This window comes from Sphingomonas qilianensis (genome assembly GCF_039614825.1).
GTDB lineage: Bacteria > Pseudomonadota > Alphaproteobacteria > Sphingomonadales > Sphingomonadaceae > Sphingomonas > Sphingomonas qilianensis.
In genome coordinates this window covers 223,053-273,532 of the sequence record NZ_JBDIMF010000006.1, presented here as the reverse complement: position 1 = coordinate 273,532, position 50,480 = coordinate 223,053, and the positions used below count along the sequence as shown (strand labels likewise).

Below are 50,480 nucleotides of genomic sequence, written 5' to 3'. Positions count from 1 at the left end.
GAGGGGAGGAGGGGGGAAGGAAGGGGGGGGTGGGGGTGGGGGTGGGGGTTGGTTTGGGCAGGTGGACCCCCCCCCCCCACCGACACCCCACCGCGGGAAGCGCAAAGCAGTCTGATGCAGGAAACGCCCGATCAACCCGTGCCGTTCGAGCCGAGCGGCGGCAAGCTGCGCTGGATCCTGCGCTGTGGCTGGAAGGGCCTGTGCCCGCGCTGCGGCAAGGGGCGGATGTTCAAATCGTGGCTCAAGATCGTCGACAAATGCGACGTATGCGGGCTGGATTACCGCTTTGCCGCGCCCGATGACGGCCCGGCCTTCTTCTCGCTGTGCATCATCGCGCTGCCGCTGATCTTCTTCGTGGTGTGGCTGCAGGTGGCCTATGATCCGCCGGTCTGGGTGCATTTCGTCACCTCGGTGCCGGTGATGGTGCTGGGCACGTTGCTGCCGCTGCGGCCGATCAAGGGCTGGCTGGTCGCCTCGCAATTCGTCAATCGCGCGCAGCAGGCCGGGACGCAGGCGCTGTGGGCCAAGCTGCACGGCACCGATCCCAACGGCAACGATTTCGACCAATAGCCACGCCTTGACGGCCCGCCCGCCGCGGCCTAGAGCCGCCCCCTGCTACGGCCCCTTCGTCTAGCGGTTAGGACGACGCCCTCTCACGGCGTAAGCACGAGTTCGATTCTCGTAGGGGTCACCAGCGTTTTCCGTCACATCGTCTTGCGCAGCGTCCGGCGGTGGTGGTGTTTGACGCGGTCAAGGCGGCGTTCGCGGTTGCCGCCGACGCGCGGGCGGGGCACAGTATCCTGCAATTGGCGCGGCTCAATCGTGCCTGGATGGAGAGCGATGATGGACCGTCAATTCCGGATGCTGATCGATGGCGCGCTGATCGCAGGCGTCAGCACATTCGATGTCATCAACCCTGCCACTGCCGAATCGTTCGCGCAATGCCCCAAGGCGGATGAGGAGTTGATCGACCGCGCGGTCGGCGCCGCCAAGCGTGCCTTCCCCGCCTGGGCCGCGACACCGATCGAGCAGCGCGCCGCGTTGGTCAGCGCGATCGCCGACAAACTGGAAGCGCGCGCCGGCGAATTTGCCAGCCTGCTGACGGCGGAACAGGGCAAGCCACTCAACCAAGCGATGTATGAAGTGATGGGCAGCGTGTTCACGCTGCGTGCGTTCGCCGCGATGCGGATCGAGCCGACCGTGCTGCGCCACAAGGGCAGCAACATGGTGACCGAGCATCGCACCCCGCTGGGCGTGGTCGCCGCGATCACGCCGTGGAATTTCCCGGTCATCCTGGTGATGAACAAGATGGGCCCGGCGCTGGTCGCCGGCAACACGATGGTGATCAAGCCGGCGCCGACCACGCCGCTGACCACCTTGCTGCTGGGCGAAATCTGCGCCGAGATTTTGCCCGCCGGGGTTGTCAACGTCGTGTGCGACCAGAACGATCTCGGGCATCTGCTGACCGGGCATAAGGACGTTGCCAAGGTGGCGTTCACTGGCTCGACCGCGACCGGGAAGAAGGTCATGGCGGCCGCCGCCGCGGGCGTGAAGCGCGTGACGCTGGAACTGGGCGGAAACGACGCCGCGATCGTGCTCGACGATGTCGATGCCAAATTCGCGGCGCAGAAAATCTATGGCAGCGCGATGGCCAATGCCGGGCAGATTTGCGTGGCGACCAAGCGCGCCTATGTGCCCGAGGCGATGTATGACGATTTCTGCGACGAGATCGCCAAATTGGCCAGCGCCGCCGTGGTTGATGACGGCTCCAAACAGGGCACCACCGTGGGGCCGATCCAGAACAAGACGCAGTTCGACAGGGTCAACGCACTGCTCGACGATGCACGCACGCGCGGCACCGTCATCGCTGGCGGCACGCCGATCGATCGCCCGGGCTATTTTATCGCGCCGACGATTGTCCGCGATCTCGATGATGATGCGCCGCTGGTGCGCGAAGAACAGTTCGGCCCCGTGTTGCCGGTGCTCAAATATAGCGACATCGATGATGTCATCGCGCGCGCCAACGATAGCGAGATGGGCTTGGGCGGAACCGTGTGGGGCAAGGATCTTGCGCGGGCCACCGCAGTCGCCAAACGCATCGATAGCGGCACGGTATGGGTCAACCAATATCTCGCGATCGACCCCAACATCCCGTTCCGCGGCGCCAAGCAATCCGGCTTGGGCGGTGAGCTGGGTCAGGCGGGGCTGCTCGAATATACTCAGGCCCATGTCATCAACGCGGTGGAGCTCGCCGACGCCTGAGCGCGCTGGCGTAACGCCACGCGGCGACCCGCTTGGCAAAGCCTTCGCGTTGCCATAACTTATGTTCTGGACACGGGGATGACCCCGGCCGGAACAGATGGAGAGAGCATGGATATCGGGAACAGCGCGGCCGTGGTGACGGGCGGCGCATCGGGCTTGGGCGCGGCCACCGCGCGGGCGCTGGCGGCCAGGGGCGCCAAGGTGGCTATTTTTGATCTGCAGGAAGAGAAAGGCGCCGCGCTGGCCGCAGAGATCGGTGGCGTGTTCTGCCGCGTCGATGTCACCTCGGACGAGAGCGTCGATGCCGGTTTTGCGGCGGCGCGTGCGGCGCATGGGCAGGAGCGCATCCTGGTCAATTGCGCGGGCACGGGCAATGCGGTGAAGACCGCCAGTCGATCGAAGCAGGATGGATCGATCAAGCATTTCCCGCTCGAGGCGTTCAACTGGCTCATCCAGATCAATCTCGTCGGCACGTTCCGGTGCATCGCCAAATCGGCAGCGGGAATGCTGACGCTGGAGCCCAACGAAGCGGGTGAACGCGGCGCGATCGTCAACACCGCCAGCGCCGCGGCGGAAGACGGACAGATCGGCCAGGCGGCCTATTCGGCGTCCAAGGCCGGGGTGGTCGGCATGACGCTGCCGATCGCGCGTGACCTGATGGGCGAGGGCATCCGCGTCAACACGATCCTGCCGGGCATCTTCGATACCCCCCTGCTCGCCGCCGCGCCGCAACCGGTGCGCGACGCGCTGGCCGCCTCGGTGCCCTTCCCCAAGCGGCTCGGCCGGCCCGCGGAATTCGCCCAGCTCGCGCTGACCATGATCGAGTGCGGCTATTTCAACGGCGAAGACGTGCGGCTTGACGGCGCGATCCGCATGGCGCCGCGCTAACCGCGTCCAAAGCCCCTCCCCGAGGGGAGGGGCTTATCGCGGCTACCCCGCCCGCGCCAATCGCGTACCGCGGAGCATATCGGCGGCATGTTCGGCGATCATGATGGTCGGCGCATTGGTGTTGGAGCCGATCAAGGTCGGCATCACCGAGGCGTCGACTACCCGCAGCCCATGCAGGCCGCGCACCTTCAGCGTGGCATCGACCACCGCCAGTGCATCATCGTCCGCCCCCATGCGGCAGGTGCCGACCGGGTGATAGATCGTCTCGGCCGTACGCCGCACCCAGGCATCGATCGCGTCGTCGCTTTGCGCATCAAGTCCCGGCGCGAGCTCATCCGGGTGATATGGCGCCAGCGCCGCTTGTTGCGCGACGCTGCGCCCGATCTTGACGCAGTCGCGTAGTACGCGGCGATCCTCCGGCGTGGCGAGATAATTGGCGAAGATCATGGGGTCGGCGAACGGATCGGCCGAGCGCAGCGCGATGCGGCCGCGGCTTTCCGGGCGTAGCTGGCAGAGATGCAGCGTAAAGCCATCGGCCTTGGCGTCGGTGCGGCCATGATCCTGCATGATCGCCAGCACGGCATGCATCTGCACATCGGGGCGCGACAGGCCCTCGCGGGAACGCAGGAAAGCGCCCGCCTCGAGGAACTGCCCGCGACCGTGACCCTTGCCGCGCAGCACATAGTTCAGCCCCACGCCGAGCATGCCGAGTCCCTTGGTCAGGGTATGCGCAGTGCGCAGTCCTTGTGTGCGCCAGTTCATCACCACATCGAGATGATCCTGCAGATTCTCACCAACGCCGGGCAGCGCGTGGACCACCCCGACGCCGGCGTGCGTCAGCCGATCAGGATCGCCGATGCCGGAGAGTTGCAGGATGTGCGGCGACTGCACCGCGCCGGCGCAGAGCAAAACCTCGCGATCGGCGTTCACCGTCGCCGCGCGTTTGCCCTTGTCGAACACATAATCGACTCCGGTGGCGCGGCCGGCCTCGATGCGGATTCGCGTGGTGTGCGCCCCGGTGATGCAGGTGAGGTTAGGGCGCCCCAGCGCGGGGCGGAGATAGGCTGCCGCCGTGCTCCAGCGTTGGCCGTCGGCGATGGTCAGGTCGTAGCGGCCGAATCCCTCCTGCTCCGCGCCGTTGAAATCGTCGGTGCGTGGATAGCCGGCCTGCTCGCCCGCCGTGACCAGCGCATCGTGAAACGGGCTATCCGATTCGCCGCGCGAAATGGTCAGCGGACCGGACCCGCCGTGCAGGTCGCTGTCGCCGCGATGATGGCCTTCGAGCCGGCGGAAATAGGGCAACACGTCATCGAACGACCAGCCGGGCAATCCCATCTGGCGCCATTCGTCATAATCCTGCGGATGGCCGCGCGTGTAGATCATGCCGTTGATCGACGAACTGCCGCCCAGCCCTTTTCCGCGCGGCCACCACAAGCGGCGGTTGTCGAGATGCGGTTCGGGCTCGGTATGAAAACCCCAGTTGCTGGCATTCTTGGCCTTCAGCAACGTGCCGACCCCGGCGGGCATGCGCACCAGCACGCCATCGTTCTTGCCGCCCGCTTCGAGCAAAAGCACAGTGACGTTGGGATCCTCGGTCAGCCGCGCCGCCAGCACGCAACCAGCCGACCCCGCGCCGATGATAATATAATCGTAGACCTGCATGCGCTCTCCTGTCCGTCCTGCTTGGGCAGGATCGTCTTCTCCAAATCCTATCGCTCACATAGCAAGGTGAGCAAGCCATCGCGCAGCGATGTGCGGCTCATCCCCTCGGGCGGATGCACTTCGCCCAATCCCGCCGCAAGCAGCGCGAACGCGCGCATCGCCGCTTCGGCACGCGTAAAACCGTGCGCGGTCAGGTGCGCGGCGAGGAACGCCATTACCTTTTCGTCGTGCCGTCGGATTGCGCTGGCCGCGCGCGGATCGCTCTTGGCCCAGGCGCGCATGGCGAGCGCGAGTTGTGAGAGATCATGCTCGCGCACGTGATCCGCGAAAGCGCGGATCCGTTCTGGCGGGGTCAGCGGCAGTGCCGACAGGCGGGCGAGCAGGCCATCGATCTGCGCGTCGGCGAAATAGTCAGCCAGCGCTGCCTGATAATGGTCGAAATCCTTGAAATGGTGATAAAAACTACCGGTAGAGGCGCCGAGCGCGCTGGCCAGGCTGCGCAGCTTCAACGCGCGCAGCCCCCCGCTCTTGAGCAAGCTCTGCCCGATCCGCAGCCAATCGCGCGGTGCCAGCGCCGGTTCGGTGGAGGTACGCCGCTTGACAAGATCCGTTTCCATAACGAATGTTACGCCAGCGACGAGCCCGTGACAATCGGCCGCGCACGAGCAGGAGAGCGATGTGGCAAACGCAGCGACCGGCGCAGCGACTGGGGCAGCCGTCTGATGCATCCCGTGCATCACGCGCAGGCGACGCCGGACAAGCCCGCTTATATCATGGCCGCGACGGGCGAGACGGTGAGCTATGCCGAGCTCGACGCGCGGGCCAACCAGGGCGCGCACCTGTTGCGCGCGCTGGGGCTCAAGCGCGGCGACGGCATTGCGGTGCTGATGGACAATTCAGCCCGTTATCTGGAAGTGATGTGGGCCGCCGAGCGCACCGGCGTCTATTGTACCTGCCTGTCGTCCAAGCTTACCGCTGGCGAGGCCGAGTATATCCTGCGCGATGGCGGCTGCCGCGTGCTGATCGCGAGCAAGGGCTGCGACGGCGTCGCCGCGGCGTTGCTCCCAGCGATCCCCGACCTCTCGCGCTACATGGTCGATGGCACGATCGCAGGGTACAAATCCTATGAGTCGGCGCGCGATGCCATGCCCGAGTCGCCGATCGCCGACCCCTCCCCGGGCGGGATCCTGCTCTATTCTTCGGGCACCACGGGAAGCCCCAAGGGCGTGAAGCACCCGCTGTCGGACGAACCGTTCGGCACCAACGTCTCGCCGCTCGTGCTGCTGGGCAAGGGGCTGTACGGGTTCGGGCCGGACATGGTCTATCTGTCCCCCGCGCCGCTGTATCACGCGGCACCGCTGCGCTGGTCGATGGCGGTGCAGCAGACCGGCGGCACCGTGGTGGTGATGGAGCGCTTCGATCCGGAAGCGGCGCTTGCGCATATCGAGCACTATCGCGTCACGCACGCGCAGTGGGTGCCCACGCACTTCATCCGTCTGCTGAAATTGCCGGCCGAGGTACGCGCGCGCTACGACGTTTCTTCGCTGCGGGCGGTATGGCATGCCGCCGCGCCCTGCCCGATCCCGATCAAGCAAGCGATGATCGATTGGTGGGGGCCGATCATCGGCGAATATTATGCCGGCACGGAGGGCAACGGCTTCTGCGCTATCTCGTCGGCAGAGTGGCTGACGCATCAGGGCTCGGTCGGACGCAACCTGACGGCACAGACCAAAATTTGCGATGACGAGGGCAACGAGCTGCCGCCGCGCACCGAAGGTACGGTCTATTTCGCCGGCGGCGGGACGTTCGAATATCACAACGATCCGGGCAAGACCGCCGAGGCGGCCAATGCGCAGGGCTGGACGACGCTTGGCGATGTCGGCTGGCTGGACGAAGAGGGTTATCTGTATCTCACGGATCGCAAGAGCTTCATGATCATCTCGGGCGGGGTAAACATCTATCCCGCGGAGGTCGAAAATCTGCTGGTCACGCATCCCAAGGTGGCGGACGTGGCGGTGATCGGGGCGCCGCATGACGAGATGGGCGAGCAGGTCGTGGCGATCGTCTGCCCGGCCGATCCATCCGAGGATCGCGACCAGTTGGCCGCCGAACTCAATGCGTTCGCCCGCGCCAATCTCAGCCATGTGAAGGCACCACGGCGAATCGATTTTCGCGATACGCTGCCGCGGCACGAGACAGGCAAGCTCTACAAACGCCTGCTGCGCGACGAATATTGGGCGAAATCCGCCCAGAACGTGGAATAAACGGCCGGCGACTCGCGGCCACCGGCCGGTCAGTGATTATTCGAGATCGTTCTCGCTAATCACGATCATCGCCTGATCGCTGTTGCGCGCGAGGGCGACCAGCCCCGCCTCGGCGATCGTGTCGCTGAAACGATGGAACTGTTCGACCGCATCGTCCTCTGGCGCATCCCCGCTCAGCGCTTCGAGCACAGCGTACTGGACCGCGAATTCGTAATCGTCGCCATCCACCTCAGCGGTGAATTCCACCAGCGATTCGTCCACATTGTCGAGCACAGTCGACAGATCGATTTCCATTTTATCAGCAGCCACTTGGATTTTCCTCGGTTAACGGCATCACGCTATGCCGTGTTGGCGACGCGCATCAATCAACCTGTAACGTGGGTCAAGTTCGACATTGCGCTTTGCCGATGGTCACGACCATTGTTTCCGATACCCAAGTCCTGTTACGAGGGGGCATGACCGTGATCGAAACCTACCGCGCCAATGCCGCTGCGCAGCGCGAAGCCGCCGAAAAGACCAACCTGCCGAACCGCCGTGAAATGCACGAGCGCTCGGCGCTGACCTGGGAAACCATGGCGATCAGCGCGGAAGCGACCGTCGGCCGCGCGCTCGTCAATCAGGCGGCCAAGGCCGAACGCGAGGCCTGAGCCCCCGCTGAGGGCGACTCGCGAGGAAAGGTCGCCAGCCGGCGACCGCCCCGCTTCCCGGCTTACATCAGCGTATCGATGATCCCGCCATCGACGCGTAGCGCCGCGCCCGTCGCCGCCGCCCCCTGCGGCGAAGCGATATAGACAACCATGTTGGCCACTTCCTCGACCGTGGCGGCTCGGCGAATCAACGACCCCGAGCGATGCTCGATGACGAAATCGGCGGCGACCTCTTCGATCGGTTTGCCGGTGCGCGTGCGCTCCGCGTCGAGCATCGCCTCCACGCCTCCGTGAGGAGAGTGTGGCCCTCCCCCGGGGAGATCCCAGCTTTCGCTGGGATGACGTGGGACGCCCTTACGCCGCCTGTTCGACCGCCTCGCTGGCCTCCAGCCAGGCCGCTTCCGCCGCCTCCAGCTTCGCGGCAACCTCGCCGCGGCGCTTGGATAGTTCGCCCATCGACAGCTTTTTGAGATAGCTTTCCGCCTTGCCCGGATCGAACATGGCCAGATCGAGCGCCCGCAGTTCGGCGGTCAGCTTGACGGTCTTGGCTTCCGCTTCCTGCGCCAGCTTTTTCAGATCGCCGGCCTTCTCGCGCGCCTGCGCGGCGGCCTTCTTGTCCTTCTTGCCGTATTTCTGGCCATCGTTCTTGGGCTGGTTCTTGCCCAGGATGAAGTCGGTATAATCCTCCAGGCTGCCGCCATATTCGTTGGCCTGCCCGGCATCGACCAGCACCAGCCGGTCGGCGGTCAGCTCGATCATGTGGCGATCATGGCTGACGATCACGACCGCGCCGGTATAGGCGTTGAGCGCCTGCACCAGCGCCTCGCGCGCATCGACGTCCAGATGGTTGGTCGGCTCGTCGAGGATCAGCATGTGCGGGGCATCGCGGGTGATCAGCGCCAGCGCGAGACGCGCGCGTTCGCCGCCCGAAAGCTTGCCGACCTTGGTCGTCGCCTTTTCACCCGAAAAGCCGAACCGCCCGAGCTGCCCGCGCACCGCGGCGGGCGTCTTGCCCTTCATCAGATGCGCCATGTGCTCGACCGGCGTATCCTCGGTATCGAGTTCCTCGACCTGATACTGCGTGAAGTATCCGACGCGCATCTTGCCCGAGACGGCAATCTCGCCCGCCATCGGCGTCAGCTGCGCCGCCAGCAGGCGCGCCAGCGTGGTCTTGCCGTTGCCGTTGCGGCCCAGCAAGGCGACGCGATCGTCGGGATCGAGCCGCAGATTGAGCCGCTGCAGGATCGGCTTGCCCTCGGTATACCCGACGCTCGCCATGTCGAGCGTGACGAGCGGCGGGCGCAGTTCCTCGGGGTTGGGGAAATCGAACGACAACGTGGGATCGTCGGCCATCGCGGCGATCGGCTGCATCTTGGCGAGCATCTTCTGGCGTGACTGCGCCTGCTTGGCGGTCGAGGCGCGCGCGGAATTCTTGGCGATATATTCCTGCAGCTTGCTGCGCTGCGCATCCTGGCTCGCCTTGGCCGCGGCGAGCTGGGCGGCGCGCTCGGCGCGCTGGCGCTCGAACGAATCGTACCCGCCCGAATAGAGGAACACCTTGCCGCCTTCGAGGTGCAGGATGTTGTCTACCACGTTGTTGAGCAGATCGCGTTCGTGGCTGATGATCACGATCATGTTGGGATAGGCTTTGAGGAAATTCTCCAGCCACAGGGTCGCTTCGAGATCGAGATGGTTCGACGGCTCGTCGAGCAGCAGCAGATCCGGTTCGGAGAACAGCAAGGCGGCGAGCGCGACGCGCATCTTCCAGCCGCCGGAATAACTGTCGAGCGGGCGGTTCTGCATTTCCTCGTCGAAGCCCAGGCCCACCAGGATGCTCGCGGCGCGCGCCGGCGCGGTATAGGCGTCGATCGCCATCAGCCGCTCATAGACTTCGCCGAGGCGATCGGGATCCTCGCAAACCTCGCTCTCGGCCAGCAAGGTGGCGCGCTCCTTGTCGGCCTCCAGCACGGTCTCAATCGGCGTGGTCTGCCCGTGCGGCGCTTCCTGCTGGAGATAGCCGATGCGCGTCTTCTTGGGCATCTCGATCTCACCGTCGTCGGGCTCGAGCTGGCCGATCATGACCTTCATCAGCGTGGACTTGCCCGCGCCGTTGCGCCCGATCAGCCCGACGCGGCTTTTCGGCGGCAGCGTCGCACTCGCGCGGTCGAGGATCATGCGCCCGCCCAGGCGCACCGTGATACCATTGATATTCAGCATGCGCGCGCCCCTAGCACAGGGTAGCGCTTGCCCCAAGGGGCCGAGCGCATCACATGGGCGCTATGCAGAAAACATCATGAGCGTCGCGTTTCGCCGGGATAGTGACGAGGAAGTGCTCGAGCCCAAGTTCGAGATGCCGATCGCGCCGGGGCCGAATTTGGTCACCGCGCGCGGGCTGCGCTTGCTGGGCGAGAAGGTCATCGAGGTCGAGGCGGCGGTGGCCGCCGCGACCGACGATGGCGCGCGCGACGAGCTGAAGCGCACGTTGCGCTATTGGCATACCCGCCAGACCACCGCCGAGCTGGCGCCGGTGCCGGCGGAGGGCCTGATCGGGATCGGCTCGCGCGTGACGGTGCGGATGAACAAGGCCGAGCGCGTTATCCATATCGTCGGCGGCGACGAAGCCGATCCGGCGGCGGGGCTGATCGGCTTCCAGGCGCCGTTGCCGCAGGCGCTGATCGGTGCCGAGGTCGGCGAGCGGGTGGAATTCAACGGCGTGGCGGACGCGATCGAGATCCTCGCCATCGAGCATCAAGGAGACTGACATGGCCGAGAAATTCGAACGACATCGCCAGCCCTGGACGCAGGACGAAATCCAGAAGCTGCACACCCTGGCCAAGAAGGGCATGGGGCTGAAAGCGATCGCCAAGGCGCTGACGCGGACCGAGGAATCGGTCAAGGACAAGGCCAAGGCGGATAGCCTGAACATCGCCAAATTGCGCTAACCCGACACCCCTCCCTGCAAGGGAGGGGTTGGGGGTGGGTGGAAGGATGCGCTACGGTTAGGCCTCATTGCGCAGTTGCCGGACACCCGGACCCTACCCACCCCCAGCCCCTCCCTTGCAGGGAGGGGAGCGAGAAGACGATCCTGCCCAACCCCCTCCCCTATGACGCCATAATCCTCGGTGCCGGTGCCGCCGGGCTGATGTGCGCCGCCACCGCGGGCCAGCGCGGGCGCCGCGTGCTGCTGGTCGACCATGCCGATGCGCCGGGCAAGAAGATCGTCATTTCGGGGGGCGGCCGCTGCAACTTCACCAACATGCACTCCGCGCCCGAGCGCTACATCTCCGCCAACCCGCATTTCGCCAAATCGGCGCTGGGCCGATACACCGCGCAGGATTTCCTGGCGTTGGTCGAGAAGCACAGGATCGCCTGGCACGAAAAGACGCTCGGCCAGCTGTTCTGCGATGGCTCCGCCAAGCAGATCGTCGCCATGCTGCTCGACGAATGCGACGCGGGCAATGTCGAGCACGTGCTCGGCCAGAGCATCACCGCGATCGATCATGCCGACGGGCTGTTCCGCGTGACGTTGGGGGGCCGCGACGTCTCCGCCACGTCGCTGGTGCTCGCCACGGGTGGCCCCTCGATCCCCAAGATGGGCGCGACCGGCTTTGCCTATGATGTCGCGCGGCAATTCGGGCTGAAGGTCGTCGAGCCCCGCCCCGCGCTCGTCCCGCTCACGCTGGGCGGCGACGAAACCTTGTTCCGCGAACTGTCCGGCGTGGCTACCGAGGTGGTCGCCAAATGCGGCAAGACCGCGTTTCGCGAAGCGGCGTTGTTCACGCATCGCGGGCTTTCCGGCCCGGCGATTTTGCAGATTTCGAGCTATTGGCGCTCTTCCGAAACTGTCGGCATCGATTTTTTACCGGGCCATCCACCCGGCTGGCTCACCGCCGCCAAACGCGCCAAACCGCGCGGCCAGTTCGGCGCTGCGCTGGCTGCTGCCTTGCCTGGCCGGCTTGCCGAAACGCTCGGCCAACGCCTTGAATTGTCAGGAGAATTGCACAATATCAAAGATGCAATGCTGATCGAGGCCGAGCGCCGCCTAACCGATTGGCGCTTCACGCCCAACGGCACCGAAGGCTATGCCAAAGCCGAGGTGACGGTGGGTGGAATCAGCACCGCCGAACTGTCATCGCAAACAATGCAAGCCAAACGCGTACAAAACATGTATGCGATCGGCGAAGCGGTCGATGTCACAGGGTGGCTGGGCGGCTACAACTTTCAATGGGCATGGGCGAGCGGTTGGGCCGCAGGCCAGTCCATCTGACAGCCTGACAACGCCGATGCGCGATTGCCGTGGTGGCAAGCGCATCCACTATATTTGAGAGAACCATGCCTTTTTCAGCACTTCCCCCGCTTCTCACCGAAGCGCTCACCGAACGCGGCTATGCCGCCCCCACCCCGGTCCAGGCCGGCGTCCTGGAGCCCGAAGCGGTCGGCCGCGATCTGCTCGTCTCGGCGCAGACCGGCTCGGGCAAGACCGTCGCCTTCGGCCTCGCCATGGCCGCGCAGCTGCTCGATGAAGATGGACGTCTGCCGCAAAAGGGCCCGCTGGCCCTGGTCATCGCGCCAACGCGTGAACTGGCGCTGCAGGTCAGCCGCGAGCTGATGTGGCTCTATGCCAAGACGGGTGGCCGCATCGTGACCTGCGTCGGCGGCATGGACGCCTCCAAGGAGCGCCGCGCGCTCGCCCACGGAGCGCATATCGTCGTCGGCACGCCGGGCCGTTTGCGCGATCATTTGGAGCGTGGCGCGCTCGACCTCTCGAGCCTGCGCGTGGCGGTGCTCGACGAGGCCGACGAGATGCTCGACATGGGCTTCCGCGAGGATCTCGAGCAGATCCTCGATGGCACGCCAAACGAACGCCGCACGATGATGTTCTCGGCGACGATCCCCAAGACTATCGCGGCGCTGGCCAAGCGCTATCAGCGCGATGCGGTGCGCATCTCGACCGTCGGCGAGGATCGCGGGCACGGCGACATTTCCTATCAGGCGGTGACCTGCGCACCGGCCGATATCGAGAATGTCGTGGTCAATCTGCTGCGCTTCCACGAGGCGGAAACGGCGATGCTGTTCTGCGCCACGCGCGACAATGTCCGCCATCTGCATGCCGGGCTGATCGAGCGCGGCTTCAGCGCCGTTGCTCTATCGGGTGAGCATAGCCAGAACGAGCGCAACGCCGCGCTGCAGGCGCTGCGCGATCAGCGCGCGCGCATCTGCGTCGCCACCGATGTTGCCGCACGCGGCATCGATCTGCCGACGCTCAGCCTCGTCGTGCACGTCGAACTGCCGCGCGATGCCGAGACGCTGCAGCATCGCTCGGGCCGCACCGGGCGCGCCGGCCGCAAGGGTACGGCGATCCTGATCGTGCCCTATCCGCGCCGTCGCCGCGTCGAATCGATGCTGAAAGGCGCGCGGATCAATGCCGACTGGATCAACCCGCCGACGCTGGAGGATATTCGCGAGAAGGATCGCGAGCGTCTGCTGACCGTGCTGATGGAAGAGGTCGAGATCGACGAGGGCGATCGCGTGCTCGGCGCGAAACTGCTCGAAACCAAAAGCCCCGAGGATATCGCGGCGCTGCTGGTCCGCGCGCACCGGGCGCGCATGCCGGTTGCCGAAGAACTCATCGGTTCGGGCAAGGAAGCGCCCGGTGCCGCCCCGCGCAATGACGGGCACCGCGAAGGCTTCGAGGACGTGGTGTGGTTCCGCATGGATATCGGTCGTCGCCAGAATGCCGATCCGCGCTGGCTGCTGCCGCTGATCTGCCGTCGCGGGCACATCACCAAGAACGAGATCGGCGCGATCCGCATCGCGGCGACCGAAACGATGTTCCAGGTGCCGCGCGCGATCGTCGGCAAGTTCACCGCCTCGGTGGCGCGCACGGCCAATTTCGAGGGCCAGGACGAAAACGCCATCCGCATCGAGCAGGTCGATGGCGAGCCGCACGCCGCGGCGCATCGCCCACGCCTGACGCCAAGCGCGCGCCCGAGCGGCCCAGCGCCGACGCGGCATGCGCCCAAGGCGCCGTATCGCCGGACCAACGACCGGCAGCGGTAATCCATAAGCCCCTCCCCTTCAGGGGAGGGGCTAGCAGGGCAGTTCCCTTTCGGCGGAGGTAGTGATCGATAATATCCGCATCCTCGTCGATGGCGACGCCTGCCCCGTAAAGGACGAGATTTACCGTGTCGCCTATCGCACCGAGGTGCCCGTCACGATCGTCGCCAACAGCCATTTCCGCGTGCCCTTGCACCCGCTGATCGACCGCGTGGTGGTCAGCGACGGGTTCGATGCCGCCGACGACTGGATCGCGGAGCAATCCACGCCCAAGTCGATCGTCGTCACCGCCGATATCCTGCTCGCCGATCGTTGCCTGAAGGCCGGCGCGATCGTGCTCGGGCCGACCGGCCGCCCGTTTACCAATGCCTCGATCGGCGGCGCGATCGCCACGCGCGCGATCATGGCCGACCTGCGCGCCGGCGCCACAGGATCTGAAGGAGCGATCGGCGGCCCGGCGCCGTTCGGCAAAGCCGACCGCTCGCGCTTTCTGTCGGCCCTCGACGCCGCGATCGTGAAGCTGCATCGTTCGTAAACAGTGCGTTTCGTAGCGGCGCATGATTGAGGGCGCCGGCGGAACGACACGCCCCCAGCGGGGTTTGACGTTGGCGAACCGGCCTGTCATCGCGATGCCAGCCAATTACAAAGCGGTGGAATAATAATGCTTTTGCGCCAAGCTGCGCCTGTCCGGTTTGCGCTCCCTGCGCTGTGTCTTGCACTTGCTGCGTGCGGGAGCGACACAGCGGCCGAAAAGGGTGGTCGTGGGCAGGCCGGCACGCCGGAAGTGGGTTATGTCGTGGTCCAGCCAACCGCCGTGCCGCTGGTCACCGAGCTCGGCGCCCGCACTGCCGCGTTCCAGACGTCGGAAGTGCGCCCGCAGGTTTCCGGGCTGATCCGCCGCCGGCTGTTTACCGAAGGGTCGATCGTAAAAAAGGGCCAGACGCTCTATGAGATCGACCCGCGGCTGTACGCCGCCTCCGCCGCCGAAGCGCGCGCCAGCCTCAACAGCGCCGCCGCCAATGCCGAGGCGACCCGCGTCCGCGCGGAACGCTTCAAGCCGCTCGCCGCGATCGAGGCGGTGGCGCAACAGGATTATACCGATGCCGCCGCGCAAGCGCGCCAGGCCGCCGCCGCCGTGGCGCAGAGCCGCGCGCAGCTTGATACGGCGCAGATCAACCTGCGCTTTACCAAGGTGCCTGCGCCGATCACCGGGCGGATCGGCCGCTCGCTCTCCACCGAGGGCGCGTTGGTCACCGCAGGCCAGACGGATCCGTTGACGACCATCTCGCGGCTCGATCCGATGTTCGTCGATATCCAGCAATCGAGCGCCGATCTGCTCAAGCTGCGGCGGGCGCTGGCGGCGGGCGGCGTCGCCCCGTCGAGCGCGGCGGTGCGGCTGAAGCTCGAGGACGGCAGCGATTACGGCCAGACCGGCACGGTGCAGTTTACTGAGGTGATGGTCAACGAAAGCACCGGCACCGTCACGCTGCGCGCGCGCTTCCCCAATCCGCAAGGGCTGTTGCTGCCCGGCATGTTCGTCCGCGCGGTGTTCGCCCAGTCGGTCGACACCAGCGCTTTCCTGGTGCCCCAGGCCGCGGTCAAGCGCGACCCCAAGGGCGCTACCACCGTACTGATCGTGGGGCCGGACAATAAGGCCATCGAGCGCCCGGTGACGGCGACGCGCGTGGTCGGCGCCAACTGGGTCATTACCGGCGGTTTGAAGGCCGGCGACAAGGTGATCACCGAGGGCACCGCGCGCGCCAAGGCCGGCCAACCGGTCAAGCCGGTCGTCGCCGGATCGGCACAGAAATTCAACACCGCGCCGGCCAAGGGCGATAAAACCCAGCCGACCAAGGGCTGATCCGGCCATGATCTCGCGCATCTTTATCGATCGGCCGATCTTTGCCTGGGTCGTCGCCATCATCATCATGCTCGCCGGCATCGGCGCGGTGTATACGCTGCCGACCGAGCAGTTCCCTGATGTCGCGCCGCCCAACGTCAATATCCGCGCAAGCTATCCCGGCGCCTCGGCCGAGACGCTTGAAAACAGCGTTACGCAGGTGCTGGAGCAGCAGCTGACCGGGATCGACGGGCTGCTCTATTTCAGCTCGAGCAGTTCCTCGCGCGGTTCCGTCACGATCACGGCGACGTTCGAGAAGGGCGTCGATCCGGATATCGCGCAGGTCCAGGTGCAGAACAAGGTGCAGCAGGCGCTGAGCCGTTTGCCGCAGCAGGTCCAGCAACAGGGTTTGACGGTCACCAAATCGAACCCCGATTTCCTGCTGCTGGTGGCGATCTATGACGAATCGGATCGGCTCACCAACCAGGACGTGTCCGATTATCTGATCGCCAATTATCAGGATCGGCTGGGCCGGATCGAGGGCGTGGGCGACACCAACGTGTTCGGTTCGCAATATGCCATGCGTATCTGGCTGCGCGCCGATCAGTTGGCCAGCTTCTCGCTGATGCCATCCGACGTGATCAATGCGATCACCGCGCAGAATACCGAGATTGCGGCGGGCGAAATCGGCGGTCAGCCGATGCCCGATACGCAGATGCTCAACGCCACCGTCACCGCGCAATCGCGGCTGCAGACGCCCGAGCAATTCGCCAACATCGTCGTCAAGACAGCGCGCGATGGCGCCGTGGTGCGCCTCTCCGATGTGGCGCGCGTCGAGCTGGGCGCGGAAAGCTATGGCGCGGTCACGCGGATCAACGGCCATCCCGGCGCCGGCATCGCCATCTCGCTCGCCCCAGGCGCCGATGCGCTTAAGACCTCGGAGCTGGTCAAGGCCGAGATCGAAACCGCCTCCAAATCATTTCCGCAGGGCTTCAAATACGCTTTCCCGCGCGACTCCACCGAATTCATCAAGCTGTCGATCGAGGAAGTGCTCAAGACCTTGGTCGAGGCGGTGATCCTCGTGGTCATCGTGATGTTCGTGTTCCTGCAAAGCTGGCGCGCCACGCTGATCCCGACGATCGCCGTGCCCGTCGTGCTGCTCGGCACGGTCGCGGTGTTCCAGCTGGCCGGCTTCTCGATCAACACGTTGACCCTGTTCGGGCTGGTGCTCGCCATTGGCCTGCTGGTCGATGACGCGATCGTGGTGGTCGAGAATGTCGAGCGCCTGATGGACGAGAATCCGGACATGAGCCCGCGCGAGGCAACGATCAAATCGATGGACGAGATCACCGTCGCATTGATCGCGATCGCGTTGGTGCTGTCTGCGGTGTTCCTGCCGATGGCATTCTTCGGCGGCTCGACCGGCGTGATCTATCGTCAGTTCTCCGTCACCATTGTCTCGGCCATGATCCTGTCGGTGGTCGTGGCACTGGTGCTCACCCCCGCGCTGACTGCCACCATGCTGAAGCGCCGCAGCGATGAAAAACATCGCGACACCTGGTTCTCGCGCAAGTCGCAGCGCGCCAAGGACTGGTTCAACAACGGGTTCGAGCGCACCACCGAACGCTATGTCGGCGCGGTCAGCACGGTCGTGAACCGAAAATGGCTGTTCCTGCTGATTTATGCCGGCGTGGTCGCCTTGCTCGTGGTGCTGTTCGTGCGGCTGCCGACGGGCTTCCTGCCGTCCGAGGATCAGGGCGGCGCCCAGATCCAGTTCAATCTCCCGCCGGGCGCGACGCAAGCTCGCACCGTCGCGGTGCAGAAGCAGATCGAGCGTTACTTCCTCGAAAACGAGAAGGCCAATGTCCGCGTATTGTTCACCAATGCCGGTGGCGGTGGTGGTGGCGCATCGGGGCAGAATACCGGGCGTGGCTTTCTCGCGCTGACCGATTGGTCCGAACGCGAGGGCAAGGAAAATGTCGCCGATGCGATCACGCGCCGTGCCTCCCGGGCGCTGAGCGGGCTACGTGATGCCGAAATCTACGCGACGGTGCCGCCGGCCGTGCGCGGGCTTGGCCAGTCGGCCGGCTTTACGATGGAATTGCTCAATTCGGGCGGACTAACGCGCGAGCAGTTCAAGGCGGCGCGCGACAAGCTCGTCGCGGCCGCGCGCGCCGATCCCACGCTGCAGGCGATCCGCCTGACTGATCTGGAGGATCAGCCGACGCTCAAGATCGAGATCGATCAGGCCAAACTTTCCGCGCTCGGGCTCACGCAAGCCGACGTCAACGCAACGCTCTCGACCGCCTGGGGCGGCCGTTACGTCAACGATTTCAACGATCGGGGGCGCGTGAAGCGCGTCTATGTGCAGGGCGATGCGCCGTTCCGCGCCTCGCCTGACGATCTGGCGCAATGGTTCGTGCGCGCCGCCGACGGGCAAATGGCGCCGTTCTCGTCCTTTTCGACCATTTCCTGGTCGACCGCAGCGCCAAGCCTCGCGCGCTTCCAGGGCGTCCAGTCGTACGAGATTTCCGGGCAGCCCGCCGAGGGCCAGAGCTCGGGAGAAGCGATGGACAAGATGAGCGCGCTGGCCGCCGATTTGCCTGGCACGACGGTGGCCTGGGCCGGGCTGTCGTTCCAGGAGCGCTTGTCTTCCGGCCAGGCGCCGTTCCTATACGCCATCTCGATCCTCGTCGTGTTCCTGTGCCTCGCGGCGCTCTATGAGAGCTGGTCGATTCCGGTCGCCGTGTTGCTCGTCATCCCGCTCGGGCTGGTCGGTGCGGTGTTCGCGGTGACGCTGCGCGGGCTGGAAAACGATGTGTACCTGCAGATCGGGTTGCTCACCACGATGGGGCTCGCGGCGAAGAACGCCATCCTGATCGTCGAATTCGCCGAACAGGCCGAGAAGAAGGGCAAGCGCATCATCGATGCCGCGCTGGAAGCGGCGCGTCTGCGCCTGCGCCCGATCCTGATGACCAGCCTCGCCTTCATCTTCGGCGTGTTGCCGCTGGCCGTCTCCACCGGTGCCGGCGCCAACAGCCGGGTGGCGATCGGCACTGCGGTAATCGGCGGTATGCTCACCGCCACGATCCTCGCGGTATTCTACATTCCGTTGTTCTTCGTGTTGGTGCGGCGCGGCACGCGCGACGTGATGAAAAAGATCCATCACGATCATCCCGAGTCGAACAGCGACGAACCAAAACCGGCGGGTGCAGCATGACCAAGATCGCCCTCCCCCGGCTTACCCCGCGGCTCGCCCCCCTGCTCGCTGGCATGGCGCTGAGCGCGTGTTCGATGGCGCCGAAATATGTCGAGCCGGCGCTCCCCGTCCCCGCCTCCTGGCCGGTTGGCGATGCCTATCTGCGGCAAAGCGAGGCGGCGTTGCCGAGCGTGTCGTACACCGACATCTTCCGCGATGCGCGGCTTCAGCAGATCATCCGGCAGGCGCTGGTCAACAATCGCGACCTGCGCATCGCCGCGGCCAACATCGCCTCGGCCCGCGCGCAATACCGCATTCAGCGCGCCGAATTGTTTCCCCAGGTCAATGCCTCGGGCAGTGCCACGCGCACGGATTCCGGCACCGGCAATATCAACAGCGCCGGCCAGTCCAATATCGGCGGTGCGCGCAACAGCTTCAGCACCGATCTTGGCATCAATGCCTTTGAGATCGATCTGTTCGGTCGGATCCGCTCGCTCAGCACGGCCGCGCAGAACCGCTATTTCGCCACCGAAGCCGCCGCACGCGCCACGCGGCTGACCTTGGTGGGCGATATCGCCAACGCCTGGCTCACCTATGCCGCCGATCAGAGCCTGCTCAGAATTGCGCAGGACACCGCGGCCAGCGCCGATCGCAGCGTGCAGCTGACCGACGCGCGGCGCGCCGGTGGCGTCGCGCCGCGCACCGATGTCGCGCAGGCGCGGCTCGTGCTGGCGCAGGCGCAGTCCGATCTGGCCGAGCAACGCACCGCGCTGGCGCAGGATATCAATCTGCTGCAGCTCCTGGTCGGTGCGCCGGTCGATCCCGCGTTGCTGCCGCAGACGATCGAGGAAGCGGGCGCGACGCTTGCCGAGCTTCCCGCCGGACTCGATTCCGGCATCCTGCTGCGCCGCCCGGACGTGCTGCAAGCGGAATATGAATTGCGCGCGACCAATGCCGAAATCGGCGCGGCGCGCGCGGCGCTGTTCCCGCGCATCTCGCTCACCGCCGCGCTGGGGCTCGCCAGCAATATGTTGGGCGATCTGTTCACCGGCCGCGCGTTCAATTATTCGGTCGGGCCGGGCGTAAGCTACCCGATCTTCAACGCCGGCGCGGGCCGCGCCAATGTGCGCTTCAGCGAGGCGCAACGCGAGGCCGCGCTGGCCAGCTATGAACGCGCCATCCAGTCCGCCTTCCGCGAGGTCGCCGATGCTTTGGCCAGGCGCGGCACGATCGGCGACCAGACGCGTGCGGCGCAAGCGCTGGCGGCAGCGGCGGCGGACAATTATCGCCTGTCCGAAGCGCGCTACCGCGGCGGCATCGACACATTCCTGCAAAGCCTGGATGCGCAGCGCTCGCTTTATTCCGCGCGCCGCTTGCTGGTCACCACCCAGACCACCGCGGCGAGCAACCTGGTGACGCTGTACCGCGTGCTGGGCGGCGACGCGCTGCTCGAGGCGACCCCGGCGGGGCCGGTGCCAGCCTCGGCCGCTCAAGCGACACCTGAACGGACACTGCCAAGCAATAGGTGACAACCGCCTGCAAGCATGGCAGCTTCCCGCGTAGCGGCACTGCGATCAACCGGCGCCCGCCATTGATCGACCGGCGCGAGGGACCGATCGACATGAGTTACCGCATCCGCCGTTTCACGATCGCCGATCGCGATGCCATGCTGGCCTTCGCGCAAACACTGCCCGAGCACGACCTGCTCTTTCTGGGGCGCGATCTGAAGCATCCCCGCGTCGTCGATGCCTGGCAGGCGGCGATTGCGGAAGGCTGGATCGACAGCTTCGTCGCCGAAGAGAACGGAGCGCTGATCGGCTCCGCCGCGCTGGTGCGCGATCCGCTGAGCTGGAGCGCGCATGTCGGCGAGATCCGCTTGCTCGTCACCCCCGACAAGCGCGGCGCCGGCCTGGGTCGCGATCTCCTCGAGGCGATTTTCGCGGTGGCGCCGCAACGTGGCGTCGCGAAGCTCACCGCGCAGATGACGCCCGATCAGGTCGGCTCGGTCATGCTGTTCGAAAGCCTCGGCTTCCGCGCCGAAGGGCTGCTCAAGCAGCATGTCCGCGATCGTGGCGGCAAGACGCATGATGTCGCCGTGCTGTCGCGCAATCTCATCCCGGCCAGCGGTTAGCCGCTCGTGCAGCGCCCGCGCAATGAACAAACAGGAGGTGCCGCGCATTTAGCGCGTACATTTGAGGAACTCCGTAGCATAATGACGACCATGATCGAGGATGCGGCCCCCGTCCGGGCCCCCTCTGCTTTTCGCGCCCTGACCGAACTTCCCCGCGCTTTTGCCGAACTTTCCGCGTTGGGGATGGTCGGCCCGATGCTCGCGCAAGCGCCGCGCGGCGATGGCCATCCCGTGTTGGTCTTGCCCGGCTTTGTCGCGTCCGACACGTCGATGCGGCTGCTGCGCAATTATCTCACCAAGATCGGCTATGATCCCTATGGCTGGGAGCTGGGACGCAATCTTGGCCCCAAGGCCGTTGGGCAGGACGGCGAAAAATTGCTCGCGCGGCTGCGCGCGGTGCACGAGCAGACCGGGCGGCGCGTCAGCCTGATCGGCTGGAGTCTGGGCGGGATGATGGCGCGGCAGCTCGCGCACCGCGCGCCCGCAATGGTGCGGCAAGTGATCACGCTGGGCTCGCCCTTCGGTGGATCGCCGCGCGCGACCAATGTGTGGCTCGCTTATGAGATGCTCACCGGGCACAAGATCGACAGCGCCGATGCGCTGGCGCAATTGCGCGAGAGCGCGGCGCCGCCGCCCGTCCCCACCACGTCGATCTTCACGCGCGAAGACGGCATCGTCGCCTGGCAGAACTGCATCGAGCCCGAAGGTCCGGAGAGCGACAATATCGAGGTTATCGGCAGCCATTGCGGCCTCGCGGTCAACCCCGCGGTGCTTTACGCGATCGCCGATCGACTGGCGCAGCCCGAGGGCAACTGGCATCCGTTCGAACGCACCGGGCTGAAGGCCATGGTCTACCCCTCAGCCGGGCACGCGTGAACGAAATCCCTACTCGCCCTTGAGCGGCGCGACCGTATCCTGCCCGATCTTGACGATCAGTTCGCCGATTTCCTTGGCTTGCGCCATGCTGCGCTCGGCCTGTTCGCGCAGATAATCGCCCTGCACTTTAAGCACCTGGGGCAAGTCCTTGGCGCTCGCCGCGGCGCGCAGCGCGGCAAACGCTTCGCGCGCATTCTGCTCGGCCTGATCAAGCAGCTTCATCGAGACGGTCGAGCTACCCTCGGCCACCTTGGCGCCCGATTGACGCAGCGCCTCGCCGGCCTTCGTGGCGGGATCGACGACTTTCTCGTTGATCGTATCCTTGATCTTGTCGGTCGTGCTGCGCGTGTCGCCCATCGTCCTGCTCCTGTGTCTCCGGCCGCCGCCCGGCCGCGATCGCACGGGGGAATCGACCACATTTCTGATTTGGCGTCCAGCCCGGATCGTACGCGCGCCCCTTGTCCACGGCAAATGTCCGCGGCAATGCAGGTCACGCAGTTCGGATGATGACGATGGATCGGCCAAATTATATCACGCCCGCGGGCTATGCCGCGCTCAGCGCCGAATATCGCCAGTTGCTGGGCGAGGAACGCCCCAAGCTGGTCGATGTCATCTCCTGGGCGGCGGGCAATGGCGATCGCTCGGAAAATGGCGATTACATCTATGGCCGCAAGCGACTGCGCGAGATCGATCGCCGCGCCGGCTTTCTCGCGCGCAGCATGAAGGCGGCGAAGGTCGTCGATCCCGCCGCGCAGCCGGATCGCAGCCGGGTCTATTTCGGCGCCACGGTGACGATCGCCGATGAGGACGATCAGCATCGCACGCTGACCATCGTCGGCGACGACGAAACGGAGGCGGGCGCCGGCAGGATCGGCTGGAATGCGCCGCTCGCCCGCGCGCTGCGCGGCGCGGCAATCGGCGATGTGCGCCGCGTCGAGCTGCCTGGCGGCGAACGCGAATATGAAGTGATGGCGATCGACTATCCGACCGGGGGTGACACCTCCCCGCCCCGGCTCTAGTTCAGCCCTGAAGCAAACGGAGACCGGCATGAGCGACGATCCCACTCGAAATGTCGCGCTGTTGATCGACGCGGACAATGCCCAGCCCTCCTCGCTCGATCCGGTGCTGACCGTGCTGGCCGATCTCGGCGCGGTGAACGTGCGCCGCGCTTATGGCAATTGGAGCAAGCCGGGGCTCAAGACCTGGGCCGCGCTCACGCTCAAGCACGGCATCGAGCCGCAGCAGCAATTCGACATCACCAAGGGCAAGAATGCCACCGACATGAAAATGACGGTGGATGCCATGGATCTGCTGTATCGCGGCCGTGTCACCGGCTTTGGCATCATGTCGTCGGATAGCGATTTCATGCCGCTGGTCATGCGCATCCGCCAGGAAGGGCTGCCGGTCTATGGCTTCGGCTCGTCGCGCACGCCCGAGGGGTTTCGACAGGCGTGCACGCGCTTTATCGACGTGACCGGGCTCGCCGTGCAGGAGGAAATGCCGCTGCCGCCCGCGATTATGCCCAAAGCGATCAAGCCGGGCGGCGCCGCCTCGGCCCCGGCAGCGCCGCCCGCGCCCCCGCCGCCGCCCAAGGACGCCGCAGCCCCCGTCGGAGAGGAGCTGGTCAAGTTGCTGGGCGATGCATGGAAGGCGGCTAAGCGGGACACAGATGGCTTTGCCAGCGTGTCCGAAGTCGGCCGCATCGCCGGCAATCGCTCCAGTTTCGACGTGCGCAGCTATGGCTTTTCCAAGCTCGCCGATCTCATCGCCACCCTGCCCGAGTTTCGCGCCGATGTGCGCGAGGGTCGCACCTATGTGAAACGAGTACGCTGATATGAAACGCACGATTGCCTTGTCGTTTGCTGCCCTCACGCTGGTCGGTGCGGCCAAGCCTCCCATCACGGTCGATCCGGCGCGCTTGTCCGAGATGACCAGGACGCTCGCCTCCGACGACTTTGCCGGCCGTGGCCCGGGCACGCCCGGCGAGACCAAGACGATCGCCTACCTGATCGAGCGCTTCAAGGCACTGGGCCTCGAGCCCGGCGGCCCGAACGGCAGCTGGACGCAAAAGGTGCCGCTGATCCACACGCAATTGGGCGAAGGCACCACCGAACTCATCGCCGCCAACGGCAGACGCACGCCGCTGGTCCGGCCGGGCGATCTCAATCTCACCACCGTTAGCGCGGCGCCGCGCATCGACATCGCCGGCGCGCCATTGGTGTTTGTCGGCTACGGCGTCACCGCGCCCGAGGCGGGGTGGGACGATTTCAAGGGCGTCGATCTGAAGGGCAAGGTCGCCGTCTTCTTGGTCAACGATCCCGATTTCGAGGCGGTGGCGGGCGAGGACGCCAAGGGCAGGTTCGGCGATCGCCGCATGACCTATTATGGCCGCTGGACCTACAAGTTCGACGAAGCCGCGCGGCGCGGCGCGGTGGCGGCGCTGATCGTGCATGACACGGGCGGCGCGGGCTATGGCTGGTCGACAGTCTCCGCCAATGCCGGCGAGAATTACGATATCGTGCGCTCGGCGGATGACAAGCGCGTGCCGCTACAGGGCTGGATCGCCCACGACGTCGCCGATCGGCTGTTCGCCAGCGCCGGGCAGGATCTGAACGCGCTTAGGAAGGCCGCGCGCACCGCGGCTTTCCGCCCGGTCGAGCTGCCACTGCGCTTCGCCGCCTCCCTCCCCGTCAAGGTCGATCGGATCGAGAGCGCCAATGTGCTGGCCAAGCTGACCGGCAAGACGCGTCCGAACGAGAGCGTGATGTTCGCCGCGCATTGGGATGCCTATGGCCAGGGCCCGGCCGAGGCCGGCGGCAAGACGATCCGCCCCGGTGCCAATGACGATGCGCTGGGCGTCGCTGGCGTGCTCGAGCTCGCCCGCCTGTTCAAGGCCGCGCCCCGCGCCGACCGCACGCTTGTGTTCGCTGCCTGGACGGCGGAAGAACGCGGGCTGCTCGGTTCGGAATATTATGCCACGCATCCCGTATATCCGCTGGCCACCACGGCGGCGAACCTGACGCTCGATATCCTGCAGACCGCGGGGCGCACCAGGGACGTGATCCTGGTCGGCGCGGGCAATTCAACGCTCGATGGCTTGCTCACCGCAGCCGCCACCGCGCAGGGCCGCACGATCACGCCGGAAACGTTCAGCGAGCGCGGCCTGTTTTACCGTGCCGATCATTTCTCGGTCGTGCGCCGCGGCGTGCCCGCCTTGCAATTGATGGCGCTGGGCGGTGCGGCGAATATGGCAAGCGGCGGCCGCGCCGCCGGGCAGGCATGGCTCGACGCCTATATGGCGTGTTACCACAAGACCTGCGACGCGTGGGACGCCAGCTGGAACCTGACCGGCGCTGCCGAGGATGTCGGGTTGTTCTTCGCCATGGGCACGAACCTTGCCCGGGCCGGCACCTGGCCGGCATGGAGCGCAACGTCGGAATTCGCTGCCGAGCGCGCCAAGACGGCCCAGGCGCGGAAATAACCGTATCGGGTCGTCGCGCTTTCAGACCAGCCTACGCCGGAAGCCGCTGGAATCACGACGAGTTTTTGGTGCCGCGCTGCGGCCTATGGCGGCGCGGTGCTAGCGATGGCGGCTGGATCGTGCGGGGGTCGCCCGGTCCGTCGGGAAAGAGTGTAACAGTATGTCAGCGCACCGCATGATCGTCACGGGCAAGGTTCAGGGCGTGGGATACCGCAATTGGGCCGTCGGCCGCGCCCGCGTCTTCGGCGTCACCGGTTATGTCCGCAACAGCGGCAAGGCGGTCGAAGTCGTCGTCTCAGGCGAGGATGAGGCGGTCGAAAAGATGATCGAGGCGCTGCGCGAAGGCCCGATCAACGCACGTGTTGATCATGTCGAGGTGCAAGCGGCCAATGATGCGAAGCTGAAGGGCTTTACCAAGCGGCTGGGGGCGTAATCGGCGCCGGTGCGTGTTGCCGGAAAACATGATACGTTTCCGCTCATGACGATTCACGAGCCGATCTCGCAATCGTATCTCGCCAAGCTGACGGTGAAGGATTTCCTGACGCTCGCCGAGGTTTCGGTCTCGACGCTGGACATGGATCTCGGCCGCAAGCTGCGCTTGTATGCGCGGCACGGCATACCCGAATATTGGGTCGTCGACCCGGAAGCCAAGCTGCTGCATCAGTTCTGGGCGAAGACGGACGGTGGCTATGCCCAGACGCGCAGAATCGCCTTGAGCGCGCCGATTACCGCCGCCACGATCGACGGATTGACGGTGGAAACAGCGCGGCTGTAATCATGCAGGTGCGGCGGGCGATTTGCCCGCCGCACCCTCCCCGCGCTCAGCGCGTCAGCTTCTTGTACGCCAGCGCGGTAGGCCGATCCGCAGCATCGCCCATACGGCGGCGCTTGTCTTCTTCATACGCTTCGAAATTGCCCTCGAACCATTCGACATGGCTGTTGCCTTCGAATGCCAGGATGTGCGTGGCAAGGCGATCGAGGAAGAAGCGATCGTGGCTGATCACCACCGCGCAACCGGCGAAATTCTCGATTGCTTCCTCCAGCGCGCCGAGGGTCTCGACATCGAGATCGTTGGTCGGCTCGTCGAGCAACAGCACGTTGCCGCCGCGCTTGAGCATCTTGGCGATGTTGACCCGGTTGCGCTCGCCGCCCGAGAGCTTGCCGACGTTCTTCTGCTGGTCCGAGCCCTTGAAGTTGAACGCGCCGACATAGGCACGGGTCGATTGATCGTGCCCGTTGATCTTCATGTAATCGAGCCCGTCGGAGATTTCCTCCCACACGTTCTTCGATGGATCGAGATGATCGCGGCTCTGATCGACATAGCCGAGCCGCACGGTGCTGCCCTTGTCGATCGTGCCGCTATCGGGCGTTTCATTGCCGATGATCAGCTTGAACAGCGTGGATTTGCCCGCGCCGTTGGGGCCGATCACGCCAACGATGCCACCCGCGGGCAGCGTGAAGGACAGGTTCTCGAACAGCAATTTGTCGCCATACGCCTTGGAGACGTTCTCGACCTCGATCACCTTGCCGCCCAGCCGCTCGGGCACCTGGATGACGATCTGCGCCTTGCCCGGCGTGCGGTTCTGCTGCGCTTCGACCAGTCGATCGAAATTAGCGATACGCGCCTTGGATTTGGTCTGGCGCGCCTTGGCACCCTGGCGGATCCATTCCAGCTCGTTGCGGATCGCGGTCTTGCGGCCGGATTCCTCGCGCTCTTCCTGCTCCAGGCGCTTCGACTTCTTCTCGAGATAGGTCGAGTAATTGCCTTCATAAGGGAAATACTTGCCGCGATCGATTTCCAGGATCCATTCGACGACATTGTCGAGGAAATAGCGATCGTGGGTGATCATCAGCACCGCGCCGGCATATTCCTTGAGATGGTTCTCAAGCCATTTTACGCTCTCGGCATCGAGATGGTTGGTCGGCTCGTCGAGCAGCAGGATCGAGGGCTTCTGGATCAGCAGCCTGGTCAGCGCGACGCGACGCTTCTCACCGCCCGAAAGGCTGGTGACGGGCGAGTCCGACGGCGGGCAGCGCAGCGCCTCCATGGCGAGCTCGAGCTGGCTGTCGAGCGACCAGCCATCGACCGCGTCGATCTTGGCCTGCAACTCGCCCATTTCCTCCATCAGCGCGTCGAAATCGGTGTCGTCCTGCGGATCGCCCATTTCGGCCGAGATGGCGTTGAAGCGATCGACCATGTCCGCCGCCGCGCGCGCGCCATCCTTGACGTTCTCCAGCACCGTCTTGGTCGGATCGAGCTCCGGCTCCTGCTCGAGATAGCCGACCGAGATATTCTCGCCCGCCCAGGCCTCGCCGGTATAATCCTTGTCGACCCCCGCCATGATCTTCATCAGCGTCGATTTGCCGGCGCCGTTGGGGCCGACAATGCCGATCTTGGCGCCCTGATAGAATTGCAGGCTGATGTTGCTCAGCACCGGCTTGGGCGCGCCGGGAAAGGTTTTGGTCATGTCCTTCATCACGAAGGCGTATTGAGCGGCCACGGGAAATGCTCCGTTCTTGGCGAAATGATCTGCGGGAAAGTTGGTCGCGATGTAGTGAAGGCGGCCGCGCTTGGCAAACCCGCTCACCTCGCGGCATGCAGCAACAATCGCTGTGGGCCTCGACGTCTCCACGCAGGGCGTCACATTCCTGCCCTTGTGAAGCCCCGCGGCTTCCCGTTAAGCATTGGCAGACGCCGCCTGTCTCTCAGGCCGGCAGGGGAGCTTCATCATGAACCGTACTATCCTGTTCACCGCTCTAGCAGCGACCGCACTGTCGTCCCCGCTCGCCGCGCAGCGCCCTCAGCAGCGCACCGACGTCCCCGCGCCCGCCACGGTCGATGCCAGCGTCGCCAGGCTGCGAGATGCGGCGCTCCGGGATGAGGTCGCCTATGACATCGTCGAGGGGCTGACCACCGAGGTCGGCCCGCGGCTCGCCGGCACCGAGGCGGAAGCGCGGGCGCGTGCCTGGTCGGTGACCAAGCTCAAGGCACTGGGCTTCAAGAACGTGCATATCGAAACCTATGACATGCCCGTATGGGTGCGCGGCGCGGAGACCGCCGAGGTCATCAGCCCGTTCCCGCAGCAGCTGCATCTGACCGCGCTGGGCAATTCGGGCGCGACGCCCGCCGGCGGGCTGACCGCGGAAATCGTGTATTTCCCAAGCTTCGCCGATCTGCAGGCCGCCCCCGCCGGCAGCCTCACGGGCAAGATCGCCTTCGTCTCCAATGCCATGGTCGCCACGCAGGATGGCTCGTCCTACGGCCAGTTCGGCACCGCGCGCTTCACCGGGCCGAACATCGCCGCGCAAAAGGGCGCCGCGGCGATCGTCATCCGTTCGATCGGCTCGGATCATGGCCGCGGGCCGCATGCCGGCAACACCAATTTCGCCCCCGGCGTCACGCCGATCCCCGCCGCCGCCTTGTCCACGGCGGATGCCGATAATCTCGCGCGCATCGTCGCACGCGGCAAGCCGGTGACGCTCAGGCTGGTGCTGACCCCGCGGCAGACCGGCGTGCAGCAATCGGGCAATGTCGTCGCCGAAGTGCCGGGCAGCGACCCCAAGGCCGGCATCGTGCTGGTCGGCGGGCATCTCGATAGCTGGGATCTCGGCACCGGCGCGATCGACGATGCCTCGGGCGTGGCGATCACCGCCGCCGCCGCCAAGCGGCTGCTTGATGGCCCCCGCCCCCGCCGCACGATCCGCGTCGTCTGGTTCGGTTCGGAAGAGGTAGGCGGCTTTGGCGGCCGCGCCTATCTCGCGGCGCACGCGAACGAGCGCCATGTGCTTGCCGCCGAATCCGATTTCGGCGCCGATCGCGTGTGGCGGCTGGAAACCAACCTGCCCGATGCCGCCAGGCCGATCGGCGACCGCCTCGCCGTCGCGCTGGCCCCGCTCGGCATCGTGCGCGGCACCGGCGTGGCGCATGGCGGCAGCGATATCGAACCCGTGCTGGGCACCGGCGTGGCCGGCGTCGATCTCGATCAGTCCGGCCAGCGCTATTTCGATTATCACCACACGCCCGAAGATACGCTCGACCGCGTCGATCCAGCGCAACTCGCCCAGAATGTCGCCGCGTGGACGACAATGCTGGCGATCGTCGCCAATGCGCCCGAGGATATCGGGCCGGTGTCATCAAAATGAGACGAACCGAGTCGCGCTTCCACCTTGCTACAGGGTGAATGTCGACCGGCTTGGGGGGAGATTGCGATTGACCGCCTCAAATTCGCCGTTATTGGCAGTGGCTCGCGGGGGGCAATCGAGCTAGCCGCGAATATTGCTATGCTTGGGAGCAAACCGCATGAAGAAAATCGCTTTTGTTCTCGCCGCCGCCGGCCTGATGTCCGTGGCCGCTTGCACCAAATCGCCGGAAGCCGAAGCTGTTGTTAACAACGCTGACATGGTTGCCGACAACATGGAAATGACTGCCGACAACATGGAAATGATGGCAGACAACACCTCGAACGCTGCAACGTCGGACGTGCTCGAGAACGTTGCTGACAACATGAACGCAGCTGCTGACAACGTTCGCGACGCTGCGGACGAAAAGGCAGACAACATGTAATGGCATCGATCGGGCCTCGGCCCGATCGGTTTCGTTTCTGGAAAAAGGGCGTCCCGCAAGGGGCGCCCTTTTTATTGCGCGGCGCGGCGCGGCGCGCGCCACGGCCTCTGCCATAAGCGCCAAGCGCCAAGCGGCCAGCGGCCGACAGAACGGGCGACTGCACCGCTACTTAAATCCGCAACAATTGCACACCCTGCGCCTTATCGCCTTGCGTCCCCACCATATCCCCCCTAAGCGCAGCCCAGCGTCGGGGAGTGGCGCAGCCCGGTAGCGCGCCTGCTTTGGGAGCAGGATGTCGCAGGTTCGAATCCTGTCTCCCCGACCATTTCCTTTACGCCTGAACCATGCGGCGTCGTGCCGCCGCCCCGGCCACCGGCTAGCCGCGTCGTAGCAGCATCAGCCCCATCAGGCTGAGTATCCCGGCCACCACCAGATACGCGCCAACCAGCCCCAGCCCGCCGCGTTCGGCCAGCGCCTGCGCCGCGATCGGCGCCAGCGCGCCGCCGAAGATGCCGCCCAGATTGAACGTGATCGATACGCCGGTATAGCGCACCCCCGCGTCGAACAACGAGGGCAGCCAGCCGACGAGCGGGCCATAACAAAAGCCCATCGCGAACAACGAGCCGGCCAGCCAGGCGAACACCACCCACAGGCTGGCCGCGCCCAGCATCGGCCCCATCAACAGGCCGGACAACACGCACCCGGCAAAGCCCCAGCGCAACATGGTCTGCGCGCCGGTGCGGTCGGCCAGCGTACAGGAAACGATCACGCCCGCCGCCAGGAACAGGATGGCGGCGATCTCCAGCCCGAGAAACGCCTGCCGGCCGTGCCCCAGCGTCGTCGTGCCGTAGCTCAGTGCAAACGCCGTCGTCAGATAGAATAGCGCGAAACAGGCGATCACCCCGCCCGTGCCGGCGATGGTCGGGCGCAGATGCGATCTGAACAGGGTCGCGATCGGCACCCTGGGCAGCGCATCGTGCGCCGCCGCCTCGCGGAACGCCGGCGTCTCGGTCAGTTTCAGCCGCACCCACAGGCCAAGGCCGACCAGCAGCGCGCTGGCCAGGAACGGCACGCGCCAGCCCCAATCGCGAAACTGTTCGTCGGTGAGTACCGCGCCGAGCAGCAGGAAGAAGCCGTTGGCGGCGATAAAGCCGATCGGCGCGCCCAGCGGCGGGAACATGCCATAGCGATTCTCATAACCCGGCGGCGCATTTTCCACCGCGAGCAAACTCGCCCCGCCCCATTCGCCGCCGAGGCCAAAGCCTTGCGCAAAGCGCAGCACGCACAGCAGCAGCGGCGCGATCCAGCCGATTTGCGCGTAGCTCGGCAGGAAGGCGATCGCCACGGTCGCCCCGCCCATCAGCATCAGCGAGCCGACCAGGGTGGATTTGCGCCCGAGCCGGTCGCCGAAATGCCCGAACACCGCCGCCCCCAGCGGCCGCGCAAAGAATGCCAGCCCGAAACTGGCATAGGACAGCATCAGCTGCGCGGACTGGCTCTCGGCCGGGAAGAACAACGGCCCGAACACGAGCGCCGCGGCGGTCGCATAGATATAGAAATCGTAGAACTCGACCGAGGTGCCGATCAGGCTGGCGGCAAGGATGCGGCGATGCGCGCGCATCGGAGTGTGGGAGGCGGTCATGCGGCGGGGTTTGCGCTATCGGTGCACCGGGTCAAGCGTTCCGTCATCCCAGCGAATGCTGGGATCTCAAGCGGCATATGTGGGACAGACGCCGCATCAGACCCCAGCGTTCGCTGGGGTGACGTGCGGCAGGAAGCTCAAGACCCGCCGTTCGCCCGCACCAGCGTCAGCAGCAGCCAGTATAGCCCGCCCGACAGCAGCATTGCCGCGGGCAGCGTCATCACCCAGGCCAGCGCCATGTTGCGGATCGTGCGCGCTTGCAGCCCCTGCCCGTTGGCGACCGACGCGCCCGCCACGCCCGAGGTCAGGATATGCGTGGTGGAAACCGGCAGCCCGAAGCGTTCTGCCATCAGGATCACCGCCGCGGCGACCAGTTCCGCCGAAGCGCCCATGCCGTAAGTCATATGGCTCTTGCCGATCTTCTCGCCGACCGTGACGACGATGCGTTTCCAACCGACCATCGTGCCAAGCCCGAGCGCGATCGCCACGGTGATCTTGACCCACAGGGGGATGAACCGCGTGCCGGATTCGAGCATGCCCTGATAGTCGCCAATCGCTTTCAGTTCCTGCGCCGAGAAGCGCGTTTCGACATCCTTGGCCTTGGTGATCAGCTTGGTCGTATCGAGCAGCAGATACATGTCGTTGCGCACGTTGCGCGTCGCTTCCGCCGGCACGTTGCTCAGCGCGCCATAACCGCCGACACGCGCCGCCAGATCGCGCGACACCGTTTCGACCGCGCCATAGACTTGCGGGCTATCGACCTGCTTGGCCTGCAATGCATCGGTCAGCACCCCGCGCGCCGCCGCCAGCGGAATATTCTGCCCGCCCGATTTCGCATCGAACGTGGCGCTGGCGCCGTTCGCCGCCGCGACGAACGCCGGCGTCGCGCTGCTCGGCAGCGTGCGGTTGAGCGCATAAGCGGTCGGCGCGCAGCCGATCAGGATCAGCATGATCAGCCCCATGCCTTTCTGCCCGTCATTGCCGCCATGCGCGAAGCTGACCGCCGTGCAGGTAAAAATCAGCAGCGCGCGGATGCCCTTGGGGGGCGGCGCGCCTTCGGCCGGTGGCGCGTACAGCGCGGGTTTGCGGATCAGCAGCCGCATCGCAAAAAGCAGGATCATGGCGGCGAAAAAGCCGATCAGCGGCGCCATCCACAGCCCCGTCAGCACCTTGTTTGCTTGGCTCCAGTCAACACCGGCGGTGCCGCCTGCGCTGCCGCCGGTGAGCAACTGGTTGGCGAAACCGACGCCGAGGATCGAGCCGATCAGCGTATGGCTCGATGAATTGGGCAACCCGATATACCAGGTCGCCAAATTCCACAGTACGGCCGCCAGCAGCAGCGAGAAGATCATCGCAAAACCGCTGCTGCTGCCGACATTGAGGATCAGATCGACCGGCAGCAAGGTGATGATCGAATAGGCCACCGCGCCAGTCGAAAACATCACGCCAAGGAAATTGAAGCAGCCTGACCACACGACGGCGGCGTACGCCGGCATCGAATTGGTGTAGATCACGGTCGCCACGGCATTGGCGGTATCGTGGAAGCCGTTGACGAATTCGAAGCCCAACGCGATCAACAACGCCAGGGCGAGAAACGCGAACACGCCGAGCGCCAGGCTTTCACCCACCTGCCGCGTGTCGACGAGCACGCTGTATCCGGCATAGGCAAACCCGCCGATCAGCGCGGCCAGAAATAGCGTTCGGGCGATCGCCGGAACAGGTCGATCGAACCGCGAAGCAGCGGGCGCGTCGAGAGGCGGCTGTGCAGCCGCGATAGCGTGTGTGGCCATGATGGTTCGCCTTCGCGCTTGTTCGTGACAACTTGATGACGAATTGGTGACAGTGGGACCGGGTCGGGGCGCCCACGACACCATCCTTGTCATCCCCGCGCACGCCGGGAAGTCGGCCAGCATGGGGCTGACGGGGCACGTGTCGGGCGGTTGCCTACCCCCGCTCCAGCCGCCCCGCCCAGGCATAACCCCGATAGCGCGGCGTGAACGTTGCCCGCCAGGCGTCGCGCGCTGCCACCTCGTCCAGCGCGGCGGCCAGGTTCGCGCGGGGCGTCACGTCGAACTTGCCCAGCCAGGCGAACAGCCCACGTCGGAACACCGCCGGCAGCCGCTCCTGCTGACCGAAATCGACGCAATCCACGCGCCCCCGCGCCACGGCTGCCGCCTGCGCCAGCGCCGCACGCCAATCGGGAATCATCGACAGCGTGTAGGACAGCATCACGCGATCAAACGCCTCCTCACCGAACAGCGCTTGCGGGTCGAAACCGGTCGCATCGCCCTCGGCTAAGACGATCCGATCGCTCAGCCCGGCGCGCGCGACATTGGCGCGTGCGGTGATCAGCATTTCCGCCGACAGGTCGATGCCGAAGCACCGCGCCTGTGGCCAGGCCCTGGCCACCGCGATCAGATTGCGCGCGGTGCCGCAGCCGATCTCGATCACGCTGCCGCCCTGCCCGAGATCGAGCTCGGCGATCAGCCGATCGCGGCCGAGCAGGTAATATTTGCGCGTGGCATCGTAAATGTGCCGCTGGCGCGCATAGATCGCGTCCATCCGCGCCGCATGAGTCGCCACCGCGCTCAGCCCTTCAGCACGTAAAGATGCACGCCGCCATAGATCGAGGAGCGATCCCGCGCGGTGTAATCGAGCGATGCTTCGGCGCGATACTCCCAGCGGTCGAGCAATGCGTCCGCTACCCGCCCCGGCAACAATGTCGCCGCCGCGGCGGTGCGAAACAGCACGCGCGCGCCAGGTTTGGCGGTGCGCGTGATCTCGCCCCACAGCGCGTTCAGCTGCACGTCCGTCATCCAATCCTGCGCATCGAGCAGGATGTATCGGTCGCGGCTGGCCGCCGGCAGCCCGGCGAGATGCTCGGTCAGATTGGCGTGCAGCACTTCGATCCGGTCGGCGCGCGCGGCAATGTCGGCATGATGAGCGGGATCGAGATAGGGCGGCACCGATCGTCCCGCGCCTGGCGCATAGCGGCGCCCGAAGGCCTGCTGCGCGAAGTAATTATCGCTCACCGGAAAGTCGCAGGCGAGTTTTTCCAGTCGGCTCCGCAGCACCGCGCGGATCCCGCCCGGATCGTCGTTGGACAACGCAACATATTGTGCCGGCGGGATTCCCAGCCCGAATAACGACGCCGGCTGGTCGATCAACCAACGGACAAAGCCTTTGTCGAAAACGGGCGCCAAGCGCGTTTCAAATACGCGGCGTTGATCCTCGATCGTCGCGGCAGCGAGGATTTCGCGGGGATCGATACCGTAGAGGCGCGCGACGAGATGCGCGCTGCCGATAAAGCTGCCGAGCAGCCCGCGTTTGTAGATATTCGCGGCGAAACCGCGAATGCGCAGCCGCCCGATCAGATCGCGGCCCTCCCAATAACGCTGCGTTACCTCATCGAGATGCGGGCGCAACGCCTGCTGATAGACACGGACATTGGCCTTGCTGTCCGCATCGCCAAAGAAGCGATGAAATGCGGTTTCGGGCAAATGCTGCGCCGCCGCCACTTTCAAACGATTAAGCGCGACATGCGCGGTGTTGAGATCGACCGCGGTGATCCGCGCCGGATCGGCGGTCAGATACGACAGCACGTTGCACCCGCCGCTGGCGATCGTCACGACATGGCAATCGGGCGTGATCGCCAGCGCGTCCATGTCGACGACCGGATCTTCCCAGATCTGTGCATAGACGAGGCCCCGAAACGCGAACGTGAAAGCGCGCTCCAGCATCCCCGCTTTGCTGCCGCCATCATGCTGGTGGACCGCCGCGCCGACTTTTTTCGTGGTCGCCCGATGAAGTTTCAAGCTCGCCATGCCGCGTCCCCTTACTGGTTCGCGTCGCCGCTACGGCGTTTCCGTGACGTGTCCGTGACGGTAGCGGACTTAGCCTTCCGGATAACGCTCGAATCGGGGCAGATCGCTCATTGTCTCGATCCAAGGCAGCCGCTCGGCGACCTGGATCTGCGCAGCCGGCGGATAAGCCGCCGCGTCGTCCAGCGTGGCCGATTGGATATCGATGATTCTGGGCAGCATCTCGGCATTGGTATAGAATAGCCCCGTGCCGCACACGCCACAGAATTGCCGCCTCCCGTGCGCGGAGGATGCGTAGGTTACCGGTTGGCCGCGGACCGTCACCTGATCGGTCTTGAAGGCGATCCACCCAACAAGCGGCGCACCTGCGCTGCGGCGGCAATCTTCGCAATGGCACAACGCATGATGTGCCGCTTCCCCCTCGGCGGAATAGCTGATCGCGCCGCAATTGCAGTATCCCGTCGGCATACCTGATCTCCCTTCAAAATGTTCGTTATTTGTTCCACATGTTGCTGGTTTGGGCAAGTACCGACGCAGGCGCCGGCCACACGGAATTTCTTTTTCCTATTAAAATCGGGGATTTTTGCGGTAAGGCGTTGATTGACGTCATTCGGCGCCGCGTTTCAAGCGGCAATGGGGATCGTTCTAAGACTGATACAGGAGACTTTCCGATGAAGAAATTCGCAACCCTCGCCCTCATCTCGGCCGCGGCACTGAGCCTGGCCGCTTGCGGCGAGCAAACCAGCACCAACACCACCACGACGATCGAAAACGAGACGGTGCTGAATTCGGCAGAAGCGCCGCTCGACAACCTCGGTGGCACCGACGCGGATCTGGCCAACTCGGCCGACAACGTCTCGGTCGAATCGACTAGCACGACGGTCAACAGCACGACGACCAACACCGTCCAGTAAACGCGCAGCACTTGGTGCTGCAGACCGGCCGGCCGCCCTTGCAGGCGGCCGGCCTTTTCATGTCAGCGCAGCGCCATCACCTGTACCCGTATGGCGGCCCCTAGCTTGCCACCACGGCGCGCGCAGCCGAGCGTAATGCCGTTTGATCGGGCGGCACACGCGTCATCACCTGCGGGCAGCGAAGGCAGATCGCATCGCCGCGCTCCTCGTGCCAGCGGCATGTCGCGCGGATTTGGCAAGACGGCAGCGCCGACACCACCGGGGCCAATTGCTCAAGAATGCGCTGGCCCAGACCGCATTGGCCGTCGGCAAACTGCCCGCACCGCGCATTCTCGCACCGACCTGAATAGCGGAACACCAAAGTTGGATCGATCTCTCCCAGACTGTCGCGCAGTTCAGGCGTGATCTCGGCGCGCTGCTTCAGATACGCGATGCGCGGTTCCGCCAGCGTACCGGCGACCACCCCGAAGACGCGCGCCTCGGCCATATCGGGTTGTCCGCTGGGGCAGGACAAGGGGCGTTCTATCTCGCCCATCGCGCCGTCCCGCCCTAGATGTTGCGGAACTGCGGAAGGGCACCGCGTTCGAAAAATCCGGCAAGAATGTGATCATCGATCTGCAGCACTGCCGGCGACGCCTCGATCCCGTGTTCACTAACCTGCCGGGCAATCGCGGTGGAAAATTTCTGGCCCTCGCTGAAGTCCTTCACAACGATGCCGGCCAACTCCCATCTTGTCACCAGCGACTCCATGCCTTCGGTACGTACGCCCGCGGCTTTCACCGCAGCCTCAACGATCGTCGGCAAATCCCGTACGGCGACAAGCTTAGCACCTTTGTGCTCCACAGCCACTTCGACTCTCCCTCCGAATTTTATATCCGCATTATCCATCTCTTCTACATGAAGAGTCAAGCGCGACTATCACTCTTCATTAGAGTTACACGATATAAACTTATTCGTTGTATTCTATACTACGTTTCAGGTATTGTTTGGCGTGGTGCAGATTGTTCTATTTGTACAAGATTGCCGCCCGTCTTCCCCGCTCCCAGACCACCAGCGCCGCCGCCCAGTATCCCAAGCCAGACTACCGCCCCGCAAAGGGAGAGTTTATACCCTACTGATAGAGTAGGACTTAGATATCTGCTGTCAGGTTTGCTCCCTGGACTGCCGCGGCCCGGCATGCGTGTCGGGCCGTTGTTGTTGCGGGCCGCCACGCGCACGATGCGGTTGCCCTAGCCGCCCTCGTTCCCTACCTGTTCACGAATGTCCCTCCCCGCGCCCTCCCCACAAGATCCGCCCTATCTCCGCGGGCTCAATGATCCCCAGCGCGAGGCCGTGCTGACCACCGAGGGCCCGGTGCTCGTGCTCGCCGGCGCCGGCACCGGCAAGACTGCGGCGCTCACGGCGCGGCTGGGCCATCTGCTGTTCACCAAAAAAGCCTGGCCGTCCGAAATTCTCAGCGTCACCTTTACCAACAAGGCGGCGCGCGAGATGAAGCACCGCGTCGGCAATCTTGTCGGTGATGTGGTCGAGGGCATGCCCTGGCTCGGCACGTTCCACGCGATCGGCGCCAAGATGCTGCGCCGCCACGCCGAACTGGTCGGGCTGCAAAGCAACTTCAGTATCCTTGATACCGACGATCAGTTGCGCCTGCTGAAGCAATTGATCCTCGCCGCCGATCTCGACGAGAAACGCTGGCCCGCGCGCGCGCTGGCCGGGCTGATCGACGGCTGGAAGAATAAAGGCCTGGTCCCCGCCGATATCGATGCCGGCGAGAGCGAGCTCTACGCCAATGGCCGCGGTGGCGAGATGTATGCCGCGTATCAGGACCGGCTCAAGACGCTCAACGCATGCGATTTCGGCGATCTGCTGCTGCACATGCTGGTCATCCTGAAAACCGATCGCGCCGTGCTGGCCGACTATCAGCAGCGCTTCAAATATATCATGGTGGACGAATATCAGGACACCAACAGCGTCCAGTATCTTTGGCTCCGGCTGCTCGCGCAGGAACGCAAGAACATCTGCTGCGTCGGCGACGACGACCAGTCGATCTATTCATGGCGCGGCGCACAGGTCGAGAATATCCTGAAATTCGAAAAGGATTTCCCTGGCGCCAAGGTCATCCGGCTGGAGCAGAATTATCGCTCCACGCCGCACATCCTGGGGGCGGCCTCGGGCGTGATCGCCAACAATAGCGGCCGGCTCGGCAAGCAGCTGTGGACCGAGCTCGATGTCGGCGAGAAGGTCAAGGTGCTCGGCGTGTGGGACGGGCCCGAGGAAGCGCGCCGCGTCGGCGACGAGATCGAAAGCTGCAAACGCGCCGGCAAGAGCCTCGACGACATGGCCATCCTGGTCCGCGCGCAGCATCAGACGCGCGAGTTCGAGGATCGCTTCATCTCGATCGGCCTGCCCTATCGCATCGTCGGCGGCTTCCGTTTCTATGAACGCGCGGAAATCCGCGATGCGCTGGCCTATCTGCGCATCGTCGCGCAGCCGGCCGATGATCTTGCCTTCGAACGCATCGTCAACGTGCCCAAGCGCGGCCTCGGCGACAAAGCGGTGCAGAAGGTCCACCAGCTCGCCCGGGCGCAAGCCATCCCGCTGACCACCGCCGCCGCGCGCATCCTCGATACCGACGAGCTGACCGGCGCCGCCCGCCGCACGCTCGGCAATCTCGTCGGCGATATGGCGCGTTGGCGCAGCATGGCGGGCGAGATGCCGCATCCCGAGCTCGCCCGCATCGTGCTCGATGAGAGCGGCTACACCGCGATGTGGCAGGCGGAGAAGTCCGCCGAGGCGGCCGGCCGCCTGGAAAACCTCACCGAACTCGTCCGCGCGATGGAAGAATATGAAAATCTCGGCGCGTTCCTCGAACATGTCAGCCTCGTCATGGATAATGAGAGCAATGCCGAGGATCCCAAGGTCACGATCATGACGATCCACGCCGCCAAGGGGCTGGAATATGACACGGTGTTCCTGGTCGGCTGGGAAGAGGGCCTGTTCCCGTCGCAGCGCTCGCTCGACGAAGGCGGGCTCGCCAGCCTCGAGGAGGAACGCCGCCTCGCGTATGTCGCGATCACCCGCGCGCGTCGCAAGGCGATCATCATCCACGCCGCCAACCGCCGCATCTACGGCCAGTGGACCAGCAGCATCCCCTCGCGCTTCGTCGGCGAATTGCCCGATGTGCATACCGAAATCGAAAACACTATGTCCGGCGGCGAGAGCCTGTGGCGGGCCAATTGGTCCGAACGCGCCGATCCCTTCGCCGATGTCGCGCGCGGCAGCGGCCGGGGCCCCGGCTGGCAACGCGCCGCCGGCCTCACCCCAGGCGTCGACGCCGCCAAGCCCGGCGGCGCTTTCACCAGCCGCACTTTTTCGCGCGAACCCTCACGGGTCGTCGAGGCGCGCGCCAGCGCGGTCAGCCTGGGCAACAAAGGCCGCGACGACGTGAGCATCGGGATGCGCGTGTTCCACCAGAAGTTCGGCTATGGCGCGATCGCCGAGATCGAGGGCAACAAGCTGGAGATCGATTTCGAAAGCGCGGGACGCAAGCGCGTGATGGATAGCTTCGTAACAGTATCGACCGCGTAACGGCGCACCCTGACGGTCACGGTTCCCCAACATGTACCGCAGCCTACGCCCTCATTCAGGAATGATACCCCAGCTGGGGCGTACCCTGCCCATGGCCCAGCCCCGGGCCGCGTAGGGATTGCCCATGAAGTTCACCCATCTGATCGCCGCCGCCCTGATGATGGCCGGGATTGGCATCTCGACCGAAGCTTCGGCGCAGCGCCATGACGGTTACAGCCAAATCAATCGCCGTGACGATGTGCGCAATGATCGCCGCGACGACCGTCGCTACGATCGCCGCGACAATCGCCGCTTCGACCGCCACGACAACCGCCGCTGGCGCACCAATGGCCGCCACCGTGGCTGGAATAACAACAACCGTCGCCCATGCCGCGTGATCTATCGCAACCAACGCCGGGTCACGGTCTGCCGCTAAACGAAGCGGAGGGGCGCGACGCCCCTCCCCCGTGAGCGCGCCGCTTCAATTATCCGAAATTCTCGGGCACAAACTGCCGATGATCGCCCTGCCGCCCCAGCATTATCACGCGCTGCCAGTCGCCCAGGCTGTCGCATGAAGGATTGGCCAGACGTCGTCGCGTTCGCCCTGAGCTTGCCCGAGACATATATGGCCCCCTTCTACGGCACTCCCTGCCCCAAGGTGAACAAAAAGGCGTTCGTCTCGCCCGGCCGCGAAGACGGCAGCTTCCACGTGATGTCGCCGCACGACGAAAAAGCCATCCTGCTGGCCACCGATCCCGATAGCTTCTGGCAGACGCCGCATTACGCTAATTGGCCCGGCCTGCTGGTGCGCTACGGCGCGGCCGATCCCGAGCGCGTGCGTAACGTCATTCGTCGCGCCTGGTGGGATCGTGCGAGCAAGGCGCAGCGCACCGCTTTCGGCGCGCGGCCCTGAGCCGCTTCCGCCATTTCGCCGCGATCGACTGGTCGGGCGCTGTCGGGGCGCGACAAAGGGGTATTGCCGTTGCCTTGTGCAGCGCGGGCGCCCACGCGCCCACGCTGATCGTGCCTGAAGGCGGCTGGTCGCGGACGCGCGCGCTCGACTGGCTGCGGAAGGAGATGCCCGCCGACACGCTCGTCGGACTCGATCTCGGCCCGTCGCTCCCCTTCGTTGATCGCGGTGCCTTTTTCCCCGGCTGGTCCGAAACACCGCCCGATGCGCGCGCCCTGTGGGCGCTGATCGAGCGCATCTGCGCGCACGACCCGCATTTGGCCGCCAGCAGCTTCGTCGATCATCCCGAAGCCGCGCACCACTTCCGCCGCCACGGCAACCGCAAGGGCAAATATTTCGAAGGCCGCGGCCGGCTGCGCGTGACCGAGGAGGCGCAACGCCTGCAAGGCCTCAACCCATACAGCAATCTCAATCTGGTCGGCGCGGCGCAGGTAGGCAAATCGAGCCTCACGGGCATGCGCGTGTTGCATCGACTGAGCGGCACGCTGCCCATCTGGCCGTTCGACGAATCCAGGGCGGGATCGTTGGTGGTGGAAATTTACACCAGCGTCGCCGCGCTGGCCGCGGGGCGACGCAAGGGCCGCACCAAGATCAAATCGATCGCCGAGTTGAACACGGCGCTCGCCACGCTCGGCAGCGCCACGGTAGCGGGCGACGGTGTGATCGACGATCATAGCAGTGATGCCATCGTCAGCGCTGCGTGGCTGCGCGTCGCCGCGGACCGGCCCGAATTATGGCAGCCACCAGCGCTCACTGCGCAATTAGCGCGAACCGAGGGCTGGACCTTCGGCGTTACCTGACGCATTTAGCGGGGGCTGAGGGCCGGTTTAGCTCAGTTGGTAGAGCGCCAGTTTTGTAAACTGGATGTCGCGGGTTCGATTCCTGCAACCGGCACCATTGTTTTTCGTTAACTAGCTGGATTTGCAGGAAAAGATGTAGGACGGGCGAGCCCCGTTCCCACACTTTACCCCTCGCCGGCTGCCGGCTAACTGCGAATAGTGGCGTGCATAGGCGGTATTCGGCTGTTCGGCCTTAAGCGCCCCCCGCCGGCATCGATGACAGATCAAATCCTGCCTTGGCGCAGAATTGAGCAACTACCGAAGGCGCGCCGTCATCGGCACCCGCGACCTCTGCTTTGACGATGGAATACTTGCTGACCCCGTTCGCTCCCTTCACGTGGAAGCCGAGGGTGTAGAAGGGCCGAAATCCGATATATGCCCCGTATGAATTTTTTGCATTTACGAAACCACAGTATGCCACATTATTGCGATCCGCTTTGGGCCAGCGAAAACGGGCGCTCGCCCCGTCGAGCAGTTGATCACTGAGCTTCGCTTTAATCGCTAGGCGCATTTGAGCCGAAGGCGGCGCCACGGCCGGGACGGCGGCGGCAGTAAGAAACAAAAGGATAGAAACTGGCATTTAAATGTCCCCCTAAATTTCGGGACCGCTATCCGGTTTCGGCGATGCGCGGAAGCCATCCTTTCGCGAAGTCAGGGAAGCAACCAAACCGAATAGTATCGCGCCGAAGATCCAGTTCGTCAGCTGACAAACATTGCTTCGACGATCGCCTGCATTAACACTCCGCGCGGAACCGGCACGCTGACGGAAGTATATCCCTGGTTCGCCGCTCGCCGCGTCCCATACAGCCCGATCCACTGCCGTCCATGCTGGCGCCAAGCGCGCTGCAGTGACGGCACTGGCAGCAGCACGCATGTAGCCGCTGGCGCGTAAGCGTAAGCGATGAAGTCGCACGCGAGCGGCTTTTGCACCCAGCCTGGAAGCTGCCGTCTCTCATCCGACCAGCGCTCCAGCAGAACGTCCGGCCAATCCTGCGTGCGGATCTTCTCGTCCACGGTGAAGGTGCGCCCGCAGGCCAGGGTAAGCAGGCGATCGATGCCAGCTCTTTGCGCCCACCCATCCTGCTCGATCGCGACGGCTGACATCAAGGTGGGGAAGACCTGCCGATAGATCGGGATCCACCAGTCTGATCCGTATTGCGCTGACAGATCGTGGCTGTCCTGAAACCGGTGAACACGTGCCAAGCCCGCCGTCCGCGATCTGCGGGCGACGGGCCGAGGGGGCTGGGTCCGGGGCGCTGCCGCCGGCCATGGGGCGGGGCTAGACGTAAGCATCATCCTCTTCGCAGTCGAAACTGTCTTCCCAATCCTCACGCAGATGCTCGAGGTCGGGATCGCCGTCGATCTCATCCATGCGGTCGATCATGCAGGCGGTGAGCCGGGCCAAAGCGGCACGTGGCAACGAAGGCATTATGCGCAGCAGCCCGGTCGCCGACGGCAAGTCGTTTGGCCTGGACCAACGCCGCTGTCTGGCGCGGCGCCAGCCAACGCGCGCTGGTGCCGGCATACGTACCGGGATCGAAGGGTGCGCCATCGTCATGCCCTCCCTGTCGCTGCAAGATGGTAAAGGCGCCAGTGATCCGGACCGTGGCGTTCGCGGTATTCGGCTAGTGCTAGGCGGATCTCAAGGATCGTTGCCGTCGCCTCTATCCCCATCATGCCCGGGGCATTGAGCTCCAAAAGGTCAGCGGCAACGGGTGGCCGACACTGTATTTGTTGAGTTTCCATCATCAAACCTGCCCGACCTGTCGCCGCTCGATCACAGTGCGCACCGCCTCGACACGCTCAGGGTGACCGACCAGCTGTGCCATCACCGGCGTCAGATCGTCGGCGGGGCAATCCTGCACGACAAGCCACAGCTTGCGGCCGGATGCGAGGGCATAGCCGCCGCCGATCGCGACCAGCGCATGCAGCCAAGCCGTCGGATCGAATGTAGGCTGAATCTGCGTTGCCATGCTCAGCCCTCACCGTTCGAGAGCGCGTCAACCTGAGCCTGGATCGCGCGGAGATTGTCCTCCAGCATCCCCAGCAACTGCCTCGCATGATTATGGCTGTTCACGGCGTATGGTTCGGTCGGCAGGGCGCCGAGCATCTCGCTGGCATTGATCGCGAATAGGATCGCCTGTGCCGAGGACACCCCCTCCTGCAGCAGGGTTTCGGCTTGGGCGGCGCGGCTCATGGTGGGGGTCATCGCTCAAACCTCCGTTTCGCCGGTGCGATACCGGCACGCGTGGGAAACGGTCGCGCATCCGTCCTGCATCTGCGGACCGATCGCCTCCAGATTGATGCCAAAGTCGCAAGCCATGAAGTCGAGCATGGCGTCGATCGCATTCGACAGGATGCCAGGCCGCGGGTCCGTTCGCCCGAATGGCGAGACGATGTTGGCCTGGAAGTCATGTTCCAGCCGAACGTGGTAGATGAGGATCAACAAGTCGGTGTTGCCGTCCGGGATTTGGGTAAGGATGGCGTATCGCAGCGCGTCGCCATCGGCTTCATTGGCACGGCTCGCGCGATCCAGTCGGCCGTCGCGAGCGATGTCGTCAGTGGTTGCGATTTGGGCGTTTTCGATCGCGGTGCCTTCGCGCTGCGTTGCCTCCCAGCGCTGGTGAAGCGCCTGGATCAACGAAAGCGGGGCGGACGGGGATGGATTCGTCGTCATCGCTTAACCCTCCTGCGCTGCAAAGCGGGTCAAGTCGGCGCGCACGAAATCTACGATGTCGTCACCGTCAATTTCGTCGCCGGCCACATTGATTTTGGCCAAAAGGGCGCCGATCGTGGGGGCCGGCACAGCGATTAGCACCTCGAACGCGGCCCAGCGGGGCTTGGAGAACGTCTCGGTGTGACGCTGTTCCGCGGCCCGCATCTCGTCAAAGTAATCGTCCCAGCGCCCTGCGTCGTCGCCGCGAGCCAAGTTTCTGGTGGCGCCGTATTTTGCGGTGAGCGGTGCGGTCTGGCGATCGTATAGGTCCGACGCGCTCTTGAGCGCCCCGTGGTTCAGATCGTGCAGATCTGCGTCGCGGGCACGGTAGTAAGCGCTCAATGCCGCATCGAAGTCTGATCGCGTGGCGAGCATTGCCACCGCGACGCCGCCGCTGATTGCAACCAGTGCAGGCGCAGTCAACGCAGCACCGAGTATGGCGCGGCGAGACGCAGTGATGCTAGAGGTCGTGTCAGCCATTGTCGATCTCCTTACGATCGGTTGAGGTCAGGCCGGGTTTGGAGGGCTCAATCTCCTCGCTCGGCCGAACTGGTAGATTTTCTACCAGTAACCGTAGTTGTTCGCAATAGGCCGTGGCGGTCCGCACCGAATGAATGTTACGGGTGGCTAGATGATGCTTTCAGTTGCTCAATGTCGCGCCGCTCGGGCCCTACTCGGCTGGGCGGCGGCCGAATTGGCGAGCACTGCCGCGGTAGGCATCATGACGGTGCATAGGTTTGAAAGCGGGGAGCCTGTGCGGCAGGCCTCGCTGGATAAAATTATCGCTGCCTTCAGCACCGCCGGGGTCACCTTCATCGAAGCCGGGGCGGCGTCTCCGGACGGCGGCGAAGGCGTTCGTTTCGTACCTAGCTGACGGCTTCAGGACTAGTTGTCTTCGACCGCAACTGCCCCGAGCGGTAGCAAGCAAGCAGAAGGCTGCGATTCGAGGTTTGAACTGTATTTGGCCGTCTGCTACCAATCCCGCCGTCTATGGGAGTGTGAATGTGCTGAACTGGCTGGACGAAGCGACTTTCAAAATCGGTGACGTGACCTTCACCCTCGATTACATGCTAGGCGGTAGTAAGCGCCCTTCCGACGTGAAGAATTTCACGATGATGAAGGCAACCAACTTCCTCGATAAATATCTCTCCCTCCAAGGGAAGGGCATCCAGAAGGTATTGGAACTCGGTGTCTACCAAGGCGGCTCGTACGTTTTTCTCGACAAGCTGCTGCGGCCGGCCAGGATTTCGGCCGTCGAACTTGAAACCAAGCCTATTCCCGCGCTGGATCGTTACATTTCGGAGAACCGCGAGCGTTGCAAACTCTATTACGGCACATCGCAAGCAGACGTAGACGCTTTGGAACGCATCGTGCGCGACGACTTTGACGGCGAACTTGACCTTGTGGTAGACGACGCAAGCCACTTTTACGAACTGACGAAAACATCCTTTGAGACGCTTTTCCCGAGATTGAAGCCGGGCGGCACATACATCATTGAGGATTGGTCTTGGAGCTTTGAGCCGTCGTACCAAGACACCAGCCACAGCTGGTTCACTCAGCCATCCCTTGCCAATATATTCATTGATCTTGCCGAAGAACTGTCGATCAACAATTCCGTCCACGAGGTTACGATCGGTCGAGAGATGATCGTCATCACAAAGACGACTGCTGCTAAGCAAGGCCCCCTGTTTCAGGGCAAGGGGCGACGCGGGCGCGATCTTCAATTGCTCTAGCATGGTTTCACCTCGACCGCGGCGGCCTCATCCTGCTCGGCAAGGCGGTCACCACCGGAGGGATACGGCGATCGACGATATGGACTCGGAGCTCGACATCAGGAACAAGCTGGGTCGGGGTGAATTTACAGCGGTGTTCTTTATACAATGCCTAGAGGCTATCGGCGCGTCATTTTTGCGGCTTTCGGAATAACGGCAGCGATCGGTGGCTCAGGCGTATGGGTCTATTATCTCGACAAGCCCGTAAATCAGCAGGCACGCGCCCAGAAACATTATACCCCAGCCCAGCCAGTACCGCCGCCCAGCGAGCGCATTGCTCGCGCGCTGGAAGCCATCGAGAAGGGCCAAAATGCCGACCAAAACGAAGAGCGCACTAGACGCGAGCTTGATGCCCAGGAGGGCGCCTGGCGATGGGCGAAGTGGGCGGCTTGGATCGCGGGCGTCCAGGCCGTTTTGAGTGGCATCGGTATTGCTTTTGTGGTCAAGTCGCTTCGCCAAGGCACTAAAGGTCTTGCGGCGGGCCGGCTCGCGCTCAAACATGCGCGCAATGCGAACGAACTGCAAAAAAAGCCCCGCATTATAATTACTAACGTCGCTGTTTGGCAAAAAGGCGATCTCAACTTCTCTCCCCCCACCATGAGGGCGGGCGAACTGATCGAGATATCCGCCTACGTCGTCAATGAGGGCAGCGGACGAGCCACGATTCCGGATAGTTACTCTCATTGCCAAGTCTACTGGCGGCGTGGTCCCCTTCCGATGATCCGCCCTTACCAGCCTGACCAAGTCAGAGTACCACTGCCGGGCAACGGGAAAGGTAACGGTACCGGCAAGGTCGTTTTGCCCAGCGGAGGCACCGAAAACTGGACTCTGATTGATGAAGTCGTTAAAAACAAGTCGCTTTATGTGATGGGTTTCGTATTCTACTACGACGATTTTGATCATCGATACACAAAACACTTTTGTCGAGTTTACAATCCTAAAGCCCAAAGGTTCGAAGCCGTGACCGGTTATCTCGATTACGAGGCCTAGCAAAATGTTAGATAGTAAAGGCACCAAAGCCTCCATACTTTGGAATTATATTACAAACGCAGACAGACGTATGGCGACTGGTAGCGTCCGCCGTCGCTTTAGTGTTCGCTGCATAACAGCTGAAGGCACAGTAGCCGCCGCCAGCCCTTTGAATTTACTCTGCTCGCGCGATCGTCTCGCGGAGGCGAGCTGATCAATAGATCCCATCCGACCCACTAACGCCATACGCGTTCGACTGGCTGGCGGTAGGCCGACGCATCGATGATATCTGAGAAGCGGACCCGAGTGCGGTCGACGCCGCATTGAAGAAGCCTTGCATTTTGGCCGCTTTGGCCTTGGCACGACTAGCCGCGGCCGACGATTTGTAATTGAACGCGCTGATCTCGAAGCCCTTGGTCCGCTCATTGCCGCCTTTATATATCTGAGACATGTCCTCCGCCGCAGTCATGGCGTTATCGCGCTGCACATCGACGGCGCTGCCAAAGTTCAGGTCGACCCCATTGCCGGCCATCGTCGCGACCGCTTGCCCCTTGGTCTGCGCATGCTGCCTGCCCACGCGTAGTGCCTCAATGTTCGTGTTCTCGATCGAGTCGCGAGCCTGCTCACTGGCAAGGCGCGCGTTCTGGTCGGCCACGCTGGCCTCATAGCGCGCGATCCGGGAGTCACCGACGCCTTTGGACACCTGCCCAGCCATAGTCACAGCGGTTGCCGCCGCCGCAGTCAGGGTTATCGGATCGCACATCAGCTTGCCTCCAACGAGCGCGAGCTGACGTATTCCAGCCCCTCATCGCGGACGCCTTGGTCGGCCAGGACGCCAACAACCCGATCAGGATCGGCGAACTGTTCCCGCCAAGCCGCCTGCTGTATCGGATCTGTGGGCCGGTATTTCCAGTCCGGCGCGCCGCCGTAATCGACCGGGCCGTTGGGCTGGATGATAGTGCCTTCATGATAGACGCGGACCAGTGCTGTGTGTGTCGCCATGATCATGCCTCCCCCACCTGGGCAAGTGCCTGGACGTGGCCAGCCACTCGCTTGTTCTGCCAGGCGATAAAGGAGGGGAGGCAACGCAGCACCAGGTTGTCGGTGCTGAACCCCTTCACCGCTATGCCGGTGAAATCGAGCCCGTTATTGTACAGCACCCTGCCAAGCGGGTTGCGCACATCGTTGAAGGTGCCGTCGATCAGTTCACGAAGGTGCTGCAGGCCAGCGCCGGTGAATGCTTCCTTATGAGCCAGGGCTCCATGAAGCATATTGCGGCCGAGGGTCTGGTAGTCTCGATAGAGGGAGGCCAAAACCTCGGCGGCTGTTTGCATCTCGGTTGCGACCTCAGCCCGCCGAGCCATGGCAACCTCCATCTTGGCGTGAGCCGCCTTCGCCGCCTGAGAACGTACAGCAGCGCCTTCGGCGGCGCGCTCGTCCAGCGTGCGGCTCCATGCCATATCCAAGCCTGTAATCCGGCTTTCGAGGTCTACGACGGCTTCACGGGCCGCTTTCACGTCCTCGTCGGTCGCCTCATCCATCTCGCGCCGGAACGCAGCTTCGTTGTTCGCCGTCCGCGCTGTGTCGAGGGACGCGACTAGCTTGATGCGCCTAGACGTGTAATTTGCTTCTGTCAGTCGTGGCATGCCGTTTCTCCTTGGGCCGTGGTTCCACGGTAAGGGGCGGACGCACTTGTTTGAATCGACGGATGCGCCGATGCTGGCGTCCTAAAGCAAGCTGGGGGTTGGAGCGGGTGAACGACGAAAATGCGGCCGCCACGCCGCTGGACAGGACGCGAGTTACATTTAGGCAGGCAGAAGGTGCCGATCCTCTTCCTGCGCAGCTAGCACTAGGTGTGATTTCTCCTGCTCTCGAAGCCCGACTGTGGGCCTTGATGTATAGGCATTTGAAGAAGGCGGCAGTCTATATCGATTACAGCGACACGACACTTGGTGGGTCGTGGCGATCAATACTGGACGATTGGTTCATATTGCATGAGCACTGGCCCATCGATTATATCGCCAGCAAATTCGATGTTATACTCAGTCAAGTTAAGTCGATCGTTACGTCCAGAAATTATCTAGACGTTTTTGAATTTATACAGTTTGTTATTCGACATAAGCAGTGCCCCTATGGGTTTGATAGTCAAATCAACTCAGCACTATTGGGGACAATGGCTGCATACCGCGTTATCAATGATACTGTCATGCCGATCGTATCCGCCGTTGAAGCCAAAGCGGTATTGACAGCATTCGCAGATTTGGAAGCAAGTGAATACAATGGCGCGAGAGCGCATCTTCGTAAGGCTGGCGAGCTGCTGACCAAAGGGTCCTTCGCAGAAAGCGTGCGCGAAAGTATCCATTCGGTTGAAGCCGTGGCGAGGCACCTTGAGCCTACGGCTTCCACCTTGGGGCCGGCATTACACAAGCTGCAGACGACCGTCACACTCAATCCAAATATGAAGCGGGGCTTCAATGCCCTCTACGATTACACAAGCGATGAGCAAGGCATCCGGCACGCGCTGATCGACCAGGGAGCGCCAGTCGTCGACGAGACTGATGCGTTGTACATGTTCGGCGCATGCGCATCGTTCGTTACCTACTTAATCCGAAAGTCGAAAGCTTAGCGGTCAGGCGGCTAGCCGGGTCAGCAGATTACGTACGGTTGACGCATGCCACGCGCCGCCCCGAGCGGTGACAAACCCACCGGCGTTCAGCTCGGCAGCCAAGCGTTCAAGGGACGTAATGCCGCGAGCGCCCATGTCGTCGATCACCGGGCGCATCGTTTCAGCGCGGACGGCAGCGCCGGACCGGATCGCGTTGACGCTCGCTGTGTTGCCCTGAGCCGCCCGCCTGAGCGCCGCTGCACCATTGGGGTTGCCGAGGCGCTGACCGCGCGCCTTTGCAGCCTGCAGCGCCTCACTGGTGCGCTTGGAGATCGCCTTGCGCTCTGCCTGGGCGACCGCGGCCATTATGTGCACCGTCAGCTCGTTGGCCTCGGGCATGTCCGCGGCGATGAAGGGGGCACCGCTGTCCTGCAGAGCCGCGAGGAACGCCACGTTGCGGCTAAGGCGGTCCAGCTTGGCAACGACGAGTGTGGCGCCCGTGACCTTCGCACGGTGGAGCGCCTTGGCGAGCTCGGGGCGGTTGGCGCGTTTGCCGCTTTCAATCTCGGTATAGGGCGGGGCGACGAGCTCCCAGCCCCGGGCAGCGCAAAGGCTTTCGACTACCTCGCGCTGCGCTTCCAGACCGAGGCCGGAACGCCCCTGGGCGGCTGTCGACACGCGGTAATAAGCAACGGCCTTCATGGCTGTATCATCCCTACACATTGGCGCTACGAACGTTACTCCATTTTGTAGGATATGCAATAGCATCAATCCGGCACAGCTTCGCTGTCCTG

The 50,480-nt window shown here is 64.2% G+C and carries 58 protein-coding genes and 3 tRNA genes (1 of these 61 only partly in view); 35 read left to right on the top strand and 26 right to left on the bottom strand.

Features of this window, described 5'->3' with window-relative positions; translation table 11 throughout:
• Positions 1-114 precede the first annotated feature (114 nt).
• From ABC969_RS14495 to ABC969_RS14480, 4 genes are all read left to right on the top strand, one after another.
• Positions 115-570 carry a DUF983 domain-containing protein gene (locus tag ABC969_RS14495; RefSeq protein WP_345865855.1) on the top strand — a complete coding sequence of 152 codons (456 nt, stop codon included), beginning with the start codon at positions 115-117 and terminating at the stop codon, positions 568-570.
• Between the two features lie 49 nt (positions 571-619).
• Positions 620-694, top strand: a tRNA-Glu gene (locus ABC969_RS14490).
• Between the two features lie 149 nt (positions 695-843).
• Entirely contained in the window at positions 844-2,262 is a 1,419-nt protein-coding gene (locus tag ABC969_RS14485; protein WP_345865854.1) for an aldehyde dehydrogenase family protein, read from the top strand.
• Positions 2,263-2,370: 108 nt separating this feature from the next.
• Positions 2,371-3,150: an SDR family NAD(P)-dependent oxidoreductase gene (locus tag ABC969_RS14480; protein ID WP_345865853.1), complete on the top strand. Its 780-nt coding sequence runs from the start codon at positions 2,371-2,373 to the stop codon at positions 3,148-3,150.
• Between the two features lie 42 nt (positions 3,151-3,192).
• On the opposite strand, the gene ABC969_RS14475 is transcribed toward ABC969_RS14480, so the two are convergent.
• Entirely contained in the window at positions 3,193-4,812 is a 1,620-nt protein-coding gene (locus ABC969_RS14475; RefSeq protein WP_345865852.1) for a choline dehydrogenase, read from the bottom strand.
• Positions 4,813-4,859: 47 nt separating this feature from the next.
• Positions 4,860-5,429 carry a TetR/AcrR family transcriptional regulator gene (locus tag ABC969_RS14470; protein WP_345865851.1) on the bottom strand — a complete coding sequence of 190 codons (570 nt, stop codon included), beginning with the start codon at positions 5,427-5,429 and terminating at the stop codon, positions 4,860-4,862.
• Between the two features lie 105 nt (positions 5,430-5,534).
• Between ABC969_RS14470 and ABC969_RS14465 the strand changes: the two genes are divergently transcribed.
• Complete coding sequence (locus ABC969_RS14465) at positions 5,535-7,076, top strand: acyl-CoA synthetase (protein WP_345865850.1); 1,542 nt, start codon at positions 5,535-5,537, stop codon at positions 7,074-7,076.
• A 36-nt stretch (positions 7,077-7,112) separates the two neighbouring features.
• Here ABC969_RS14465 and ABC969_RS14460 read toward each other — a convergent pair whose 3' ends face one another.
• Entirely contained in the window at positions 7,113-7,385 is a 273-nt protein-coding gene (locus ABC969_RS14460) for a DUF1488 family protein (protein ID WP_345865849.1), read from the bottom strand.
• Between the two features lie 146 nt (positions 7,386-7,531).
• Here ABC969_RS14460 and ABC969_RS14455 point away from each other — a divergent pair, with 146 nt between their 5' ends.
• The gene (locus ABC969_RS14455) at positions 7,532-7,723 is read left to right on the top strand and encodes a hypothetical protein (RefSeq protein ID WP_345865848.1); all 192 of its coding nucleotides are present in this window, start codon (positions 7,532-7,534) and stop codon (positions 7,721-7,723) included.
• A gap of 62 nt (positions 7,724-7,785) precedes the next feature.
• Here ABC969_RS14455 and ABC969_RS14450 read toward each other — a convergent pair whose 3' ends face one another.
• Positions 7,786-7,998: an SDR family oxidoreductase gene (locus ABC969_RS14450; RefSeq protein WP_345865847.1), complete on the bottom strand. Its 213-nt coding sequence runs from the start codon at positions 7,996-7,998 to the stop codon at positions 7,786-7,788.
• A gap of 79 nt (positions 7,999-8,077) precedes the next feature.
• Positions 8,078-9,940 (bottom strand): ABC-F family ATP-binding cassette domain-containing protein, encoded by a 1,863-nt coding sequence (locus tag ABC969_RS14445; RefSeq protein ID WP_345865845.1) that lies wholly within the window; start codon positions 9,938-9,940, stop codon positions 8,078-8,080.
• A 76-nt stretch (positions 9,941-10,016) separates the two neighbouring features.
• Here ABC969_RS14445 and ABC969_RS14440 point away from each other — a divergent pair, with 76 nt between their 5' ends.
• The 10 genes from ABC969_RS14440 to ABC969_RS14395 all read left to right on the top strand — a co-directional run bounded on the left by ABC969_RS14440 (position 10,017) and on the right by ABC969_RS14395 (position 21,826).
• On the top strand, positions 10,017-10,484 hold the full coding sequence (locus ABC969_RS14440) for a GreA/GreB family elongation factor (RefSeq protein ID WP_345865843.1): 468 nt from the start codon (positions 10,017-10,019) through the stop codon (positions 10,482-10,484).
• 1 nt (position 10,485) lies between these two features.
• A complete protein-coding gene (locus ABC969_RS14435) occupies positions 10,486-10,665 on the top strand; it encodes a hypothetical protein (protein ID WP_345865842.1) in 180 nt (59 codons plus the stop codon).
• A 143-nt stretch (positions 10,666-10,808) separates the two neighbouring features.
• Complete coding sequence (locus tag ABC969_RS14430; protein WP_345865873.1) at positions 10,809-11,990, top strand: BaiN/RdsA family NAD(P)/FAD-dependent oxidoreductase; 1,182 nt, start codon at positions 10,809-10,811, stop codon at positions 11,988-11,990.
• Positions 11,991-12,055: 65 nt separating this feature from the next.
• On the top strand, positions 12,056-13,783 hold the full coding sequence (locus ABC969_RS14425) for a DEAD/DEAH box helicase (RefSeq protein WP_345865840.1): 1,728 nt from the start codon (positions 12,056-12,058) through the stop codon (positions 13,781-13,783).
• A gap of 73 nt (positions 13,784-13,856) precedes the next feature.
• Entirely contained in the window at positions 13,857-14,315 is a 459-nt protein-coding gene (locus ABC969_RS14420) for a YaiI/YqxD family protein (RefSeq protein WP_345865872.1), read from the top strand.
• Between the two features lie 126 nt (positions 14,316-14,441).
• Positions 14,442-15,641 (top strand): efflux RND transporter periplasmic adaptor subunit, encoded by a 1,200-nt coding sequence (locus ABC969_RS14415; protein ID WP_345865838.1) that lies wholly within the window; start codon positions 14,442-14,444, stop codon positions 15,639-15,641.
• Positions 15,642-15,648: 7 nt separating this feature from the next.
• The gene (locus ABC969_RS14410; RefSeq protein ID WP_345865836.1) at positions 15,649-18,840 is read left to right on the top strand and encodes an efflux RND transporter permease subunit; all 3,192 of its coding nucleotides are present in this window, start codon (positions 15,649-15,651) and stop codon (positions 18,838-18,840) included.
• Positions 18,837-20,348: an efflux transporter outer membrane subunit gene (locus ABC969_RS14405; protein WP_345865835.1), complete on the top strand. Its 1,512-nt coding sequence runs from the start codon at positions 18,837-18,839 to the stop codon at positions 20,346-20,348. Before ABC969_RS14410 ends, ABC969_RS14405 begins: the two co-directional genes overlap by 4 nt.
• Before the next feature lie 92 nt (positions 20,349-20,440).
• A complete protein-coding gene (locus ABC969_RS14400) occupies positions 20,441-20,950 on the top strand; it encodes a GNAT family N-acetyltransferase (RefSeq protein ID WP_345865833.1) in 510 nt (169 codons plus the stop codon).
• An 81-nt stretch (positions 20,951-21,031) separates the two neighbouring features.
• Positions 21,032-21,826 (top strand): esterase/lipase family protein, encoded by a 795-nt coding sequence (locus ABC969_RS14395; protein ID WP_345865831.1) that lies wholly within the window; start codon positions 21,032-21,034, stop codon positions 21,824-21,826.
• A 9-nt stretch (positions 21,827-21,835) separates the two neighbouring features.
• Here the strand turns inward: ABC969_RS14395 and phaP are convergent, their stop codons facing one another.
• Positions 21,836-22,183 (bottom strand): TIGR01841 family phasin, encoded by a 348-nt coding sequence (gene phaP, locus ABC969_RS14390; RefSeq protein ID WP_345865830.1) that lies wholly within the window; start codon positions 22,181-22,183, stop codon positions 21,836-21,838.
• Positions 22,184-22,338: 155 nt separating this feature from the next.
• Between phaP and greB the strand changes: the two genes are divergently transcribed.
• The 5 genes from greB (at position 22,339) to ABC969_RS14365 (ending at position 26,082) form a co-directional block, all read left to right on the top strand.
• A complete protein-coding gene (gene greB, locus ABC969_RS14385) occupies positions 22,339-22,845 on the top strand; it encodes a transcription elongation factor GreB (RefSeq protein ID WP_345865829.1) in 507 nt (168 codons plus the stop codon).
• Positions 22,846-22,873: 28 nt separating this feature from the next.
• Positions 22,874-23,659: an NYN domain-containing protein gene (locus tag ABC969_RS14380; protein ID WP_345865827.1), complete on the top strand. Its 786-nt coding sequence runs from the start codon at positions 22,874-22,876 to the stop codon at positions 23,657-23,659.
• Between the two features lies 1 nt (position 23,660).
• Positions 23,661-25,307 carry a M28 family peptidase gene (locus ABC969_RS14375; RefSeq protein ID WP_345865825.1) on the top strand — a complete coding sequence of 549 codons (1,647 nt, stop codon included), beginning with the start codon at positions 23,661-23,663 and terminating at the stop codon, positions 25,305-25,307.
• Between the two features lie 160 nt (positions 25,308-25,467).
• Complete coding sequence (locus tag ABC969_RS14370; protein ID WP_345865823.1) at positions 25,468-25,740, top strand: acylphosphatase; 273 nt, start codon at positions 25,468-25,470, stop codon at positions 25,738-25,740.
• Positions 25,741-25,785: 45 nt separating this feature from the next.
• Positions 25,786-26,082: a Uma2 family endonuclease gene (locus ABC969_RS14365; protein ID WP_345865821.1), complete on the top strand. Its 297-nt coding sequence runs from the start codon at positions 25,786-25,788 to the stop codon at positions 26,080-26,082.
• A 46-nt stretch (positions 26,083-26,128) separates the two neighbouring features.
• On the opposite strand, the gene ettA is transcribed toward ABC969_RS14365, so the two are convergent.
• Complete coding sequence (gene ettA, locus ABC969_RS14360) at positions 26,129-27,808, bottom strand: energy-dependent translational throttle protein EttA (protein ID WP_345865819.1); 1,680 nt, start codon at positions 27,806-27,808, stop codon at positions 26,129-26,131.
• A gap of 229 nt (positions 27,809-28,037) precedes the next feature.
• Between ettA and ABC969_RS14355 the strand changes: the two genes are divergently transcribed.
• From ABC969_RS14355 to ABC969_RS14345, 3 genes are all read left to right on the top strand, one after another.
• The gene (locus ABC969_RS14355; RefSeq protein ID WP_345865818.1) at positions 28,038-29,450 is read left to right on the top strand and encodes a M20/M25/M40 family metallo-hydrolase; all 1,413 of its coding nucleotides are present in this window, start codon (positions 28,038-28,040) and stop codon (positions 29,448-29,450) included.
• 157 nt (positions 29,451-29,607) lie between these two features.
• Positions 29,608-29,871 (top strand): hypothetical protein, encoded by a 264-nt coding sequence (locus tag ABC969_RS14350; protein WP_345865817.1) that lies wholly within the window; start codon positions 29,608-29,610, stop codon positions 29,869-29,871.
• A gap of 248 nt (positions 29,872-30,119) precedes the next feature.
• Positions 30,120-30,196: transfer RNA gene (locus tag ABC969_RS14345), tRNA-Pro, on the top strand.
• 51 nt (positions 30,197-30,247) lie between these two features.
• Here the strand turns inward: ABC969_RS14345 and ABC969_RS14340 are convergent.
• From ABC969_RS14340 to ABC969_RS14320, 5 genes are all read right to left on the bottom strand, one after another.
• Positions 30,248-31,513, bottom strand: a complete 1,266-nt coding sequence (locus tag ABC969_RS14340) for an MFS transporter (RefSeq protein ID WP_345865815.1) — start codon at positions 31,511-31,513, stop codon at positions 30,248-30,250.
• 137 nt (positions 31,514-31,650) lie between these two features.
• Entirely contained in the window at positions 31,651-33,303 is a 1,653-nt protein-coding gene (locus tag ABC969_RS14335; protein ID WP_345865814.1) for an inorganic phosphate transporter, read from the bottom strand.
• Between the two features lie 154 nt (positions 33,304-33,457).
• Positions 33,458-34,096 (bottom strand): class I SAM-dependent methyltransferase, encoded by a 639-nt coding sequence (locus ABC969_RS14330; RefSeq protein ID WP_380807798.1) that lies wholly within the window; start codon positions 34,094-34,096, stop codon positions 33,458-33,460.
• Between the two features lie 5 nt (positions 34,097-34,101).
• Positions 34,102-35,337, bottom strand: coding sequence for a BtaA family protein (locus ABC969_RS14325; protein WP_345865812.1), 1,236 nt, complete (start codon positions 35,335-35,337; stop codon positions 34,102-34,104).
• Between the two features lie 69 nt (positions 35,338-35,406).
• Positions 35,407-35,802 carry a GFA family protein gene (locus tag ABC969_RS14320; protein WP_345865810.1) on the bottom strand — a complete coding sequence of 132 codons (396 nt, stop codon included), beginning with the start codon at positions 35,800-35,802 and terminating at the stop codon, positions 35,407-35,409.
• 203 nt (positions 35,803-36,005) lie between these two features.
• Between ABC969_RS14320 and ABC969_RS14315 the strand changes: the two genes are divergently transcribed.
• Positions 36,006-36,248 carry a hypothetical protein gene (locus tag ABC969_RS14315; protein ID WP_345865808.1) on the top strand — a complete coding sequence of 81 codons (243 nt, stop codon included), beginning with the start codon at positions 36,006-36,008 and terminating at the stop codon, positions 36,246-36,248.
• Positions 36,249-36,348: 100 nt separating this feature from the next.
• Here the strand turns inward: ABC969_RS14315 and ABC969_RS14310 are convergent, their stop codons facing one another.
• Complete coding sequence (locus ABC969_RS14310; RefSeq protein ID WP_345865807.1) at positions 36,349-36,735, bottom strand: hypothetical protein; 387 nt, start codon at positions 36,733-36,735, stop codon at positions 36,349-36,351.
• 62 nt (positions 36,736-36,797) lie between these two features.
• Positions 36,798-37,097 carry a hypothetical protein gene (locus tag ABC969_RS14305; RefSeq protein WP_345865806.1) on the bottom strand — a complete coding sequence of 100 codons (300 nt, stop codon included), beginning with the start codon at positions 37,095-37,097 and terminating at the stop codon, positions 36,798-36,800.
• A 411-nt stretch (positions 37,098-37,508) separates the two neighbouring features.
• Here ABC969_RS14305 and ABC969_RS14300 point away from each other — a divergent pair, with 411 nt between their 5' ends.
• From ABC969_RS14300 to ABC969_RS14280, 5 genes are all read left to right on the top strand, one after another.
• Positions 37,509-39,836 (top strand): ATP-dependent helicase, encoded by a 2,328-nt coding sequence (locus ABC969_RS14300; RefSeq protein ID WP_345865805.1) that lies wholly within the window; start codon positions 37,509-37,511, stop codon positions 39,834-39,836.
• A 124-nt stretch (positions 39,837-39,960) separates the two neighbouring features.
• A complete protein-coding gene (locus ABC969_RS14295; protein ID WP_345865804.1) occupies positions 39,961-40,251 on the top strand; it encodes a hypothetical protein in 291 nt (96 codons plus the stop codon).
• A 135-nt stretch (positions 40,252-40,386) separates the two neighbouring features.
• Complete coding sequence (locus tag ABC969_RS14290) at positions 40,387-40,728, top strand: MmcQ/YjbR family DNA-binding protein (RefSeq protein WP_345865803.1); 342 nt, start codon at positions 40,387-40,389, stop codon at positions 40,726-40,728.
• On the top strand, positions 40,725-41,585 hold the full coding sequence (locus ABC969_RS14285) for a hypothetical protein (protein ID WP_345865870.1): 861 nt from the start codon (positions 40,725-40,727) through the stop codon (positions 41,583-41,585). Before ABC969_RS14290 ends, ABC969_RS14285 begins: the two co-directional genes overlap by 4 nt.
• Positions 41,586-41,606: 21 nt before the next feature.
• Positions 41,607-41,682 (top strand) — tRNA-Thr (locus ABC969_RS14280).
• A 135-nt stretch (positions 41,683-41,817) separates the two neighbouring features.
• Here the strand turns inward: ABC969_RS14280 and ABC969_RS14275 are convergent.
• The 7 genes from ABC969_RS14275 to ABC969_RS14245 all read right to left on the bottom strand — a co-directional run bounded on the left by ABC969_RS14275 (position 41,818) and on the right by ABC969_RS14245 (position 44,820).
• Positions 41,818-42,204, bottom strand: coding sequence for a hypothetical protein (locus ABC969_RS14275; protein ID WP_345865802.1), 387 nt, complete (start codon positions 42,202-42,204; stop codon positions 41,818-41,820).
• 119 nt (positions 42,205-42,323) lie between these two features.
• On the bottom strand, positions 42,324-42,827 hold the full coding sequence (locus tag ABC969_RS14270) for a hypothetical protein (RefSeq protein ID WP_345865801.1): 504 nt from the start codon (positions 42,825-42,827) through the stop codon (positions 42,324-42,326).
• A gap of 76 nt (positions 42,828-42,903) precedes the next feature.
• The gene (locus ABC969_RS14265; protein ID WP_345865799.1) at positions 42,904-43,083 is read right to left on the bottom strand and encodes a hypothetical protein; all 180 of its coding nucleotides are present in this window, start codon (positions 43,081-43,083) and stop codon (positions 42,904-42,906) included.
• 289 nt (positions 43,084-43,372) lie between these two features.
• The gene (locus ABC969_RS14260) at positions 43,373-43,597 is read right to left on the bottom strand and encodes a hypothetical protein (RefSeq protein ID WP_345865798.1); all 225 of its coding nucleotides are present in this window, start codon (positions 43,595-43,597) and stop codon (positions 43,373-43,375) included.
• Positions 43,598-43,599: 2 nt separating this feature from the next.
• Positions 43,600-43,833 carry a hypothetical protein gene (locus ABC969_RS14255; protein ID WP_345865797.1) on the bottom strand — a complete coding sequence of 78 codons (234 nt, stop codon included), beginning with the start codon at positions 43,831-43,833 and terminating at the stop codon, positions 43,600-43,602.
• A gap of 3 nt (positions 43,834-43,836) precedes the next feature.
• A complete protein-coding gene (locus ABC969_RS14250; protein WP_345865796.1) occupies positions 43,837-44,301 on the bottom strand; it encodes a hypothetical protein in 465 nt (154 codons plus the stop codon).
• Between the two features lie 3 nt (positions 44,302-44,304).
• Positions 44,305-44,820 (bottom strand): hypothetical protein, encoded by a 516-nt coding sequence (locus tag ABC969_RS14245; protein ID WP_345865795.1) that lies wholly within the window; start codon positions 44,818-44,820, stop codon positions 44,305-44,307.
• Positions 44,821-44,971: 151 nt separating this feature from the next.
• On the opposite strand from ABC969_RS14245, the gene ABC969_RS14240 reads away from it, so the two are divergent.
• The 4 genes from ABC969_RS14240 (at position 44,972) to ABC969_RS14230 (ending at position 47,102) form a co-directional block, all read left to right on the top strand.
• Positions 44,972-45,214, top strand: coding sequence for an XRE family transcriptional regulator (locus ABC969_RS14240; RefSeq protein WP_345865793.1), 243 nt, complete (start codon positions 44,972-44,974; stop codon positions 45,212-45,214).
• Positions 45,215-45,344: 130 nt separating this feature from the next.
• Entirely contained in the window at positions 45,345-46,073 is a 729-nt protein-coding gene (locus ABC969_RS14235) for a class I SAM-dependent methyltransferase (protein WP_345865791.1), read from the top strand.
• A gap of 1 nt (position 46,074) precedes the next feature.
• Positions 46,075-46,266 carry a DUF6471 domain-containing protein gene (locus ABC969_RS16520; protein ID WP_380931654.1) on the top strand — a complete coding sequence of 64 codons (192 nt, stop codon included), beginning with the start codon at positions 46,075-46,077 and terminating at the stop codon, positions 46,264-46,266.
• A complete protein-coding gene (locus ABC969_RS14230; RefSeq protein ID WP_345865789.1) occupies positions 46,221-47,102 on the top strand; it encodes a hypothetical protein in 882 nt (293 codons plus the stop codon). The genes ABC969_RS16520 and ABC969_RS14230 overlap by 46 nt, the downstream gene beginning before the upstream one ends.
• A 193-nt stretch (positions 47,103-47,295) precedes the next feature.
• On the opposite strand, the gene ABC969_RS14225 is transcribed toward ABC969_RS14230, so the two are convergent.
• From ABC969_RS14225 to ABC969_RS14215, 3 genes are read right to left on the bottom strand one after another with little or no spacing between them, the layout of a single operon-like run.
• Complete coding sequence (locus tag ABC969_RS14225) at positions 47,296-47,844, bottom strand: hypothetical protein (RefSeq protein ID WP_345865787.1); 549 nt, start codon at positions 47,842-47,844, stop codon at positions 47,296-47,298.
• Positions 47,844-48,089, bottom strand: a complete 246-nt coding sequence (locus tag ABC969_RS14220; RefSeq protein ID WP_345865785.1) for a hypothetical protein — start codon at positions 48,087-48,089, stop codon at positions 47,844-47,846. The genes ABC969_RS14225 and ABC969_RS14220 overlap by 1 nt, the downstream gene beginning before the upstream one ends.
• A complete protein-coding gene (locus tag ABC969_RS14215; protein WP_345865784.1) occupies positions 48,086-48,727 on the bottom strand; it encodes a hypothetical protein in 642 nt (213 codons plus the stop codon). Before ABC969_RS14215 ends, ABC969_RS14220 begins: the two co-directional genes overlap by 4 nt.
• 107 nt (positions 48,728-48,834) lie before the next feature.
• Here ABC969_RS14215 and ABC969_RS14210 point away from each other — a divergent pair, with 107 nt between their 5' ends.
• Positions 48,835-49,707, top strand: a complete 873-nt coding sequence (locus ABC969_RS14210) for an AbiJ-NTD4 domain-containing protein (RefSeq protein WP_345865783.1) — start codon at positions 48,835-48,837, stop codon at positions 49,705-49,707.
• Positions 49,708-49,710: 3 nt separating this feature from the next.
• Here ABC969_RS14210 and ABC969_RS14205 read toward each other — a convergent pair whose 3' ends face one another.
• Both ABC969_RS14205 and ABC969_RS14200 read right to left on the bottom strand, forming a co-directional pair.
• Positions 49,711-50,388: a recombinase family protein gene (locus tag ABC969_RS14205; RefSeq protein WP_345865781.1), complete on the bottom strand. Its 678-nt coding sequence runs from the start codon at positions 50,386-50,388 to the stop codon at positions 49,711-49,713.
• 65 nt (positions 50,389-50,453) lie between these two features.
• A protein-coding gene (locus ABC969_RS14200) for a hypothetical protein (protein WP_345865779.1) crosses the window boundary here: on the bottom strand, positions 50,454-50,480 show its final stretch. Its footprint extends 357 nt past the window's final position; the window shows 27 of its 384 coding nt (coding positions 358-384); the start codon falls outside the window, past its right edge; the stop codon is at positions 50,454-50,456.

Coding starts and splice junctions, on each gene's coding strand:
- ABC969_RS14300 (WP_345865805.1), top strand. CDS start 37,509: ATGTCCCTCCCCGCGCCCTCCCCACAAGATCCGCCCTATCTCCGCGGG.
- ABC969_RS14350 (WP_345865817.1), top strand. CDS start 29,608: ATGAAGAAAATCGCTTTTGTTCTCGCCGCCGCCGGCCTGATGTCCGTG.
- ABC969_RS14440 (WP_345865843.1), top strand. CDS start 10,017: ATGAGCGTCGCGTTTCGCCGGGATAGTGACGAGGAAGTGCTCGAGCCC.
- ABC969_RS14295 (WP_345865804.1), top strand. CDS start 39,961: ATGAAGTTCACCCATCTGATCGCCGCCGCCCTGATGATGGCCGGGATT.
- ABC969_RS14400 (WP_345865833.1), top strand. CDS start 20,441: ATGAGTTACCGCATCCGCCGTTTCACGATCGCCGATCGCGATGCCATG.
- ABC969_RS14205 (WP_345865781.1), bottom strand. CDS start 50,388: ATGAAGGCCGTTGCTTATTACCGCGTGTCGACAGCCGCCCAGGGGCGT.
- ABC969_RS14240 (WP_345865793.1), top strand. CDS start 44,972: ATGATGCTTTCAGTTGCTCAATGTCGCGCCGCTCGGGCCCTACTCGGC.
- ABC969_RS14465 (WP_345865850.1), top strand. CDS start 5,535: ATGCATCCCGTGCATCACGCGCAGGCGACGCCGGACAAGCCCGCTTAT.
- ABC969_RS14245 (WP_345865795.1), bottom strand. CDS start 44,820: ATGGCTGACACGACCTCTAGCATCACTGCGTCTCGCCGCGCCATACTC.
- ABC969_RS14335 (WP_345865814.1), bottom strand. CDS start 33,303: ATGGCCACACACGCTATCGCGGCTGCACAGCCGCCTCTCGACGCGCCC.
- ABC969_RS14215 (WP_345865784.1), bottom strand. CDS start 48,727: ATGCCACGACTGACAGAAGCAAATTACACGTCTAGGCGCATCAAGCTA.
- ABC969_RS14340 (WP_345865815.1), bottom strand. CDS start 31,513: ATGACCGCCTCCCACACTCCGATGCGCGCGCATCGCCGCATCCTTGCC.
- ABC969_RS14220 (WP_345865785.1), bottom strand. CDS start 48,089: ATGATCATGGCGACACACACAGCACTGGTCCGCGTCTATCATGAAGGC.
- ABC969_RS14380 (WP_345865827.1), top strand. CDS start 22,874: ATGAGCGACGATCCCACTCGAAATGTCGCGCTGTTGATCGACGCGGAC.
- ABC969_RS14255 (WP_345865797.1), bottom strand. CDS start 43,833: ATGACCCCCACCATGAGCCGCGCCGCCCAAGCCGAAACCCTGCTGCAG.
- ABC969_RS14370 (WP_345865823.1), top strand. CDS start 25,468: ATGTCAGCGCACCGCATGATCGTCACGGGCAAGGTTCAGGGCGTGGGA.
- ABC969_RS14325 (WP_345865812.1), bottom strand. CDS start 35,337: ATGGCGAGCTTGAAACTTCATCGGGCGACCACGAAAAAAGTCGGCGCG.
- ABC969_RS14315 (WP_345865808.1), top strand. CDS start 36,006: ATGAAGAAATTCGCAACCCTCGCCCTCATCTCGGCCGCGGCACTGAGC.
- phaP (WP_345865830.1), bottom strand. CDS start 22,183: ATGGGCGACACGCGCAGCACGACCGACAAGATCAAGGATACGATCAAC.
- ABC969_RS14225 (WP_345865787.1), bottom strand. CDS start 47,844: ATGTGCGATCCGATAACCCTGACTGCGGCGGCGGCAACCGCTGTGACT.
- ABC969_RS14495 (WP_345865855.1), top strand. CDS start 115: ATGCAGGAAACGCCCGATCAACCCGTGCCGTTCGAGCCGAGCGGCGGC.
- ABC969_RS14425 (WP_345865840.1), top strand. CDS start 12,056: ATGCCTTTTTCAGCACTTCCCCCGCTTCTCACCGAAGCGCTCACCGAA.
- ABC969_RS14250 (WP_345865796.1), bottom strand. CDS start 44,301: ATGACGACGAATCCATCCCCGTCCGCCCCGCTTTCGTTGATCCAGGCG.
- ABC969_RS14365 (WP_345865821.1), top strand. CDS start 25,786: ATGACGATTCACGAGCCGATCTCGCAATCGTATCTCGCCAAGCTGACG.
- ABC969_RS14450 (WP_345865847.1), bottom strand. CDS start 7,998: ATGCTCGACGCGGAGCGCACGCGCACCGGCAAACCGATCGAAGAGGTC.
- ABC969_RS14310 (WP_345865807.1), bottom strand. CDS start 36,735: ATGGCCGAGGCGCGCGTCTTCGGGGTGGTCGCCGGTACGCTGGCGGAA.
- ABC969_RS16520 (WP_380931654.1), top strand. CDS start 46,075: ATGGTTTCACCTCGACCGCGGCGGCCTCATCCTGCTCGGCAAGGCGGT.
- ABC969_RS14355 (WP_345865818.1), top strand. CDS start 28,038: ATGAACCGTACTATCCTGTTCACCGCTCTAGCAGCGACCGCACTGTCG.
- ABC969_RS14410 (WP_345865836.1), top strand. CDS start 15,649: ATGATCTCGCGCATCTTTATCGATCGGCCGATCTTTGCCTGGGTCGTC.
- ABC969_RS14470 (WP_345865851.1), bottom strand. CDS start 5,429: ATGGAAACGGATCTTGTCAAGCGGCGTACCTCCACCGAACCGGCGCTG.
- ABC969_RS14480 (WP_345865853.1), top strand. CDS start 2,371: ATGGATATCGGGAACAGCGCGGCCGTGGTGACGGGCGGCGCATCGGGC.
- ABC969_RS14405 (WP_345865835.1), top strand. CDS start 18,837: ATGACCAAGATCGCCCTCCCCCGGCTTACCCCGCGGCTCGCCCCCCTG.
- ABC969_RS14275 (WP_345865802.1), bottom strand. CDS start 42,204: ATGCCAGTTTCTATCCTTTTGTTTCTTACTGCCGCCGCCGTCCCGGCC.
- ABC969_RS14475 (WP_345865852.1), bottom strand. CDS start 4,812: ATGCAGGTCTACGATTATATTATCATCGGCGCGGGGTCGGCTGGTTGC.
- ABC969_RS14415 (WP_345865838.1), top strand. CDS start 14,442: ATGCTTTTGCGCCAAGCTGCGCCTGTCCGGTTTGCGCTCCCTGCGCTG.
- ABC969_RS14290 (WP_345865803.1), top strand. CDS start 40,387: ATGAAGGATTGGCCAGACGTCGTCGCGTTCGCCCTGAGCTTGCCCGAG.
- ABC969_RS14320 (WP_345865810.1), bottom strand. CDS start 35,802: ATGCCGACGGGATACTGCAATTGCGGCGCGATCAGCTATTCCGCCGAG.
- ABC969_RS14445 (WP_345865845.1), bottom strand. CDS start 9,940: ATGCTGAATATCAATGGTATCACGGTGCGCCTGGGCGGGCGCATGATC.
- greB (WP_345865829.1), top strand. CDS start 22,339: ATGGATCGGCCAAATTATATCACGCCCGCGGGCTATGCCGCGCTCAGC.
- ABC969_RS14230 (WP_345865789.1), top strand. CDS start 46,221: ATGCCTAGAGGCTATCGGCGCGTCATTTTTGCGGCTTTCGGAATAACG.
- ABC969_RS14375 (WP_345865825.1), top strand. CDS start 23,661: ATGAAACGCACGATTGCCTTGTCGTTTGCTGCCCTCACGCTGGTCGGT.
- ABC969_RS14260 (WP_345865798.1), bottom strand. CDS start 43,597: ATGGCAACGCAGATTCAGCCTACATTCGATCCGACGGCTTGGCTGCAT.
- ABC969_RS14485 (WP_345865854.1), top strand. CDS start 844: ATGGACCGTCAATTCCGGATGCTGATCGATGGCGCGCTGATCGCAGGC.
- ABC969_RS14455 (WP_345865848.1), top strand. CDS start 7,532: ATGACCGTGATCGAAACCTACCGCGCCAATGCCGCTGCGCAGCGCGAA.
- ABC969_RS14395 (WP_345865831.1), top strand. CDS start 21,032: ATGACGACCATGATCGAGGATGCGGCCCCCGTCCGGGCCCCCTCTGCT.
- ABC969_RS14435 (WP_345865842.1), top strand. CDS start 10,486: ATGGCCGAGAAATTCGAACGACATCGCCAGCCCTGGACGCAGGACGAA.